Here is a 54,880-nt window from a genome sequence, read left to right on the forward strand (position 1 = left end):
CCCAGACGGCCATCGACGGCGCAGGCAAGGCCGGCTGGTTCACGCTCACCAACTACACCCGCACGCAGATTCTCGTGGCATCCATCGATGCGGTCGGGATCGGGGCCGGCGCGTTTCTCTTCGGCGTTCCGCTCGCGATCCCGATCGCGATCCTCGTGTTCCTCGGCTCTTTCGTTCCCATCGTCGGCGCCGTCGTCACCGGCACTGTCGCCGTCTTCGTGGCTCTCGTCTACAACGGCTGGGTGATCGCGCTCTGCATGCTCGGCGTCGTGCTCCTCGTGCAGCAGCTGGAGGGTCACGTACTCCAGCCCCTCCTGATGGGAGCGGCTGTGAAGGTTCACCCGCTGGCCGTCGTCCTCGTCGTCGCCGGTGGAACTCTCCTCGCCGGTATCCCCGGCGCTCTCTTCGCCGTGCCGGTCGCCGCCGTGATCAACGTGATGTCGAAGTACATCTCGTCGGGTGCCTGGCGGGCGAGACCACCGGGGACCGTTGGCACCCCGCAGCTGATCGGCAACGTCATCTGGCAGACCGTGCCGGTCGAGAGGCACGCCAGGCGGCCGACGGGGACGAAGCATCCGGGGACATCGGGTTCGACGCAAGGACAGACGCATGACTGACACGCCGCTCGCCGGACCGACGCTCGCCGATTTCGAGACCGCCAGAACGGTCGTCGCCCGGGTCGCGCAGGAGACCCCGATGGAGAGTTCGCGGTATCTCGCCGAACTGCTCGGCGCCCCGGTCTACCTCAAGTGCGAGAACCTGCAGCGCACCGGGTCGTACAAGATCCGTGGAGCGTACAACCGGATGGCCCAACTCACGCCGGAGGAACGTGCCAGAGGCGTGGTGGCTGCGTCAGCCGGAAACCACGCCCAGGGCGTCGCCTTCGCGGCGCGGGAACTCGGGATCGCGTCGACGATTTTCATGCCGATCGGCGTACCCCTCCCGAAACTGCAGGCAACGAAGCAGTACGGCGCCCAGGTCGTCCTCCGCGGACACACCGTCGCCGAACCCCTCCTCGCCGCTGCGGCCTACGCCGAGGAGACCGGCGCGATCTTCATCCCGCCGTTCGATCACCCCGATGTGATCGTGGGCCAGGGAACGCTCGGCCTCGAGATCTGGGACTCCGTGCCTGACGTCGAGACGGTCATCGTGCCGATCGGTGGCGGCGGCCTCATCGCCGGTGTCGCTTCCGCTCTCAAATACCGGGCGGCAGCGGCGGGCAGGACGATCAGGATCATCGGAGTCCAGGCGGCCAACGCGGCAGCATATCCGACATCCCTCGCCGCGGGAATCGCCACCGAAGTACCCGTGCTGTCGACCATCGCCGACGGGATCGCGGTCGGAAAACCGGGCCTGCTGAATTTCGACATCATCCGTCGGCTCGTCGACGACGTCGTGACCGTCAGCGAAGACGACATCGCCAAAGCGCTCCTCGTTCTCCTCGAACGCGCGAAACAGGTCGTCGAACCGGCGGGCGCTGTCGGTGTCGCCGCCATTCTCGCCGGACTGGTGACCCCGACGGGGCCGACCGTCGTCATCCTCTCAGGGGGCAACATCGACCCCCTGCTCATGCAACGGGTGATCAGCCACGGGCTCGCGGCATCCGACCGGTATCTCACGCTGAGGATTCCGCTGCCCGACCGTCCCGGGCAGCTGGCCCGCACTGCTGAACTCGTCGCCCAGGCCAATGCCAACGTCATCGAGGTGCTGCATACGCGGCACGGGCACGGACTCAAGATCGGCGAGGTCGAACTCGAACTCAGCGTCGAGACCCGCGGCCCTGAGCATCGTGACCTCGTGGTGCGCACGCTGCAGGATGCCGGGTACGCGCCTCAGATCGTCGAGGACTGAGCGATTCAATGACGAAGGGCCGGCGACGATGTCGCCGGCCCTTCGTCGTTGAGCGGGACTACTGCCCTGCGTACGTCTCGACCTTGGTGATCTTCACGGTGATCTCTTTGCCGTTCGGCGCGGTGTACGTCGTGCTCTCGCCGACCTTGAGGCCGAGGATGGCTGAGCCAAGGGGGCTCTGCTCGCTGTAGACGTCGAGGTCCGAGTTCGCGGCGATCTCGCGATTGCCGAGAAGGAAGACTTCCTTGCCACCGGCGACTGTCGCGGTGATGACGGTTCCGGATTCGACGACGCCGTGGCTTTCGGGGGCTTCCCCGACCGAGGCGTCACGCAGCAGCTGGGTGAGCGTGCGGATGCGGGCCTCCTGCTTGCCCTGCTCGTCCTTCGCGGCGTGGTAGCCGCCGTTCTCCTTGAGGTCGCCCTCTTCGCGAGCCGATTCGATCTTCTTGGCGATCTCTTCGCGGCCGACGGTGGACAGTTCCTCAAGCTCGCCGGCGAGTCGGTCATAGGCGTCCTGCGTGAGGAAGGTGACCTGAGTCTCTGCAGCCATGGCGAACTCCTTACATAAACTGACGCCCTGACGGTTTCGTCAGGGCGTATCACATGGACCCGGCTTGCGGGTATCAGGAGAGCCTATGCCAGCCAGCAGCGATAAATCAAACCCGTCGAGGCCTGCTCGACAGTGGTCACCGTCTCGGTGAAAGTACGGGTCCGCATCTCGGATGCCGGAACCTCGATCACCTTCCAGCCGACGACGGCGAAGGTGTCGTTGAGCGCCTGTACGGCACAGTTCGTCGCCGCGCCGGCGTCGACTGACAGCTCGAACGTCACGTCGACGGAGCGTTCATCCACCACCACGTGGGCGGTGTCACGCACATCGATCCCGCTGCCGGCAGCATCGAGCCCGGCCCAGACCACCCAGGCGAGAAAGACCAGGGCGAATGCACCACCGACAGTCCAGCCGATCCGCCGTTCTCGGGTGCGCCGCTCGGCGCTGCGCCCGTAGCGGTCGTCGAGAACGGTGGTGTCGCGCTCGCTGTTCGAAACCATCAACCCTCATCCGTGCAAACGTTAGTCTGTAGAGACAAGGCTAATCGTTTTCGACGCCCCCACTCTCTCACCGGAAGACCAGGCCACCGTGACTCTTCGCTTGCTCTCGGTCCATGCCCACCCCGACGACGAATCGAGCAAGGGGGCGGCGACCAGCGCCTACTACCGCTCCCGCGGGGTCGAGGTGATGGTGGTCAGCTGCACAGGCGGTGAACGCGGCGACATCCTCAACGAGCAACTCGAGCAACGGGCGATGGGTGAACGTGACCTCCCCGGGCTGCGTCGCCGGGAGATGGCTGCCGCCGCCCGGGCGATGGACATCCAGCACCGCTGGCTCGGCTACGTCGATTCCGGCATGCGTCAGGAAGACGGGAGCCTCCCGGTCAACTCGTTTGCGGCGATCCCGCTTGCGGTGTCCACGGAACCGCTGGTTCGGATCATCCGCGAGTTCCGGCCGCAGGTGATGATCACCTACGACGAGAACGGCGGGTACCCGCACCCCGACCATGTGCGCTGTCACGAGGTGTCAGTCTCGGCGTTCGACGCGGCATCCGACGAATCCGCCTACCCGGACGCCGGCCCTGCGTGGCAGGTCTCGAAGCTGTATTACGACCACATCTTCAACTACGCCCGCGTGCAGGCGAACTTCGACGAGTTGATGCGGGCCGAACCGGACTCCCCACTGATCGAACAGCTGACCGAGATGGTGGAGTGGATGAAGGAACGCCCGGCGCGTGCCACCACGCACGTTCCTGTCGGTGAGTTCTTCGAGGCGCGTGATGCTGCGCTCCGTTCCCATGCCAGCCAGATCGCCGCTGACTCCAGCTTCTTCTTTTGGTCGAACGACCTGCAACGCAGGGCCTGGCCGTACGAGGACTTCGAACGGGCCCGCAGTTCTGTGCCGCCCGTCGACAACGAGAGCGACCTGTTCGCCGGAATCGAGGACACTGAATGACCGCCAGCTGGAACACCGTGACGGATGCCGCGTGGCGGCTGGCGACGACCCCGTCGCCGACTCCCACGCTCAACATCGACCCGAACGACGTCACTCCGGGCCCGGCGGGCTTCCTCATCGTCGCGGTTCTCGCCGTCGCCGTGTTCCTGCTCATCTTCGACATGCTCCGGCGGATCAGGCGCGTCAACTACCGGGCGGAGATCAGCGAGCGGCTGCAAGCCGAACTCGACGAACGTGACGGCACCAGTGAGCCGGGGGACGGCTCAGGGCCGGACGACGACCCCAGACGGAACAGGACGCCGGAAGCGTAGCCTCGAGCGCGGACGCGGGCCATGTTCGTCGGTCGCAAACGGTGGTTATGTTCGCGAGACACACACGCTTTGCGACAGCTGACAGCCGGCCGCGGTCAGCGGAGCGCGCGGCGCATCTCGACCTCGTTCTTCGACGGGTCCAGGTTGTACGGGAAACTGTGGCCGGTCGGCTGATACCCCCGGCGCCTGTAGTAGGCGATCGCCCGGTGGTTGTCTTCATGCACGTGGAGCGTCAGCGCATCGCTGATGCCGAGCGCCCAGGCTTCGACCGCGTCGAGGAGGGCATCGGTCACGCCGGCCGCTCGGCCGCGCGAGGCGGGGGAGACGTACACTCCGACGAGCAGCGGGCCGCTGGTCTGGGCGTGGTCGACGAAACCGCTCATCGTGCCCACCCAGGTGCCCGAACCGTCCACCGCTACGAGCTGGACGCTGTCGGGGGTCGAGCCGCGATTGGCGCGCATCCGCCAGACGTCTTCGCTGTTCGTTGCGGCGTCTGCAACGCTCTCCATGAACGCGATCGGGGTGTCCAGCAGCATCTCGAGGCGGAGGTCGCGCACGCGCTCCCAGTCGTGTTCGGTCGGACGGTGAATCGTGACGGACGTCATCCGCCCAGCGTAGCCGCGACTCTCGCTCCGTGACGCGGCTCGCCCGCGGCGTCGAGTGCCCGGCCGAAGATCACGAGAGCGGTCTCGCCCGGCGACTCCGCGGCGACGAAGCCGTCAGGCCGGACGAGGTAGAACCGGCCAGGAACGAGCCGGCTGGTCCCGGTCGACGGGAAAGCGTGGAGCGGCAGACCGAGCCCGCTCAACGCCCTGACCGCCGCCCGCCGATCGGCCGGGCCGTACACGTGGACCTGCCAGGTGACGGCCCGGAGCGCGTCATGGTTGGTCCCCGTCCACGGCAGCCGCCGACCGACCACGCGTCCACGCTTTCCTGTCGCCTTCGCCTCGTCACTCATCCAGTAGTGGATGCGTGTTTGTGAGATGTACTCGAAAAGTCGCCCGGCACCGGGCACGCGGGGGACGACCCGGATCGCCACCGGCGCGACCACCCGCGTGACCCGCCGCCGCACGAAGCGTGACAACCACGAGCTGCCGGTGACGAGACCGAAGACACGATCGGTGGTCGCCACGAGTCGGAGTGCCACCGGGCGGCGTTCGGACTCGTATCGGTCGAGCGCGGCCGCGTCGACACCCCGGCGAAGCACACCGGCGAGGGTGATCCCGAGGTTGTGGGCATCCTGCAATCCGGTATTCATCCCCTGAGCCCCGACCGGGGAGTGCACGTGGCCGGCATCCCCGGCGAGAAACACCGGCCCGTCGCGGAACCGCAGGGCGACGCGGTGCGAGATCCGGTAGGTCGAGAACCAGCTCGTCGAGGAGTAGTCGACGGAGAAGACCGTGTCGAGCTTCGCCCGGGCATCCGACTCCGTCACGGGTTCACCCGTGCGGGAGATCCGCACAGTGCCGAGCAGCCGGTCGTGCCCACCCGGCGACATCGGAAAGGTCACCAGAAAGTCGTCGGCGCCGAACCGAACGTTGATGGCACCGGGCTCGAGCCCCGTCACCCCGTGCGCGTCTGCCACATAGAACGTGTGCTCGTTCGTCACGCCTCCGAACGGGATGCCGCGGAGTTTGCGCACGACGGACGACGCGCCATCAGCGCCGACGCAGTACCGCGCCGTGACCGTCACCCGCCCGTCAGGGCCGTCGACGGTTGCTTCGATTCCGCCGTCACCGGAATCCGTGAGGGACGAGAGGGCAGAATTCCAGGTGATCGAACCGCCGATAGCGTCGAGGTGATCAGCGAGGAGACGCTCGGTCCTGGACTGCTCCAGGACGTGGATGCCGGCGAACGGCGTCACACCGACACCGATGAGGCCGATCGGCAGCGAGCCGAACGAGGAGTTCTCGTAGCCAGGGCTGATCCTGGTCGCGATCATCGTCTGGTCGAGGAAGGCAGCGGCCAGCCCGAACTGGTCGAGGATCTCCATCGACCGTGCCTGAACGGCGAGGGCGCGCGACTCCCGGGTGGGCCCACTCTTGGCGTCGACGAGGATCACGTCGACCCCCAGCCGGGTGAGAATAACGGCGAGCAGAAGCCCGGTCGGTCCAGCGCCGACCACGAGGACGTCGGCCGTCCTGACCGGAGAAAACGTGCTCACGGTTTCATCGTATGCACCACAGCCGGGCACCAGAACCCCGGGACTAGGCTGGATGGGCGGGAAAGCCGCACCACAGGAGGAATCATGCCGTTGACCGGTGAGTACGAACCGAGCACATCAGAGTGGGCCCGCAACCAGGCCGAGCTGTACGAGAGCTCGGGCGGAACAGAGGGTACGACCCTCCACGGTCGACCCGTCGTGATCCTCACCACGGTCGGTGCCAAATCCGGCAAGCTGCGCAAGACAGCACTCATGCGGGTCGAGCACGACGGCGAGTATGCCGTCATCGCGTCTCTCGGAGGCGCACCGAAACATCCGGTCTGGTACTTCAACCTGCTCAAGGAATCCCACGTCGAGCTGCAGGACGAGACCGAGCGTCACGACTACACCGCCCGCGAGGTCTCAGGAGACGAGCGCGCCGTATGGTGGGAGCGGGCAGTCGAAGCGTTCCCCAATTACGCCGACTACCAGGTGAAGACCGAGCGTCTCATCCCGGTGTTCGTGCTCAGCAGACGGAACTGATTTCACGCCGGCTCAGCCGGTGTGAAATGCCGGGTCGACGGCGAGCAGCAGGATGCCGGTCCAGTGGCAGAGGAACGCGAGAACCGTGCAGACGTGGAAGATTTCGTGGAACCCGAAATGCCCGGGGATCGGATTCGGGCGTTTCATCGCGTAGACGATCGCGCCGCCCGTGTAGAGGAGCCCGCCGACGATGATGAGCGTCATCGTCGCCGGGTTCACCCGGAAGATGTCAAAGAGATACATCACGGCCGCCCAGCCCAGGGCGATGTACAGCAGGACGTACAGCCAGCGGGGGGCGTGCAGCCAGAACACCCGGAAGGCGATGCCGAGGATCGTACCGCCCCAGACCAGCATCAGCAGCAGGGTGCCTTTTTCCGGCGGAAGCGCGAGAACGGCGATCGGTGTGTAGCTGCCCGCGATGAGCAGGAAGATATTGGCGTGGTCCATCCGCTTGAGCAGGACTTTCGTGCGCGGCGCCCAGTCGAACCGGTGGTAGAGCGCCGAGATCCCGAACAAAAGGAGCGAGCTCAGGGCGAAGACCGCCGTGCTCCACTTCGCCGCCGCGCCGTCAGCGAGCGACACGAGGATGATTCCGCCGACGATCGCCAGGGGGAAGGTTCCGGCGTGGATCCAGCCGCGCCAGGTGGGTTTGACGTCTTCAGGCCGGGAGATCGCGTCGTCGAGGAGCGGAATGTTCGGCAGTGAGGTGCCCTCGGCGTCGTCGCGGGCGACGGCCGCGTCTGCCGCGTCGCCGGGCTGCCGTGACAACGTTTCGTCGTCTCGAGAGGGTCGTTCACCGGGGGAGGGAGTTCGGGACATAGAAGACAGGATACGCGGGAGCGCCCGGGCAAACGGGCCGGAGTGGACTAACGTAACGGTGTGACGAAGAGCCAGCCGAAACCAGGACCCGGGTTTCTCTACGACCTCTACCAGAAACGCCTGCGCCGGGGTCTGAACAGCGAGGTTCTGCCCCACCATGTCGCCATGATCATCGACGGGAACCGTCGTTGGGCCAAGCAGCTGGGGTATGAGACCGCTGCGCACGGCCACCGGGCGGGCGCAGCAAAGATGCGTGAGTTCCTCGAATGGTGTGACGACCTCGGCGTGAAAGTCGTCACTCTGTACCTGCTCTCCAGCGACAACCTGACGTCCCGTTCGCCTGACGAGCTCGACGACCTCATCGAGATCATCGCCGATCTCGCTGAGGAGCTTTCGCACTACCGCAACTGGCGGGTCAAACGGGTCGGGTCGACGCTCGGGCTCCCCGAACCCCTGGTCGGCGCGCTCGATTCTGCAGAGTCGCGCACGGCCCAGAAGAAGGGCATGCACATCAACCTCGCTGTCGGATATGGCGGCCGCACCGAGATCGTTCACGCCATGCGCGACATCGTCGAGAAACACCACCTCGACGGTGGCAACCTCGAGTCGCTCGCCGAGCTGCTCACCCCCGACCTCATCGGCGAACACCTGTACACCAGCGGCCAGCCGGACCCCGACCTCGTCATCCGTACGTCGGGAGAGCAGCGGCTCAGCGATTTCATGCTCTGGCAGAGTGCACACAGTGAGTTCTACTTCGTCGAGGCGCTCGGTCCCGACCTGCGCGAGGTCGACTTCCTCCGCGCCCTGCGTGATTTCTCGAGGCGGCAACGCCGCTACGGCGGGTGAGCCGGGCGATGACCGATATCGACGTTTTCCTTCGCGGCTTCGGTGAAGAATCCGGGTACCTCGACTACGGCCGCGTCGGGCCGCTGTCCTCCGTCGTTCAGGATGAGGTGCGAGGGCAGGTCGACCTTCTCGGCCGCGCGCGGTTCGGGATGGCCGACCTGCTCGGCAGCCAGGACGGACGGATGCGCAGCGCGGTGTCAGCGCTGACCGGTTTCGCCCCGGCCAACATCGTCAGCCAGCCGAACACGAGCATGGGCCTGATGCACACGATGTTCGGCATCACCGGGGGACTCCTGCTGTCTGCCGGTGACTTCCCGAGTCTCACCGTCGCCGCCCGGCGAGCCGCCGACGCCCTGCAGGTGCTCACTCCGACCTGGCTCGAGACGGACCACGGTCGTGTCACACCGCACACCATCAAGGAGCAGCTCACACCCGCGATCACCGCGGTCGCCGTCAGCCTGGTCGACACCCGCACCGGGTACCTGGCCGACCTCGACGGGATCCGTCAGGTCATTGGGGACCGTCTGCTCATCGTCGACGCGATTCAGGGTTTCGGGGTCGTCGACGCCCCGTACGAGGTTGCCGACGTTGTCGCATCCGGCGGTCGCAAATGGGTACGCGCCGGTTACGGGACCGGTTTTCTTGCTCTCAGCGACCACGCGCTCGAGCATCTCGTTCCGGTCGTGAGCGGATACACGGGCACCGACGAGGACGAACCGTGGGATGCCGTGCCGCCCCCGTCGCGGTTGGCACGCGCATACAGTGTTGCCGGCGGTGACTACTCGGCCGACGGTCGTCTGGCCGCAGCGCTCGAAGAGGTCGCCGCTGTCGGGGTGGACGAGATTTCGGCGGTCGTCAGCGACAGGGTCAGTGAAGTTCTCGATCTCGCCGACGAGTTCGCGCTTTCCGTTGCGTCGCCCCGCGCCCCGCACGAACGTGCCGGCATCGTCCTTCTCGATCCGCCCGACGAGCACATCTCTCTCCTCGTGGCGTCGCTGCACAATCACGGTGTGTCTGCCACTCTCCGGCAGAACAAGGTCAGGCTCAGCGTGCACGCCGGTACCAGTAGTGAAACGATCGGGATGCTCCGCGACTCGCTCGTCTCTTTCTCCACCGCGATCGCGTACTGACAGGAATTTACCTGTTCGCAACCTGCGCTGGCGTGTCGGGTCGTGACTTCGACGCCTGCTGGTCGTAGCGTCTCAGGTATCAGGCACGGCGCCTGGTCGAGACGGCCACATAAGTTCGACTCGAAACCGCTATCTGGCCGCACTCGCTGAAGGAATCCGGGCGTGAACCCGCCCGGGGTGGGAGTGGCAATGACCGCGACAAAAACTCCAACAACAGCACGACAAACAGAAAGGGACAGCAGCACCTCACAGCCGACATCCGTTCATCAGACCGAGCGTACCTATGTATTGGATACCTCGGTTTTGTTGTCTGACCCGAAGGCGCTGTTCCGGTTCGCCGAGCATTCCGTCGTGATTCCGGTGGTGGTGATCTCCGAGCTCGAAGGCAAACGTCACGACCCTGAGATCGGGTATTTCGCCCGGCAGGCGCTGCGCATTCTCGACGGACTGAGGATCGAGCACGAACGGCTTGATTTCCCGATTCCTGTCGGTGACGGTGGTTCGCTCCGGGTGGAACTGAATCACTCGAACATGTCGGTTCTGCCCAGCGGGCTGCAGCTGAACGACAACGACTCCCGCATCCTCGCCGTCGCGCTCAATCTCGCGAACGACGGCCTCGCCGTGACGGTGGTGTCGAAGGATCTGCCGCTGAGGGTCAAGGCCTCGTCCATCGGGCTGATGGCGGAGGAGTACCTTGCCGAGCAGGCGGTGGACTCTGGCTGGACGGGGATGGCAGACATCAGCATCTCCGCCAACGAGATGAGCGACCTGTACGAGACCGAGATCGGGTTGTCGAAGGCGGTGGAGAACATGCCGGTGAACACCGGTCTGGTCGTGCACTCCGATCGTGGATCCGCGCTCGGCCGGGTGACGGGCAAACGTGAGTTCAAGCTGGTGCGCGGCGACCGTGACGTGTTCGGTCTGCACGGCAGGAGCGCTGAACAACGACTCGCCATCGATCTGCTCCTCGACCCGGAAGTCGGAATCGTGTCGCTGGGAGGGCGAGCAGGGACGGGGAAGTCCGCGCTCGCCCTCTGCGCCGGTCTCGAGGCTGTTCTCGAACGGCAGCAGCACCGCAAGATCATGGTCTTCCGTCCGCTCTACGCGGTCGGCGGCCAGGAACTCGGCTATCTGCCTGGCGACCAGGGCGACAAGATGAACCCGTGGGGTCAGGCGGTGTTCGACACTCTCGGCTCGGTGGTGTCACAGAATGTGCTCGACGAGGTGATCGAACGGGGCATTCTCGAGGTCCTGCCTCTGACCCACATCCGTGGTCGGTCGCTCCACGATGCGTACGTCATCGTCGATGAGGCCCAGTCGCTCGAACGCAACGTTCTGCTCACGGTGCTGTCGAGGATCGGTCAGAACTCGCGGGTGATCCTCACCCACGACGTGGCGCAGCGCGACAACCTGCGCGTCGGCCGCCACGACGGGGTCGCCTCGGTGATCGAAACGCTGAAGGGGCACGACCTCTTCGCCCACATCACGCTGACGAGGTCGGAGCGCAGCTCGATCGCCGCGCTCGTCACCGAGCTGCTGGAGGGCAACGAACTCGCCTGACGCGTGCCTCCGGGCTGTGGATAACCCGCCAGGGGTCTTCAGCCCGGATAGCGTGTCGCCATGGTTCTCGAGATGGCGACACGCCCGCAGTGGGATGCTGCCGCCCGCCGGGTCCCGGCTGTCGTCGCACTGGCGGCCGTTGCCGTGCTCGCCGTCGGAGTGAGTCCGCTTCTCGCCGGACCGCTCGCCGTCGCCGTGGGAACTGTCGACCTCGTGCGCATCGACGTCGCCGAGTTGCGCTTGCCCAACCGGATCGTGCTGCCGTGCTACCCGGTCGCCGTCGCCGGGATCGCGGCAGGAGGCATCCTCACCGGGGAACCCTCAGCCGCCGCTCTCGTGTCCTGTGCCTCCTGGCTGGTGTTCTTCCTCGTGCTCCACCTGACGGGAGGCATGGGGATGGGCGACGTGAAGCTCGCCGGTCTGCTCGGCCTCTGTCTCGGTTCGATCGGCGCGGTCTGGTCGATCGTCGGCATCCTTCTCGCTTTCCTGTTCGGGGGAATCGGCGCACTGATCGTTCTCGCCAGGCGTGTCGGCGGCCGCAACAGCCGGATCCCGTTCGGTCCGTTCCTGCTGGCCGGGTTCTGGGTGACGCTGGCACTCTCTCCGCTTCTGGCCGCGCCCACCCCATAGGCTGGAGAGCATGGAACAACGCACACTGGGCCGCACAGGCCGCCCCGTCTCGATCATCGGCCTCGGTACCTGGCAGCTCGGCTCCGACTGGGGCAGCGTCTCTGAAACGGACGCCCTCGGTGTACTCGACGCCGCCGTCGACGCCGGGGTGACCTTCTTCGACACGGCGGATGTCTACGGTGACGGTCGTAGCGAGCAGGTCATCGGCAAATTCCTGGCCGCGAACCCGGGCACCGACGTCGTCGTCGGCACGAAGATGGGCCGACGCGTCGAGCAGAAGCCGGAGAATTACACGCTCGCGAACTTCCGCGAATGGACGAACCGGTCCAGGTCCAACCTGGGTGTCGACCGCCTTGACCTCGTTCAGCTGCACTGCCCGCCCACGCCGGTGTTCTCCTCAGACGAGGTCTATGACGCCCTCGACACGCTCGTCGCAGACGGCGTCATCGCCAACTACGGTGTCAGCGTCGAAACCTGTGACGAAGCCCTCGCCGCGATCGCCCGTCCTGGCACGGCCAGCGTGCAGATCATCCTCAACGCGTTCCGGCTGAAGCCGCTCGAGCAGGTCCTTCCCGCGGCGAAGGCCGCCGGCGTGGGAATCATCGCCCGGGTGCCGCTCGCGTCCGGACTGCTCAGCGACCGATACACGCCGACGACCGAGTTCGCCGCAGATGACCACCGCACCTACAACCGCGACGGCAGCGCATTCGACGTCGGTGAGACCTTCGCGGGTGTCGACTTCGCTACTGGCGTGCGCGCCGCGTCCGAGCTCGCGTCGTTCGCCCCGGCCGGCCTGACGGCAGCGCAGGCGGCTCTTGCCTGGGTGAGCCAGCAGGACGGTGTGTCTTCGGTCATCCCCGGCGCCCGTTCTCTCGCCCAGGCCGAAGCCAACGCAGCGGCGGGCAACGCTGGCCCGCTGCCCGAGGAGTACCTCGCGGCGGTCCGCTCGATCTACGACGCCGACATCAAGAGCGCGGTGCACAACCGCTGGTAACACCGCATCGCACCGCAACCCGCGGTGTGCCGAGCGGCACAGGCCGGCCGTGCTGCACTTTCTTGTCGATGCTGCAGTTGCAACTGCAGCATCGACACACAAGTGCAGCATTGAGCACCGCCGCGGCAAGCCCGCACCACAGAATCGCCCGGCAGGTCTCGACGACCTGCCGGGCGATTCGTGGTCTGAGGATCTAGCCCGGGTGCGTCATCGACAGCAGGTCGAGGGCGCTGTCGAGCTGCTCCTCGGTGATGTCGCCACGCTCGACGAAGCCGAGGTCGATCACGGCCTCACGGACGGTGATGCCCTCGGCGACGGAGTGCTTCGCGATCTTCGCGGCCTTCTCATAGCCGATGATCTTGTTCAACGGCGTCACGATCGACGGTGACATCCCGGCGAGGGCTGCGGCACGGTCGAGGTTGGCTTCGAGGCCGTCGACGGTCTTGTCGGCGAGCACGCGTGATGCGTTCGAGAGCAGACGGATCGACTCGAGAAGTGCTGTGCCCATGACCGGGATCTGCACATTCAGCTCGAACGAACCGGATGCTCCGCCCCACGCGATCGTCGCGTCGTTGCCGATGACGCGCGCCGCGACCATGAGTACGGCCTCGGGAATCACCGGATTCACCTTGCCGGGCATGATCGACGAGCCGGGCTGGAGATCAGGGATGTGCAGCTCGCCGAGCCCGGTGTTCGGGCCTGAGCCCATCCAGCGCAGGTCGTTGCAGATTTTCGTGAGGCTCACGGCGATGGTGCGCAGGGCACCGGATGCCTCGACGAGGCCGTCACGGTTGGCCTGCGCCTCGAAGTGGTCGGCTGCCTCCGTGATCGGCAGCTCGGTGTCTTCGACAAGCAGCTCGATGACGAGCTGTGGAAAACCGGCGGGAGTGTTGATGCCGGTGCCGACGGCGGTTCCGCCCAGGGGAACCTCAGCGACCCGGGGGAGTGCCGAGCGGACGCGCTCGATGCCGAGGCGCACCTGACGGGCGTAGCCACCGAACTCCTGGCCGAGCGTGACGGGTGTCGCATCCATCAAGTGGGTGCGGCCGGACTTTACGGCGGTCTTCCACAGTTCGGCCTTCGCTTCGAGTGCGACGGCGAGGTGGTCGAGTGAGGGAATGAGGTCGTCGATAAGGGCGCTGGTCACCGCGATGTGCACGGAGGTGGGGAACACATCGTTGGAGGACTGCGAGCAGTTCACGTGATCGTTCGGGTGCACGGGCGAGCCGAGGCGGGTTCCGGCGAGGCTCGCGAGAACCTCGTTCATGTTCATGTTCGACGAGGTGCCCGAACCGGTCTGGTACACATCGATCGGGAACTGGTCGTCGTACCGACCAGAGATCACGTCGTCTGCGGCACCGCCGATGGCCTCGGCGATCGCCGGGTCGAGCACTCCCAGCCGGGCGTTGGCGGTGGCCGCGGCTTTCTTGATCCGGGCGAGGGCCGCGATCTGTGTCGACTCGAGTCCGGCACCGGAGATGGGGAAGTTCTCGACGGCCCGCTGCGTCTGAGCGCTGTACAGCGCTGCTGCCGGGACCCTCACCTCGCCCATGGTGTCGTGCTCGATGCGGTACTCGGTTGTGTTCGACACGGTGTGTGCTCTCCTTGGCTTGCCGGGCGACGCTACTCTGCGTCGGATGTTGGACTGATGTTTCCGATGATGACGTCGGGCACGGCCGTGCCCTCGAGAAGTTTGTAGTTCGCTCCGACGATACCGAGTGTTCCTGCTGCGACGGCGTCACTGATCATTTCGGAGCGTTCGAGCAGTTCGGCGACTGTGTCGCGGAGGTGCTCACGGCCGACCTCGAAGGCGTCAGCGGTCCACGGTTCGACGGCGCGCACCGTGGCCACGCGGGTGACGGCGGGCCGGATCTGCTGGATCAAGCGGTTGATGTGCGGAGGCAGCGGGGCGGCATCCGGCGCGAGGGAATCGATAGCGGCACGGACAGCGCCGCATTCGTCATGGCCGAGCACGACGATGAGCGGCACGTTGAGCACGCCGACCGCATACTCGATCGACCCGACGACCGAGTCCGAGATGACCTGTCCGGCGTTGCGCACGACGAAGAGGTCTCCGAGGCCTTTGTCGAAGATGATCTCGGCGGCCAGTCGTGAATCGGAGCAGCCGAAGAGCACGACATCCGGCGACTGGTTGTGCGCGAGAGACTCGCGTCGCTCGACGTCTTGCCGCGGATGCTGCGGTTCACCGGCAACGAAACGCGCGTTTCCGCGCTGCATCACTGACCAGGCTTTGCCGGGGCGGAGTGTCGGCATTATTCGCCTCCTGCTGTGTCGTCATTGGCTCGCACCTGATCGGCCAGGGCGGCTGCCACGGTGAGGAACTCGTCGTCGGATGCCGTGCCGAACAGCACGAAGGTGGATGCTCCGGCTTGCGTCGTCAGCGCGTATTCGACGTTGCCGACGTTGTTGCGTTCCCGATTGTCGTACACGGTCCACTCGATGCCGTCGACGACGACGGTGGCGGAGGCCGCAGACTGCCGGAGCTGCTGAGACAGCCAGGTCTCATTGGCGTCGAAACCCTGGGTGATGCCGAGGTACTGGTCGGTGGGGGAGATCAGCCCGATGTTCCAGGACGACACCCCGCCGGAGACGTCGGTCTCGGCGCGGTTCGAACTCCAGCTGCCCGGGAGCTCCGGGTCGGCGAGGGGGAAGTCCGATGCGGCCTGAGCTTCGGCGGCGACGGCGCGGTAGTCGACCTCCTCGAGCAGCGACGTGTCCGAGCGCGGCACGGCGAGGGCGATGATCGCGACCAGGGCGACACAGACGAGCAGCGAGTAGACGAGGTTGTTGACCGTCTTGCGGTTACGGTAGTTGCGGGAGTTCTCGGCCTTGCGTGCGGCGGTCTCTTCGGGAGTCTCGGGGCGGCCGAGTTCGGCGACGACGCGGGGTGGACGACGGGGGCTCATTCGGTGGACTGCGCCTCGCTCGGCTGTGCGGCTGCGCGCGCGGCGTCGAGCCGGGCTTTCGCACCGATCAGCCAGTCCTCGCAGCGGCGGGCGAGTGCTTCGCCCCGTTCCCAGAGGGCCAGCGACTGCTCGAGCGTCGGGGCACCCTGTTCGAGCTCGGAGACGACCCGGACGAGTTCGTCGCGCGCGTCTTCGTAGCTGAGGCTGGCCACCTCGGGGTTTTCTGGCATGGTCCAATCCTAACCGCGGTGTACGACAGGGTCAGCCGAGGCTCCATCGGAGTGAGCGTCGATGTCGCCTGAGGCGAGAGTGAGGGTGAACGGGGTCCCTGCCGGTGCGTTCTCAGCCGCTCGGAGAACGTGCCCGTCAGCCGACTGCGCGATCGCGTAGCCGCGGTCAAGGGTGCGCTGGGGTGACAGGGCGCGCAGGTGATTGCGCAGGTCGACGGTCTCTCGTGCCGCGTGGTCGAGCGCACGTTCGACGAGTTCTGACCCACGCGACACGAACCGGGTGAGTTCCTGGGCGCGGATGTCGACGATCCAGTCTGCGGATGCCAGTGCGGGCCGCGACCGGATCTGACCGATCTTCGCGGTCTCGGTCGACAGGTACGATGCCAATCTCGTTCCGAGGCGGGCATGCGCCTGCCGAACCCTTGCGAGTTCCTCGGTGACGTCTGGAACGACGCGCTTCGCGGCATCCGTCGGGGTGGAGGCGCGGAGGTCGGCGACGTCATCGAGGAGCGGCCGGTCGGCTTCGTGACCGATCGCGCTGACCACCGGGGTCTCGCACACGGCGACCGCGCGAACGAGGCGTTCGTCGCTGAAGCCGAGCAGGTTCTGGAAGTCGCCGCCACCACGGGCGACGATGATGACGTCGACCTCAGGGTCGGCGTCGAGTCGTTTCAGCGCCGACAGGACCTCCGGTACCGTGCGGTCGCCTTGCACAGCGGCGTGCACCACCCGGAAGGTGACGGCGGGCCAGCGCAGTTGAGCGTTGCGGAGAACGTCTTTCTCGGCATCCGAGTCCTTGCCGGTGACAAGGCCGATGCAGTGCGGAAGGAACGGAAGACGCTTTTTGCGTGCGACGTCGAAGAGACCCTCGCCGGCAAGCTGGGTACGCAGGCGTTCGAGGCGTTCGAGCAGGTCGCCGAGACCGACATGCTTCATCTGCAGCACCTGAAGAGTGAGGCTGCCGCCCTTGAGCCAGTAATTCGCCTTCACGAGAGCGACGACGTGGTCTCCGTGCTTCAGGTCGTCGGGGATGCGTGCCTTCACCGACGACCAGATCGTGAAGCCGACGGTGACGTCGTGATTGAGATCTTTCAGCTTGCCGTACACGTTGCCCGCTGAGAGACCCCACTGGGTGATCTCGCCCTCGACCCACACCGTGCCGAGGCGGTCGATGTAATCACGGATCTTCGCGCCGAGCAGGCCGACCGGCCACGGATTCTCTGCGGTTGCGGGGGCGTCAGGCATCCGTTCGCTCTCTTCCGTCTCGTCCAGCGCGTGCACAGAGGGAGCCACCTAGAATTGAGACGTGAGTGACGTAACAATCAGCCTGCCCATGCCGAGAATTCCCGGCGTGCGTTCGAGGCTCAAGGATACCCCGGTGGTCGGACATAAGCGGGTGCTGCTCGCTGCGCCCCGCGGGTACTGCGCCGGCGTGGACCGTGCCGTCATCGCCGTCGAGAAGGCGCTCGAACACTACGGCGCTCCTGTTTATGTGCGCAAGCAGATCGTTCACAACATCCATGTGGTGTCTGAGCTCGAGAGTCAGGGCGCCATCTTCGTCGAGGAAGTCGACGAGGTCCCCGAGGGATCACACATCGTCTTCAGCGCACACGGAGTGTCACCCGCCGTGGTGAACGCTGCCTCCGACCGCGGCCTCCAGGCCATCGACGCGACCTGCCCCCTTGTCACCAAGGTGCACCGGGAGGCCGTGCGCTTCGCCCGCGACGACTTCGAGATTCTGCTGATCGGCCACGAAGGACACGAAGAAGTCGAGGGCACGGCCGGTGAAGCCCCCGAGCACACGACACTCGTCGGCAGCCCGGACGAGGCCGACACCGTGCAGGTGAAAGACCCGGACAAGGTCGTGTGGCTCTCGCAGACCACACTCAGCGTCGACGAGACCATGGAGACGGTCCGACGCCTGCGGGCGCGGTTCCCCAACCTGCAGGATCCCCCAAGTGACGACATCTGCTATGCCACCCAGAACCGCCAGGTCGCCATCAAGAAGGTCGCGAAGGATGCCGACGTCGTCATCGTCGTCGGATCGGCTAACTCCTCGAATTCGGTGCGCCTCGTCGAGGTCGCGCTCGAATATGGGGCGAAGACGGCGTACCGCGTCGACTACGCCAGCGAGATCCAGCAGGAATGGATCGACGGGGCCGAGACGGTCGGGGTGACGAGTGGAGCATCGGTGCCCGAGGTCCTCGTATCCGAGGTGCTCGACAGCCTCGCTTCGGCAGGCTACGTCGACGTGCAGGAAGTGAAGACGGCCGAGGAGGACCTGATGTTCTCACTGCCCAAGGAGCTTCGGACCAACCTGAAGGGCGCCAAGGACTCCCGCGCGCTCGGCGGAAGGAGCCGACCATGAGCGACCAGCGCCCCCGCCCCCAGTTCGGCGAATACGCCACGCCTGAGGAACAGCAGAAAGCGATCAAGGTTCCGCTCGACGACGCCGAATCGGTGCCGGTCGAATCGCAGGTCTCTCCGTCGAGCCACATCAGCGTGCAGACGCCGCCGCAGCAGAAAGCCGCCCCTGGCGGCAACCGTTTCGCGACCGTCCTCCTGCTCGGTATCGGCCTTGTCACGATCCTGGTGTCGCTGTCGGCGCTCGCCGACCTTCCCACCGCGATCGATTCGGCCTTCTCGCAACTCGGGGTCGGCGACTTCACAGCAGTGTCGCTTGCGGCAACGATGGGCTGGACTGCGATCATTCTCGAAGTCGCGCTCTGGGGCTTCGCCCTGTGGTTGTCGCTCCGCGCCCTCAAGCGCGGCAAGGCGGCCTGGTGGATCCCCCTGGTCTTCGGAGTGGTCGCCAATCTGGTCGTGTTCGTCTGCGTCGCGATCGCCATGGCCGGCGATCCCTCGTTCATGGAATACGTGAACCGCACGAGCTGATTGCCTGACCGAGACGACGGATGCCCCGGCCGAGTCGGCCGGGGCATCCGTCGTTTCGCGGAAAAAGACCTAGCCGCGTGAGTGTCCTGCTGAACCGAGCTGACGGGTCGACTCGACGACGCGTGCAGCCATCGCGGACTCGGCGACCTTGCCCCAGGCGCGGGGGTCGTACACCTTCTTGTTGCCGACCTCGCCGTCGACCTTGAGCACGCTGTCATAGTTCTTCAGCATGTAGTCGGCGATGGCACGCGTGTACGCGTACTGGGTGTCGGTGTCGATGTTCATCTTGATGACACCGTTGGCGACGGCCTCAGCGATCTCGGCGTCGGTCGAACCGGACCCGCCGTGGAAGACGAGGTCGAGGGGCTTGGCGGCCGTGCCGTACTTGGCGGCGAGCCCGTCCTGGATCTCCTTGAGCAGTTCCGGCTTGAGCTTGACGTTGCCCGGCTTGTACACGCCGTGCACATTGCCAAAGGTGAGAGCGGCCATGTAGCGCCCGTTGTCGCCGAGGCCGAGGGCCTCAACGGTGGCGATAGCGTCATCGAGGGTCGTGTAGAGGTGCTCGTTGATGTCGTGGCTGACACCGTCTTCCTCGCCGCCGACGACGCCGATCTCGACCTCGAGGATGGCGTTGATCGCGCGGGTGCGCTTGATCATGTCTGTCGCGATCTCGAGGTTCTCATCGAGGGGAACAGCGGAACCGTCCCACATGTGCGACTGGAAGAGCGGGTTGCGACCGGCCTTGACCTCTTCTTCGGAGGCGGCGATGAGCGGCATCACGAAGCCGTCGAGGGCATCCTTCGGGCAGTGGTCGGTGTGCAGGGCAACGGTGACCGGGTAGTTCTTGGCAACCTCGGTGGCGAACTTCGCGAAGGCGATCGCTCCTGCTGCGCGGTTCTTCACGGTGTGCCCGGCGAAGTAATCTGCACCTCCCGTTGTGACCTGGATGATGCCGTCAGAGCCCGCTTCGGTCAGACCCTGCAGAACGGAGTTGATGGTCTGAGAGCTCGACACGTTGAACGCGGGGTAAGCGAAGCCTTTCGCCTTCGCGGTGTCAAGCATTTCTGCGTACTGCTCTGGGGTTGCGACGGGCATAGCTTCTCCTTGACGAGATGGATGTCTTCGCAATCAGTGTAGCGATCAGCCCTCTGGCGCCGTGTGCCTGCCGGACAGGGCAGGATGGAGCGGTGCCGTTCTCCACGCTGACCCCTGACATCCTCGAGGGCTTTGCCCGTGCCACCCGGGATGCGGCTGTCGCGGCCCTCGATCTGGTGGGGTCAGGCGACAAGACCGGGGTCGACCGGCTGGCCGTCGTCGCCATGCGGGATGCCCTCGCCCGGATCGCCGTCGATGGGCTCGTTCTCGTCGGTGAGGGTGAGAAGGATGAGGCGCCGATGCTCCACGTCGGCGAGCGATTCGGCTCAGGGGCCGGGACTGCCGTCGACATCGCGGTCGACCCGGTCGACGGAACCCGGCTCGCCGCCGAGAACCTTCCGGGATCGATGGCCGTCCTCGCCGTGGCCGAACGCGGCACTCTTTTCGACATCGGGCCTGCGCACTACATGGAGAAACTGGTGACGGATGCCTCGGGTGCGTCGCTCGACCTGGCGGCGCCGCTCGCGGCGAACCTGGTCCGGCTGGCGGATGCCCGTGGGTCCGTGGTCTCCGACCTCGTCGTCGCGGTGCAGGACCGCCCACGAAACGCCGGTTTCGCCGCTGCGGCCACCGCCGCAGGGGCCCGCGTCGAACTGTTCGCGGACGGCGATGTGGAACGGTGCCTGCGGGCGGCTCAACGCAGGACAGACATCGATCTGCTCGTCGGCATCGGGGGAGCGCCGGAGGGCATCCTCACCGCTGCCGCCGTGCGGGCGCTCGGCGGGCAGATGCAGGCCAGGCTCGTGCCGCAACGTCGCCGGGAGGCGGAGCGGGTGCGCCAGGCCGGGCTCGACACGTCGCAGGTGCTGGTGCTCTCCGACCTCTGCGCGGGGGATGCCTGGCTCTTCCTCACCGCGATCACCGAGTGCCGGCTCGAGGCCGGTCGGGTGGTCCCCGGTGTGCGGGTCGACGGCACAACGGTCGTGACGTCGTCGTGGAGCGCCGGCCCGGGCATCACGGTGCGCGGGACGTCCGCGCGCTCGGCGCGGTAGGAGCGGTCCGCGGGTGCTGACGCTCCGGCATCCGCGACTATATCCAGCTGTAAATTCAGGAGATTCTCGCGACGCGCCGTGGTGGGAGCGCGCCCATGCGGCGTGTCGCGACTTCTTCCTGAACTTGCAGCATTCGCCTGAATGTGAAACTGGCACGCAGCACCCCTGTCCAGTGCTGCCGATGTAACTGGCGCACATCCGTCCCTGTGGCTGCTGATCGCACATCCATAGCCGTGACTGCGCAGCACACATGCGTCACTGCGACTGCAGATCGCACATGCGTGCAGAGCCGTGGCCGCGGCGGGGTCGCGCGGATAAACTGGGCGGGTACACAGCGAGCCCGCCATCGCAACGCCGTCGTTTTCGATTAAGGACCATTGTGACCACTTCAGACTCACCGCTTCTCGCTCACCCCGACCGCAACCTGGCGCTCGAGCTGGTGCGCGCGACGGAAGCCGCAGCCATCCGTGCCGTTCCGTACATCGGGCGCGGCGACAAGCTCGCCGCAGACGGTGCCGCTGTCGACGCCATGCGTGCCTTTCTGGGAACAGTGAACTTCGACGGCGTCGTCGTGATCGGTGAGGGCGAGAAGGACGAAGCGCCGATGCTCTACAACGGGGAGCGGGTCGGCAACGGCCGCGGCCCCGCCTGCGACATCGCCGTCGATCCGATCGACGGAACGAGCCTCACCGCTGCCGGCAGGCAGAACGCCCTGTCGATGATCGCGGTCTCGGACCGCGGCACGATGCTCGACGCATCCAGTGTGTTCTACATGGACAAGATCGTCACGGGAGCCGAGGGGATCGGCGTCGTGGATATCCGTAAGCCGATCGGCGAGAACATCCGTGCACTAGCGCAGGCGAAGGGTAAGGACGTCGGCGACATGACCATCGCTGTGCTCGACCGGCCGCGGCATGCACAGCTCATCGACGACATCCGTGCGGCCGGTGCAGGGACGCGTCTCATGCTCGACGGGGACGTCGCGGGTGGTATCAACGCGGTGCGGGATTCGACCCGGATCGACATGTGCGTCGGAATCGGCGGCAGCCCCGAGGGCATCGTCACTGCGTGTGCCGTGAAGGCGCTCGGTGGACTGATCCAGGGCCGGTTGTGGCCGAAAGACGACCTTGAACGCCAGCGTGGCATCGACGCCGGGCTCAAGATGGACTACGTCTACGAAGCCAATGAACTCGTGTCGAGCGACAACACCTTCTTCGTGGCTACGGGTGTGACCGACGGCGGCCTCGTCGACGGCGTGCGGCGGATGGGTGCGACGATTCGCACCGAAAGTGTCGTGTTGCGATCGAAGTCGGGCACGATGCGGCGCATCGTCGCTGAGCACCTCGCCGAGAAGTGGCTGTGAACGAATCCAACGCCTGAACGAATCCAACGCCTGAAACGACAATAAGGGTCGAAACTCGTTGCGAGTTTCGACCCTTTTCGTCTTCGCAACGAGCGAACGCCCGCCGGAGGCCCCCGCAGTTCGGGGATCCGCAGTGCTGTGGCGGGCTGGGCGTAGTCAGCTGCCGGCGCGGTCGCGGATTTCCTGCGCGATTCTGCTGTCGAGCGCCGCATCGTCGGTACCGGGCTGAACGGTACCGAGCTGAACGGTGCCGGGCTGAACGTCGCCGGGCTGAACGTCGTCGAGCTCGGCGACCAACTCGACCGCCGCGAGGTCGCGCGCGGTGTCGTCGAGGGGTGTGAGCGCCGGGATCGTCTTCGACTCGTCGAGCACGTTGAGCTTGCGCGCCGACGGCAGCACCTGGCGCTCGAGCGAGCCGACGAACCGGTTGTAGTCGGTCACTGTGGTCTTCACCGAGCGCCCGAGCTTGTCGATGTGCCCGGCCATGGTCGACAGCCGGCCGTAGAGTTCGCGGCTGAGGTCGAACAGCGTCTTCGCTTCTTGCGAGACGACATCCTGCTGCCAGCTGAACGCCACCGTCTTGAGCACGGACCACAGGGTGACGGGGGAGGAGAGCGCCACCCGCTTGCTGAACGCGAACTCCATGATCGTCGGGTCGGCGTCGAGGGCGCTCGATACCAGTGACTCGCTCGGGATGAACGCGATCACCATCTCGGGGCTCGCATCGAGACCGTCCCAGTAGGTTTTGCTGCCGAGTGTGACGATGTGGTCGCGCACCGCTTTGACGTGCGCTTTCATCAGGAGTGCGCGGCGTGCCAGTTCGGGTTCGGATGCCGTGAGCGGGATCGCGCTGGCCTCGATGTACGAACTGAACGGAACCTTGGCGTCGACGGCGATGCTCTTGCCACCGGGCAGGTAGACGACCATGTCGGGGCGGCCTGCTCCGCTGTCGCTCGTGACGCTGGACTGCACGTCGAAGTCGACCCGCTCGAGGAGTCCGGCCGCTTCGACCACGCTGCGGAGCTGGGTTTCACCCCAGACGCCCCTGGTCGAGTTGTTGTTCAGCGCAGCCGCGAGCGACTCGGCTGTCGAACGGAGGCGCTCCTCAGCGTCGGTCGCGCTGCGCAACTGCTGTGCGAGCTCGCCGTGCTGGCGGCTGCGCTGCGACTCCAGCTCGGTCACCTTGTGCTGCATCTCCTGCAGGCTGTCGCGCACCGGGGCGAGGGCCTGCAACACGCGACTCTCAGAACGGGCGCGCTCCGCCTCGTCGTCGCGCTCGCGGCGGTGGCGCTCGACGAGATCCTGGTACTGGTCGCGTTGCGCGTCGATGCGGTCCTGCAGTGCGTCTGCGCGGGTTTCGGCCCGGGCGAGAAGCTCGGCGAGCTGAGCATGTCGCTCTGCCTCGCTCGCCCGCAGGCGTGCCAGCTCAGAATCGTGCCGGGCGTCGACGATGGCGGGGTCCGAGCCGGTGGTCGGTCGCCGACGCAGAAGAACGACGGTGGCCAGGGCGCCGACGAGCGCGCCGAGCACCACTCCGAGAACGAGGGTCGCGAGAGGGTCCATGCCGTCAGTGTCGCACCGACCGCCGACACGGGTGCGGAGGCGCAGCGCTGGCCACGAACCCGGGTGATCGGGTAGCCGCTGCGGCCGGCCGCGGCCGCGACCTCGATCCCCTCGCTGGCCCTCGAGCGGGGTGGAGACGGGCGCGGAGGCGCGTTCGAGAGACGCAAAACGTCGTCAAACCGGCAGATGACAGCAGTTCGCGTCTCTCGAAGCGGCGGGGCACGCTCAGCGCGGCCCCGATACGCTCGGGGCGAGCATCCGCATTCCCGCGCCGGCATGAGCCGTCGATACGCTGAAGGAATGGTGTCGTGGCGGGTGTATCTCTTTCTCGTCCTTGCCAACCTGTTCTGGGCGGGCAACTACGTGGTCGGGCATCTCGTGGCCGGTCGGATCAGCCCGCTGCAGCTCACGTCGATCCGCTGGGCCGTTGCGGCTCCGCTCCTCATCGCACTCGCGATGCTCATCGACCGGCCGGACTGGCGCGCCGCTCTCCGCGAGTGGCCGATGCACCTGCTCCAGGCCTGCCTGGGCCTCATCGCGTTCTGCCTCTTCAGCTACGAGGCGCTGACCCACACGACGGCGCTCAATGCGGCCCTCGTCGGTGCGACCAACCCCGCCCTCATCGCCGTCGTCGCTGCACTCGTGATCAGGCAACGGATGCGCCCTGCCGCGAGTACCGGCCTCGCCATCTCCCTGCTCGGGGTGCTGCTCATACTCACCGACGGCCAGCTCCTGCAGGTCTTCACCACCGATTACAACGTCGGCGGACTCTTCATGCTCGGGGCCGTCGCGGTGTGGACTGCGTACACCGTGATCGGTCGGAGCCTGCAGACCCCGCCAGTGGCATCCGCAGCCGTGCAGGCCGTCATGGCCGCCGTGCTTCTCGCCCCGGTCAGTCTCAGCATCGGAGGTCCGATGACGCTCGACAGCGCCGGCTGGTGGGGTGTCGCCTACATCTGTGTGTTCCCGTCTGTGCTCAGCCTCATGCTGTGGAATATCTCGGTGAAGAAGATCGGCGCGGCACGGGCCGGTGTCTATCTCAACCTCATGCCGGTGTTCACGGCCCTGCTGGCGCTGGCGATGGGTTCGCCGATCACGCTCGTGCAGCTCATCGGCGGTGCACTCGTGATCGCCGGGGTGTGGTTGACGAGTCGTCCTGCGCGGTCGGCGGACCTCATCGACACGGCCGGGCGCAGCGCCGTTCGTTAGGCTGGCGGCGACGGAGGAGGACGGATGCGTGACCGGAGCCGGCTGGAACAGCACGCCCGGTCGTTCGGCCAGGCAGCTGATGTCTATGCCGCGTCCCGTCCCGGCTATCCACAGGATGCCGTCGACTGGCTCGTTCCGTCGGACGCGCGCACCGTCCTCGATCTCGGCGCTGGCACCGGCAAGCTGACCACCCTGCTCGCGCGGAGCGGTCGCGAGGTGATCGCCGTCGATCCGTCTGCCGACATGCTCGCGCGGCTGACGGCATCCGCCCCTGACGTCGAGGTGCATGTCGGAACGGCTGAGAGCATCCCGCTCCCGGACGCCAGCGTGGACGCCGTCACCGTCGCACAGGCCTGGCACTGGGTGGATGCCGCACGCGCGGTCCCCGAGGTGGCGCGGGTGCTCCGTCCCGGTGGAACTCTCGGCCTGGTCTGGAACACCCGCGATGAGAGCGTCGACTGGGTCGCCCAGCTCGGCGAGATCATGGGGGGAACGGCGCACTACGAGATGGCAGACGATGCGCCGCCGGTCGGGTCGCCGTTCACACCGCTGGAATCATCGACGACACGATGGCTGCAGCCGCTCGCTCCTGCCGCGGTGCTGGATCTCGTGCGCTCGCGGAGCTATTTTCTGGTCAGGACGGCCGGTGAGCAGGATGCGACTCTCGCCGCGGTACAGGATCTGCTCGACAGCCACCCCGACCTGGCCGGGCGCGTGACGATCGAGTTGCCGTACGTCACCGAATGCTTCCGAGCGCGGCTCGGAGCGGATCGCCCGGTACGATAGACGCTCGTGGCTCTAACTATCGGTATCGTCGGTCTTCCTAACGTCGGCAAGTCAACCCTGTTCAACGCGCTCACCAAGAACCAGGTGCTCGCGGCAAACTACCCGTTTGCCACGATCGAGCCGAACGTGGGTGTCGTGAACCTGCCCGACGCCCGGCTCCCAGTGCTCGCGAAAATCTTCAGCAGCGAGCGCATTCTGCCCGCCGCCGTGTCGTTCGTCGACATCGCCGGCATCGTGCGTGGCGCCAGCGAGGGGGAGGGGCTCGGCAACAAGTTCCTCGCCAACATCCGAGAAGCGGATGCCATCGCGCAGGTCATTCGCGGATTCGCTGATGAAGACGTCGTGCACGTCGACGGCGCCGTGAACCCGGCGGGTGACATGGAGACCATCAACACCGAGCTGATCCTCGCCGACCTGGAAACCCTCGAGAAAGCGCAGTCGCGTTTCGAGAAGGAGGTTCGTGGCAAGAAGCTCGACCCGAGCGTTCTCACGGCGGCCGAGGCGGCGAAGGCCTGCCTCGACTCGGGTAAGCCGCTGTCGAGCTCGGGGCTCGACCTCGAACCGATCAAGGAACTCGGGCTCCTCACCTCGAAGCCGTTCATCTACGTCTTCAACATCGACGAGGCCGTGCTGCAGGACGACGCGAAGCTCGCCGAACTCGCTGCGCTCGTTGCCCCGGCGAAGGCGATCTTCCTCGACGCCAAGCTCGAGTCCGAGCTCATCGACCTCGACGCCGACGACGCTGCCGAGCTGCTCGAGTCCACGGGCCAGACCGAGTCCGGCCTCGACCAGCTTGCCCGCATCGGCTTCGACACCCTCGGCCTGCAGACCTACCTCACGGCAGGTCCGAAGGAGACGCGCGCCTGGACCATCCCCAAGGGTGCGAAGGCGCCGCAGGCCGCCGGCGTGATCCACACCGACTTCGAGCGTGGCTTCATCAAGGCCGAGGTCATCTCCTATGACGACCTCGTCGAGACGGGTTCGGTCGCAGAGGCACGCGCGAAGGGGAAGGCCCGGATGGAGGGCAAGGACTACGTGATGACCGATGGCGACGTGGTCGAGTTCCGGTTCAACGTCTGATCGCTGAGCCGGTGACAACGATCCGCAGGCACATCGCATGAAACTCGGCAGTGGTGAACACTACGGTTGGGATCGTCCGCGCACCGTTGTGTTCGTCGACGTCCGCGACGGCGTCGAACTCGAGTGCGAGTTCGCACGGCTGCGGGTTCCCGCCGGCGCAAAAGGTGGACCACTCGAGGTGATGGTGCGGCTCCGCGTCGGCCGCATCGAGCCGTGGCGTGCACCAGATCCGGGCGAGCGGATCGAGGTGCAGGCGTGGCAGATCGACGAGGACCAGGCGGAACTGCTCGACCTCGAGACCGAGCTCGGCGAGGCCGGTCGGTGGACGCCGCCCCAGCGCAACCCGGACCTCTGGCTGTGGGTCGAGGGCTGAGCGGAACGCACCGATCGTCGCCGACGATCTGGTCCGTGAGTCATGGCTAGTCTGGGAGTCATGGGCAAACTCTTCGACTCCATTGATGACACGTTGAAGGCGTGGATCGAGGCGCAGCCGTTGTGGTTCGTCGGGACCGCCCCTCTCGCTGCCGATGGACACGTCAATATGTCTCCACGCGGGCACGACTCGTTCTCGGTCCTGGGTCCCAATCGGGTGGGGTGGGTCGACTACACGGGCAGTGGCGTCGAGACGATCGCCCATCTCCGTGAGAACGGTCGAGTGTGCCTGATGTTCGCGTCGTTCGACAGCCGCCCCCGAATAGTACGGTTGCACGGTCGGGGAACGGTTTCCCTGCCAGGCGACGCGGACTTCGACGAGGTTGTGGCGCTCCACCCTGACAACCCGAGCACCCGCGCCGTCATCACGGTCGATGTGACCAGGATCAGTGACTCCTGCGGTTGGGGTGTACCCGTCATGGAGATGACCGGTGAGCGTGATCTCATCCGGCTTCACGCGGAGAAGAAGGGCGCGGCGGGCATGACGGCGTACCGGGCCCAAAAGAACACGCGGAGCATCGACGGTCTCCCCGGGCTCACTGCATAGACTCGGGTCTCGTCATCCACGCCGGGTTCGCCGACGGTCCGAGATCGCCGGTGGCGCTGTCGAACCGTGAGAAGCCAGGCCGTCGTCGAGGTGCTGAGGTCAGGGTCGGATCCCAGATCGCATCGTGCTTCTGCGCCCTCCCGGTGAGGTCAGCCAGCCGTCATGTCACCCGTGAACGGGACCGACCCCGTCGGGCCGTACCGCAGCAGGACGGTCCCCTTCGCCGAGGCAGGTTCTGCAGCGATGAGTCTGAGCGCTGTGGGCGGTCCGTCATCAGGGAACAGTCGCTTTCCGCGGCCGACCACGATCGGGTACACCCAGAGGTTCAGCTGGTCGAACAGGCCTTCGGCGATGAGCGTCCTGGCGAAGTCGATGCTCCCGACCACGTGGATCTCCCTGTGCCGCTCGCGCAGCGTCGCCAGTTCCGCGGCAAGGTCGCTGCCGAGCAGGTGTGAATCGCGCCAGGGCAGTTCCGGGTTGCCCCGAGACACGACGTACTTGGGGATCGAATCGAATGTGCGGGCGATGTCGCCATCCGGCCCGTCGAGCTGGTGTGGCCAGTAAGAAGCGAAGATGTCGTAGGTGCGGCGGCCCAGCAGCAGAGCATCCATCGCTTGAATCCCCCTCGACACCTGAGCGCCGTCTGTCGCATCGATCAGCGGAGCCTGCCAGCCGCCGAAGGCGAATCCGCCGTCCGGGTCCTCGTCCGGACCGCCGGGAGCCTGGGCGACCCCGTCGAGGGTGGTGAAGTGGTCGATGTGGATGCGGCCAGACATGAAGCCTCCTTCGGTGCGGTGACGACCGCTCAATCGTCGATGACGGCAAGCCCGCGGCGTTCGAGGTCGGCGAGGCCGACTCGCATGGCCTGCAACTGCTCTGCAGAGTGTCCGACCCACTCGACCAGTTCACCGACAACGCGCACTGGTTGGCGGGTGCGGTATGACCGGGTCGGGTTGCCGGGAAACTTCTTGTCGGTCACATTGGGGTCGTCCTCGATCGTGCCCGTCGGCTCCACGATATAGATTCGCTGACGACCGGTTCCCACGGCCAGTTCGGCGCCCCACGCGGCAGCATCCAGCGTCGCCGTCAGATAGAGGTGGTTGGAAGTGCGTCCTCCTCCGAAGTTCGAGGAATGGCCGGGAACGAGCAGATCGCCCACGGCCAGGTCCGCTTTCGTCCCATGAAAGAGCGCCCCCGACTCGTGGACCTCGAATGGTTGAGGTTCGTTCGCCATACCCGCTCCCAGACGTATCGGTTCGACCCGGCGTGGCTGGTGGTAGTGGCATCCGTCCCGCCCGACTCTCGTCTGGCTAGTACACCGGAAGGTTGGCGCCGCAGTCAATGCCGTACGGTGCGCAGAGGTGGTTCGGCTGGATGCCGGCCGGCCCCCTGCACTGACCCGTCACCGCAGAACACACCATCGTCGGACCAGACAACGTCAGCTCGTTGGTCGCCGTCCACGCATAACCTCGTTCGCGCGCCGCGGCGATCTGCACGGCGTTGCCCGTCGCCGTTTCGACGATTTCGGAGGTTTCGGCTCCGTACCAGTACCTGCCGTCCGGGCTGAGCGCGTTGCCGAAGTCGGTGGGTTTGTCATCGAAAAACGGGAAGGTCGTCATCGTCCGCCCTGTTTCGTCGTCGAACTCCACCCCGTTGCCGTACACCGCCCAGATTCCACCGCTGACGTCGTTGTAGTAGCGGCCGGGCTCCTGAGTGGTGGGAGGGGTATCCGTCGACCACGCCCAGAATCCGATATCCGCGCCAGGAACATCCGGGAAGCCCGTGGTCGGATCGGGTGTGGCGAAGAAGACCATCCCGTCGTCGACGGATGCGAGCACGACGACATCGCCGGCTGGAACATCCAGAGATGTGCGTGCCAGCACATCTCCCGTGCTCGCTTCCACGACGACGAGGGCACCACGGGTGTCATCGTCGGTGGTCTCCACCCAGGACACGAGGTCATACTCGGGATTGCCCACGATGTCACGGTTGTCTCGCCAGGCCGGGAATCCGGTCGACTCGCTGGGACGCGCTGTGCGGGGATCGTTCCAGGGGTCTGCGCCGATGATTTTCTTCTCCCCCATCAGAGTTCTTCCAGACGATCTCGGACGACGCCGGATCGACATACACAATCCCTGTCGAAACGAGAGTGAAGACCGAGACCTGATCTGCCCGTTGTTCGTCCGCGGAATCAACGGGTCGTGACAGGTTCCAGACGCCGATACCCGCCAAGACGGCGACTCCGAGGGCACACACGAGAAGCGCACGCAGCCGGTCCCTTTCCTGTGTGCGCTGTGAGTGCATTCGAGCCTGCCCCACGAGTCCTCCTCGACAGAAGCTCCAGGAAAAATCCTCCCGCCGTTGTCGATCGGTGTCTAGCGGGGCAGCTCGAGAACGTGCAAACGAACGGCAGGCGCAACCGAGAACCGGTGCTGGAAACTACCTCGCGCGTGAGATTCGCGCGTACTACGACACGCCGTTGGAGGGCGACCTGGCACTGCAGGCCGCTTTCGGCGCCGCGGTCGTGTACGGCCCCTGGCACCTCAGCGAGAGCACGGTCCAGAGGGGAGAGATCTTCGATCACCCCGCCCGGAGTGATCGCGAAATGCAGCTCAAGATCCTCTACCGCACCCTGCGGGACCAGGCGAACACCGCCGTCGTCGCCGCATCACGAGGCGACGTCACTGACGAGATCCGCGGGTACATCGCTCATCACTCGGGCGTGGCGCTCGGAGATCGCGACCTCATTCTGTCGCAGGTCGATGGATTGCCGGTGGGACTGGATGGACGGGACCCGCGTTCGGATCCGCAGGACGCCTAGAAGTTCTTTCCGGCCCACGGGTCGTAATCGACCTCGAGTTCCGCCTGTGCCGGCCGCTCGCCGTCGGGAACATGCTGCAGGTTCACCCGAATCCGGTACCAGAGGGAGCTCGATCCCCGCATCCCGTCGACGAGCACATCGGCCGGCTCGAGTTGCTCGGCAACCCGCGGATGCCTCACCCTCCAGCGATCCAGTCCCGCGAGGGCTTCCGTCCTGGTCCTGGCCCGAGCGATCTCGATCAGCGGCATCGTCGACATCCGTCGCCCTGACCCGTCGGACGATTTCGGGGCTTTCTCGGCCGGCCCCATCTCTTCGGCGAGCTCGAGGAGCGAATCGAGGCTCCCGACAGCATCGTCGATTCCGTGCGCCGGATCTCCGCGCTCCGCGAATCGTCGCAGCACCGTGTGCACGCTGAACCCCTCCGGACGGCATCCGGGCACCTCATCCCAGTCGAGCGGAGTCGACACACGGGCATCGGTCGTCGCGCGAACCGAGTACGCAGACGCGACGGTGCGATCCTTGGCGTTCTGGTTGAAGTCGACGAAGACGCTTTCGCCGCGCTCTTCCTTCCACCACCGCGCAGTCGCCAGCCCCGGAGCGCGCCGCTCGACCTCGCGAGCCAGGGTTTCAGCGGCGAGCCGCACCTGGCGAAAGTTCCAGCGCGGTTCGATCCGTGCGTAGATGTGGATGCCGCGGGAACCGGATGTCTTCGGCCAGCCCACCAGTCCATGGTCGGTGAGTACCTCCCGGGCGATCATCGCGACGTCGACGATCTGACGCCAGTCGACGCCTGGCATCGGGTCGAGGTCCACCCGCAGCTCGTCGGGGTGGTCGAGGTCTTCGGCGCGCACCGGATGCGGGTTGAGGTCGATGCAGCCGAGGTTCACTACCCACGCGAGGGAAGCGGCATCCCGCACCACCACTTCTTCGGCCGAGCTGCCCGAGGCGTACAGGAGCGTGGCGGTATCGATCCACTCGGGTCGCTTCTCGGGTGCGCGCTTCTGGAAGAATGCTTCCTGGTCGATCCCCTTCACGAAGCGCTTGAGAACCATCGGCCGTCCATCGACGCCGCGCAGGGCGCCATCGGCGACCGCGAGGTAATACTCAACGAGATCGAGTTTGGTGATTCCGGGCTCGGGGAACACCAGCTTTCCTGGATTGGAGATCGACACCTCGCGGCCATCGATCTCGAGCATGTGTGCGGGGCTCTTCGTTGGGCTCACGGGCTCACCCTAGACCTGGGTGGGGGAGCGGCGGCAGCCCTTGCGACGAGTCAACCGCCGTACTGACCGGTGATCGTGATCGGCGTACCGTTGTCCGCGCAGACCTGGGTGACGATGTCTGAGGCTGCGGAGAACTCGTCGCTGTCGAAGAGTGAGTCGGGGTCCCCATCCGCCTGAGCGACAGCGTCGGCCAGGCCCGGAAGTTGCTGCCCGATCAGGCCCTGTGAGGTCGAGGAGAGCGCGGTGAGGGCTTCGCCCGCCCGGTCGAGGACCGTCCTCCAGCCAGCAGCGTCGATTTCGCCCAGTCGGATGCCCTCTCGCGCGTTGCGCAGCGAACTCTCGACGGCAGACAGCTGTTCACAATCGGCTGCGATCGCGGCGTTGGGTACCGTCTCCACTGAGGTGAAGGAACTGGCCAGAGCGAAGGACGCGTCGTCGGAATACAAGGCGACGCTCACGACGAGTGCGTTGGTGTGGGTGACCGGCAACGTGTACGACCGTGGTCCGATGCAGGACCCGTAGCGGTCGCCCGCCATGTCGCCGCCCAGGCTGATGTTGAAGAGGCCGCCGGTGCAGGCGAAGTGGATCCGGAGAGACTTCGCGCCCCTCGGCACAGCAACGCTCTCACTCACCTGCCCCTGGCCGCCGAAGTCGACGCCCGGCCAGGTCTGCTCCGTGCCTTCCGCAGCGGGTGATGCGCTCGCCGACTGGACCGTCTCTGCCGGTTCACGCACGGTGCACCCGGTGACGGACAGTGACAGTGCGAGTGCCGCCAGGACGGCAGCTGTCGTTCGACGCATCTCTTCCCCCGCTCGATCGTGTGATCAGGCTCAAAATAGCAGCAGCCGTGCCGACGCTCACACGTCGGACGCGACCGGGCGGTCATCCGTACCACCCAATTCACGCTATCGTTTCCGCATCTGCGGCGATACCATGGCATCCATGTCGCACATTCGGATCAGAGACGCCGCCAGCTTCCTCGGAGTCAGCGACGACACCGTCCGTCGGTGGATCGACCAGGGTCTGATCGAGAGCACGAAAGACGGCGCCGGTCGGGTCGTCGTCGACGGCCTGGCGATGGCGCAGCTCGCCCGCCAGAACGCGGTACTGCCCGCAGACCCGTCCGAGATCGGACGGTCGGCGCGCAACCGGCTGGTGGGAATCGTGACGGACATCACGATGGACCTCGTCATGGCCCAGGTGGAGCTGCAGTGCGGCCCCCACCGGATCGTGTCGCTGATGAGCAGCGAGGCTGTCCGGGAACTCGGCCTCGAACCGGGCTCGGTAGCGATCGCCGTGGTGAAGGCCACGACGGTGATCATCGAAACTCCCGCAGGGAGGCCCCAGGAATGACTCGCGGACGCGTCCGGGTCGGCGCTGCGCTCGTCGGCGTCGGTGTGATGATCGCGCTCGCCGCGTGCTCCGGTTGGGGTGGAGCGCCAGGAACCGCGACGCGGTCAGGGACGGTGCCTGCATTCGGGGGCACGATCACCGTCTTCGCGGCGGCGTCGCTGACGGCCACCTTCACCGAGCTGGCCGACGAATTCGAGTCCGCACATCCGGGCACAACGGTGGAGCTGAGTTTCGCCGGCTCATCCGATCTCGTCACGCAGATCACCGAAGGCGCACCGGCCGATGTCTTCGCATCGGCAGACGAGTCGACCATGCTGAAGCTCGTCGACGCCGGGCTCATCGAGAAAGCATCGACCGTGGATCTGGCAACGAATGTGCTGCAGATCGCCGTTCCCCCGTCGAACCCGGCCGGCGTCGCCCGGCTCGCCGACCTCGCCGACCCCGGCGTCGCGACGGTGCTCTGCGCTCCCCAGGTACCGTGTGGCGCTGCTGCCGTGGCTGTGCAGAAGGCGACAGGCGTGGACATCAGGCCGGTGAGCGAAGAGCTGTCGGTCACCGACGTGCTCGGCAAGATCACCAGCGGCGAGGCGGATGCCGGTCTGGTGTACGTCACCGATGTTCTCGCTGCGGGTGACGCCGTCGATGGCATTGCCTTCCCGGAATCGAGTGAGGCGAGAAATACCTGTCCGATCGCCGTCGTGGAGGGCTCAGCGAACCGCGATGCCGCGCAGGCATTCGTCGACTTCGTCGCCGGGACGGTTGGACGACAGGTGCTCGACGCCGCCGGTTTCGGTACCCCGGAGTCTGGCCGCTGATGGCGTCCCGTACGAACCACTCGTACGCCGGGGTTCCGGGCTGGATCGTGATCGTGGCCACGATCGGGGCCACGTTCGTTGTCCTGCCCCTCGTGGCGATGCTCACGCGGGTGAACTGGTCGGAGTTCGCCTCGTTGATCAGCTCAGAATCATCCGTCGCCGCTCTATGGTTGAGCCTGCGCACCTCGGTGACCGCCACCGCCCTGTGCGTGATCGTCGGCGTGCCGATAGCGCTCGTCCTGGCCCGCACAAAGTTCTGGGGGCAGAAGGTCCTGCGATCCCTCGTACTTCTGCCGCTGGTGCTTCCGCCGGTGGTCGGCGGCATCGCGCTCCTCGCTACCTTCGGGCGGCGTGGGCTGCTCGGCCAGAGCTTCGAGACCTTCGGTGTGACGATTGCGTTCTCCTCGGTCGCGGTCGTACTCGCTCAGACGTTCGTCGCCCTTCCTTTTCTCGTGCTGAGCCTGGAGGGCGCGCTTCGCACCGTCGGTACGCGGTATGAGGAGGTCGCCGCGACGCTCGGAGCCCGCCCGACCACCGTGGTTCGCCGCATCACGCTGCCGCTGGTCCTCCCCGCGCTTCTCGCCGGAGCCGTGCTCTCATTCGCTCGCGCGCTCGGCGAGTTCGGCGCAACACTCACGTTCGCCGGCAGCCTGCAGGGAGTGACCCGCACGCTTCCGCTCGAGATCTATCTGCAACGCGAAACCGACCCGGATGCCGCGGTCGCCTTGTCGCTTGTCCTCGTTCTGGTGTCGGTGATCGTCGTGGCCGTCGCTCACCAGGCCGGCGAAGCCAACGGCATCCGTCAGAGGGGCACAGCGTGAGCCTCGAGTTCTGCGCGTCGATGCGCGATCGCGGGTTCGAGATGGAACTCACCGTCGAGGAGGGAGAGACGATCGCCATCCTCGGCCCCAACGGTGCAGGCAAGTCGACCCTGCTTCAGCTCATCGCCGGCCTTCTGAAACCCGACTCTGGTCGGGCGACCCTGAACGACCGGATGCTCTTCGACGTCATGCCTTCGGGGCGCGAGCGGTGGCTCGCTCCACACGAGCGGGGAATTTCTCTCCTCGCGCAGGATGCCCTGCTCTTCCCGCACCTCAACGCGATCGACAACGTCGCTTTCGGGCCGCGCAGCGCCGGGGCCTCCCGATCTGACGCACGCGACCGGGCGAGAACCTGGCTCGACCGGGTCGAGGCCACCGACCTCGCCGGGCGCAAGCCAGCACAACTCTCCGGCGGCCAGGCGCAACGTGTCGCTGTCGCGCGGGCGCTCGCATCCGAGCCCGCGCTGTTGCTGCTCGACGAACCGATGGCCGCTCTCGACGTATCGGTCGCACCGGCCATGCGGCGGATGCTGCGCCACGTCCTGCACGGCCGCACAGCGATCATCGTCACTCACGATGTCCTCGATGCCTTCACCCTTGCTGACCGCGTCGTCGTCCTCGACGACGGCCGTATCGTCGACGTCGGGCCGACGCGTACCGTGCTCGACCGGCCGGCGACCCCATTCGCCGCGGAACTGGCCGCCCTCAACCTCCTCGTCGGCATCCCGGCAGGCGGGGGAGTCCTGACCGACAGCGGTCATCGCGTGACCACCTCGTCCACTCGGCCCGCCGCGGCGAGCGCGCGAATCGGTGTCGCCGTGCGCCCGACGGACGTCACGGTTCGTGTGCGAGAGCCGGAGGCGCACCGGACGGGCGAGAACGTGCTGGCTGGCATGGTGACCGATCTCGAGTTGCGCGGTGATGTCATCCGGGTGCGATCCGCCGAGCTGGCCGCCGACCTGCATCCGCGGACCGTCGCCGAACTGAATCTGGAACCAGGAATGCGGGTGTGGTTCAGCTTTGCGGAGGAAGACGCCATCGCCTACCCTCTCTGACATTTCTCCGGCATCCCGGTTCGATCGGTGGGCGCGTCGACCAGGCATGCCATGATGGCCGTTTCGCTCCGCAGAAAGCCCGAGGTCCCTTTCATGCCGACTCCCGATTTCATCCTGGCCCTGCGGGAACAGATCGGAACAGCCCCGCTGTGGCTTTCCGGCGTCACCGCCGTGGTGCTCCGCGGTGGCGACGTGCTGCTCGTGCGCCGTTCAGACACCGGAGCATGGACGCCGGTGACCGGGATCATCGATCCGGGAGAACAGCCCGCAGACGCCGCGGTGCGCGAGGTGGAGGAGGAGGCCGACATCCGGTCTCGACCCGAGCGACTCGTCGGGGTGACGGTCACCGACCCGGTGATCTACCCGAACGGCGACCACAGCCAGTACCTGGATCTGGTCTTCCGTCTGGCCTGGCTGGGCGGTGATCCGAGGGCCGCTGATGGCGAGAACACGGATGCCAGGTGGTTCGCGCTCGACGCGCTTCCGGAGATTTCTGCAGACATGCGGCGTCGCATCCAGCTCGCCGTCGACAACAACCCGTCGGCCCACTTCGAGTTCGGGTAGCCGCACGTCGAGACTGCATCAGTGGCTGAAGGTACTTTCTTGCGCCACTACTGCGGTCTCGAGGACTGTCAGGCTGCCGGCGCCGCAGTGCTCTCGCGTACGACGAGTTGTGTGGCCAGGTCCATCCGGGGGATCGACTCGGGAGGGCTGTCGCTCAACCGGATGACGAGCCGGGCGGCCTCCTCGGCCATCGCGGTGAGGGGCTGGTGCACCGTGGTAAGCGCCGGGCTCGACCACTGCGCGAGTTGCAGGTTGTCGTAGCCGACGATCGACAGGTCGTCGGGAACGCGAAGTCCGAGGGTGCGCGCCGCCTCGATGACGCCGAGAGCCTGCAGGTCGCTGCCGGCGAAGATCGCCGTGGGCCGGTCCTCACGCGACAACAGCTCCAGGGCGATCGCGCGACCGCCGTCGACCTGGAAGTTCCCGAATCGCACGAGGCTCTCGTCGATGTCGACACCGGCGGCATTCATCGCCGAGCGGTAGCCGTCGAGTCGCGCAAACGAACACATCATGTCGTCGCGCCCCGTGATCGCCGCGATGCGGGTATGCCCCAGTTCGAGAAGGTGCCGCGTCGCCGCGAGTCCACCCGACCAGTTGGCTGAACCGACAGACGGCACGTCGGCGGCCGGGTCACCAGCGGGGTCGATGACGACGAACGGGATGGCGCGGGACCGCAGTTTTGCCTTGGCGTCGGCTGCGAGATCAGAGAAGACGAGAACGACGCCGACCGGGCGGCGCCGCAGAACGCCATCGATCCAGCTCGAGGAGGGGGAGTGACGGTCGCCGGACTCGGTCAGAACGATGCTCAACCCGTTCGCGCGGGCGATATTTTCGACGCCGCGAATGATCTCCATGGCCCACGCCGTCTCGAGTTCAGGGAAAACCAACTCAATCAGGGCACCGCGATTCGGCAGTCCCGCACGTCGTTCGTAGCCCTGACGGTCGAGAATCGCCTCGACTTTTGCCCGTGTGGGCGCTGAGACATCGGGTCGGCCGTTCAGTACTTTCGACACGGTCGAAAGTGAAACCCCGGCCTCATCAGCCAATTTCGACAGCTTGACCCGCTCGCCCGTTCCGGCCATGGAGAAACCTTTCCCTATTTGTTGCCTAAGACAACTTGCGCTTCCATCGAGCAATGCCTAGGCTCAGACCATCCTAATCACTTTCGACGTGGATGTCGAAACTTTCGAGAGGCGTTCAACGATGAACAAACGCAGCATGAAGAAGCTGCTCGCGGCGGGAGCTGTCGCGGCAGTCTCCCTCACGGGCCTGGCAGCCTGTAGTTCGGGTGATCAGGGGGGAGATGGCGGCGACGTCACCATGACCTTCTGGCACAACTCGACAACCGGCGCCGGTAAGGCCTTCTGGGACTCAACGGTCGCCGACTTCGAGGAGGCGAACCCCGGTGTCACCATCGAGGTGCAGTCCATCCAGAACGAAGAGATGGATGGAAAGCTTCAGACGGCGCTGAACTCCGGCGACGCCCCTGACATCTTCATGGCACGAGGTGGCGGCAAGCTTGCCGACGTCGTGGCAGCCGGACAGGCCATGGACATCACCGACTCCATCGACGACGCCACCAAGGCCGCTGTGCCCGAAGGCGTGCTGAGCGCATTCGCGGTGGAAGGCAAGATCTACGGCATGCCGACCGCCGTGCTGCCTGGCGGCATCTACTACAGCGGGGACCTGTTCGCCGAGGCGGGTGTCGAGGAAACCCCGACGACCATCGACGAGCTCGGTTCCGCCGTCGACAAGCTCAAGGGTGCCGGAGTCGACCCCATCGCCGTCGGAGCGAAGGACGCCTGGCCTGCAGCGCACTGGTACTACTTCTTCGCGGTGAGGGCCTGCTCGCAGGATGCCCTCAACACGGCAGCCGAAACCATGAAGTTCGACGACCCGTGCTGGCTGGAGGCCGGCGAGAACCTGCAGGACTTCGTCGACACTGAGCCGTTCAACAACGGATTCCTCACCACGTCGGCCCAGCAGGGTGCTGGTAGCTCGGCTGGACTCATCGCCAACCACAAAGCAGCCATGGAACTCATGGGCGCGTGGGACCCGGGCGTCATCGCTTCGCTGACTCCTGACGAGAAGCCACTGGCAGACCTCGGCTGGTTCCCGTTCCCCGAGGTCGATGGTGGCGAGGGTGAGCCTGGGGCCATGATGGGCGGTGTCGACGGATTCACCTGCTCCGCCCAGGCTCCCAAGGATGAGTGCACCGCGTTCCTGAACTTCTTCATGCAGAAGGAGTACCAGGAAGGCTACGCGGAGGCGTTCCAGACGATCCCCGCGAACCAGGATGCTCAGGACGTCGTCGAGGACCCCGCACTGCTCTCGATCATCGAGTCATACAACGAGGCGCCGTACGTCACGGTGTGGCTCGACACGCTGTTCGGACAGAACGTCGGAAACGCGCTCAACACCGGTGTCGTCGACCTGTTCGCCGGTCAGGGATCGGCCGAAGACATCGTCTCCGCCGTGAGCGACGCAGCAGCCAAGGGATAACACCAGATAATGACTGAACCTGCAGGGGGTGCTCCGTCGATGACCGACAAGCAGCCGCCGCAGGGCACGGTTACGGCAGGGGAAGGCGCTCGCGCGTCGTCCCCTGCCGCACCGCGGCCCAGACGGCGTCCAACAGACTGGCGCAAACGCCTCGAAATCACGCTCCTGGCCGGGCCAGCGATCGTCGTCTTTGTCGGCTTCGTGATCTTCCCGGTCATCCTCGCCGGCTATTACGGCTTCTTCCGCTGGAAGGGTTATGGCCCAGCCACCGACTTCGTCGGTTTCGAAAACTACATGATCATCTTCCAGGACAGCGCGTTCCATGACGTGCTGCGCCACAACGGCATCATTTTGGTGCTCTCGCTGGTCATCCAGGGACCGATCGCCATCGTCCTCGCGCTTCTGTTGAACCAGAAGATTCGTGGCCGCTCGCTCATCCGTGTTCTCATCTTCGTTCCATACATCATCTCCGAGGTCATCGTCGGGATCGGCTGGGGTCTCATGCTCCAGACCTCCGGCGCCGTCAACGGGCTCCTCGAGAGCATCGGGCTCGGCGCCTTCCAGGCGGACTGGTTGTCGGATCCGAACATCGCCATCTGGTCTCTGATGGTCATCATTTCGTGGAAGTACATCGGTTTTGCCGTCATCCTCTTTCTGGCGGGGCTGCAGAGCATCCCGGACGAACTGTTCGAGGCCGCGGCGATCGACGGAGCCAGCTACTGGCAGATCCAGCGCACCATCACGCTCCCGCTCCTCGGCCCCACCCTGCGGATCTGGGCGTTCCTCTCCATCATCGGGTCACTGCAACTGTTCGACCTCGTCTTCATCATCTGGGGCCAGTACGTCGCATCGACGGCGGGAACATCGACGATGGCCACCTACATGGTCGCCAACGGCCGGACCTCAGGCAATTTCGGTTTCGGCAGCGCCGTCGCCGTCGTCATGTTCCTGATCTCACTCGCTATTGCGTTGGTCTACCAGCGGTTCATCCTCCGACGTGACACCGCAGGCGCCCTCACCGAAGGAAAGAAGTGATGACCACACTCACCGCGAAGGCGCCTTCGCGCCAGTCACGGCCTGCGCGGGATCGGCAGCAATGGGGAAGCCCAGCGACCTATTTCATCGCGTTCGTCTTCATCGCGCTGTGCCTGGGACCGGTCATCTACATCATCCTCGGCGGGTTCCGCGACAACTCGCAGATCACCAATTCCCCCGCGGGATTCCCAAGCCCATGGCGATTCGACAACTATGCCGAGGTGCTCTCCAGCTCGACCTTCTGGCAGCAGGTCGGCAACTCGGCGATCGCCGGGATCGCGACCACAATCGGCGTGGTGGTGCTCGGCCTCATGGCGAGCTTCATCCTTGCCCGGTACAAATTCGCCGGTCGGGGAGCAATGTACTCGCTCTTCGCCGCCGGGCTCATGTTCCCGATGACCGTCGCGATCACGCCCCTCTACATCCTCATCAAGGACCTGGGGCTGATGAACAGCCTGGCAGGCGTGATCCTGCCGCAGATCGCATTCGGTCTGCCGGTGACCGTCATCATTTTGGTGCCGTTCCTCCGGGCCATCCCGGATGAAATCGAGGAAGCCGCGTCGATCGATGGCACGAGTCGTCTCGGATTCTTCTTCCGGATGGTTGTTCCGCTGTCGCTGCCCGGAGTGGTGACGACGGGCATCCTTGCCTTCGTGGCGAGCTGGAACAGCTACCTTCTGCCCCTGTTCATCCTCGGCGACCAGTCGATGTACACCCTGCCGCTCGGTGTCCAGGCGTTCGCATCGCAATACTCGGTCGACACGGCAAAGGTGCTCGCGTTCACGTCGCTGTCGATGATCCCCGCTCTCATCTTCTTCACGCTGTTCGAGCGTCGCATCGTCGGTGGACTCACCGGCGCCGTCAAAGGTTAGGACTTTCCGTGAGCACCACTATTTCGACCTCCACCGCGCCCGCATGGCGGAACACGTCGATCCCTGCGGATCAGCGTGCGGAGGCCCTCCTCGACGAACTCACCCTCGAGGAGAAGATCGCGCAGTTGTTCGGCGTCTGGGTCGGGGCTTCGAACGAGGGCGGAGACGTCGCACCGCACCAGCACGACATGGACGACGTCATCGACCTCGATGTGCTCCTGCCGCAGGGGCTCGGCCAGCTGACCCGCCCATTCGGGTCAGCCCCGGTCGACCCGGCGCTCGGCGCGCTGTCGCTCCTCCGCAGCCAGCGCCGCATCGTGGCATCCAACCGTTTCGGCATTCCGGCGGTCGCCCACGAGGAATGCCTCGCCGGCTTCGCGACCTGGGGTGCGACCGCCTACCCGGTTCCGCTTGCCTGGGGTGCCTCGTTCAACCCCCAGCTGATCGAACGGATGTCGAACCGCATCGGCTCGGACATGCGCTCGGTCGGTGTTCACCAGGGTCTCGCCCCGGTTCTCGACGTGGTCCGGGACGCCCGGTGGGGCCGGGTCGAAGAGACCATCGGCGAGGACCCGTACCTCGTCGGCACCATCGGGACTGCCTACGTGCGTGGACTCGAGTCCGCCGGCATCATCGCCACCCTCAAACACTTCGTCGGATACTCAGCGTCGAAAGCCGGACGGAATCTGGCGCCGGTCTCGATCGGCGCCCGCGAACTCGCCGACGTCCTGCTCACCCCGTTCGAGATGGTGGTGCGTGAGGGCAAGCCGCGATCGGTCATGCACGCATACACCGACATCGACGGTGTGCCGTCCGTCGCCGACGAAGCGCTGCTCACCGGACTGCTGCGCGACACCTGGGGGTTCGAGGGCACCGTCGTCGCCGACTACTTCGGTGTGGCATTCCTCAAAACCCTGCACGGCCTCGCCGGCACCTGGGGAGAGGCGGCCAGCCTCGCCCTCACGGCCGGCGTCGACGTCGAGCTCCCCACGGTGAAGACGTTCGGTGCGCCGCTCGTCGACGCCGTGAGGTCAGGCGACCTCGGCGAAGAGGTCATCGATCGTGCGGTCCGCCGGGTCCTTCGGCAGAAAATCGACCTCGGCCTGCTCGACCCCGAGTGGGACGCGACCCCCGACGCCCTGACCCGTGTCGGTCACGGCGACGCCGACGCACTGCGGGGCACCGTCGACCTCGACAACGCCGGCAACCGGTCACTCGCGCGAGAGATCGCCGAACAGTCGATCGTGCTGCTGTCGAACGACGGCATCCTCCCGCTGACTGCACCTCAGCGCATCGCTGTCGTCGGTCCGACCGCCGACGACCCGTTCGCCGTGCTGGGATGCTATTCGTTCCCCGCACACGTGGGCGTGCAGCATCCGGAAACCACACCGGGCATCGCCCTGCCGACATTGCTCGACAGCCTCGCCGTCGAATTCCCGGGGGCAGAGATCGATTTCGTGTCCGGTACGAGCATCGACGGCGGCGAAACAGCGGGGATTGCCGCTGCGGTGGATGCCGTCCGTCGCGCAGACGTCGTGATCGTCGCGCTCGGCGACCGGGCCGGGCTCTTCGGCCGCGGCACGAGCGGTGAAGGCTGCGACGCGGAGTCGCTTCGGCTCCCCGGCGCCCAGCAGGATCTCCTCGACGCCGTACTCGCGACCGGTGTTCCTTCGGTCGTCACTCTTCTCTCCGGCCGGCCGTATGCTCTCGGAGCGGCCGGCACGGCCGCCTCCGCGATCGTTCAGGCGTTCTTCGCCGGTGAAGAAGGAACCCCGGCACTGGCCGGCATCCTCTCCGGGCGGGTCAACCCGGGTGGGCGACTTCCGGTGAGCATCCCCGCCACTGAAGGCACCCAGCCGTCGACCTACCTGGCCGCTCCGCTCGCCCGGTCAAGCGAGGTGTCGAACATCGACCCGACCGCAGCATTCCCCTTCGGACACGGGCTCGGCTACGCCCGGGTCGACTGGTCTGCCGGGGAACACGGCCCGGACGTCACAACGGTGGACGGTGTGGCCACAGTCGGTGTCTCTCTCCGGAACGCCGGCGACCGCACCGCGACCGAGGTCGTGCAGGTATATGTGCACGACCCCGTCGCCTCCGTCGTCCGACCCACTCAGAGACTCGTCGGTTATCATCGGGTCGAACTCGAACCGGGTGAGTCGGTCGACCTGTCGATCGAGGTCTCCGCCGACCTCACCAGCTTCACCGGTCGCCAGGGCGCCCGCATCGTTGAGCCCGGAGAAATCGTGATCGGCCTCGGAGCGTCGAGCACCGACATCCGGGTGTCGCGGTCGGTTCGCCTGACAGGTGCCGCTCGCACGGTCGGATTCGACCGTCACCTGCACCCGCTGGTGACCGAACTCGTGCGGCAATCGGCGTGAGCGTCGAACACCGCCGCGCGACGGCATCCGTCACCGTCCTTGACGTTGCCGGCGACCCGCTCCGCGACACAGACGTGGCTGTCGAGCAGCGGAGGCATGCCTTCGCGTTCGGCAACATCGGGTTCGATTTCATTCCGCTGGCCAATGGCGAAACCGGCTCGACGGAGCCGTCGGTCTTCGGCGGCGCTGCCGTCGCCGGGCTCGAAGACCTGTCGAAACTGTGGCTCGACCTCTTCAACACGGCGACGCTCCCGTTCTACTGGCGGGGATTCGAACCCGATCGTGGCAACCCGCACACTGAACGGTTGCGCGCCACAGCCGAGTGGTTCAGCACGCGAGGAGTCACGGTGAAAGGGCATCCGCTCACCTGGCACACCCTCGCCCCTGAATGGCTCGCCGACCTGCCGGTCGCTGAGGTGGAGAGGCTCCAACGGGAGCGGATCCGGCGCGAGGTGACCGATTTCGCTGGACTGATCGACACCTGGGATGCCATCAACGAAGTCGTCATCATGCCGGTGTTCACAGCGGAGGACAACGGGATTTCACGGCTCGCCCACAGCATCGGCCGGATCCCGATGGTCCGGCTCGCGTTCGAAGAAGCTCGCACCATGAATCCGGCTGCGACGCTCATCCTCAACGACTTCGACCTGTCGAGCGCATACGAGTGTCTCATCGAGGGTGTGCTCGAGGCCGGCATCGCCGTCGACGCCATCGGACTGCAGACCCACATGCACCAGGGCTACTGGGGTGAAGAGGCCATGCTCGCCATGGTCGATCGCTTCGCCCGCTTCGGCCTGCCGTTGCACCTCACCGAAACCACCCTTCTCTCGGGTGACCTCATGCCGCCGGAGATCGTCGACCTCAACGACTACCAGGTTCCATCGTGGCCGTCGACGCCCGAGGGCGAAGCCCGGCAGGCCGATGAGGTGGTCCGTCACTACCGTTCGCTCGTCGGCCATCCGGCGGTGCAGTCCATCAACTACTGGGGCATCACCGACGACGGGGCCTGGCTCGGCGCTCCCGGCGGTCTCGTCCGCGTCGACGGCACTCCGAAGCCGGCGTACGACGCCCTGCACTCGCTCATCAAAGGGGAGTGGTGGCTGCCACGCACCGCGATCAGGACGGATGTCGATGGCCGGCTCTCACTGTCGGGGTTCTTCGGCGACTACACCGTCGAAGCGGGCGGTCGCACCGCCCAGGTGACGCTCAGCGCAGACGGTGGACCGGTCACTGCCCGTCTCGCCTGACCGCGCCGTGAGTAGCGCCCGCAGTGTCAGGGGAGCATCCGTCGCATGACGATCCTCGGGAAACCGCCCGAGACCGAATCGGTGTCGGCGACCTTGGTGAAACCGGCACGCGCGAACATGGAGCGCGTGCCGACGAAGGCCATCGTCTGGTCGACCTTCTCGCCGGCGTTGTCGACGGGATAGCTCTCGACGACGGGGGCTCCCGACGCCCGCGCGTAGTCGACGGCTCCGTCGATCAGCGCGTGGGTGATGCCCTGCCTGCGAAAGCCGGGCCGCACCCGGATGCACCAGACCGACCAGGTCGGGAGGTCGTCGATATGCGGAATCTTCCGCGAGTTCGCGAAAGGATGCAGGTCGGCCCGCGGCGCGACGCCCGCCCAGCCGGCGACGACCCCGTCGAGGTGGGCGATCACACCGGGTGCGATCGGCTGGGCGCACAACTCGCGCACCCTGTCGGCGCGGGCCGTACCGGTCAGCGCCCGGTTCTCGACCGAACCCAGCCGCCACGACAGGCACCAGCAGACGGAAGACTCCGGTTTCTTCGGAGCGAACATCGTCGCCACGTCGTCGAAGTCGTGCGCAGGCGTCACCTCGATGGTCATTGCGGACTCCGCTCGTGCTCGGTTTCGGTGAGTCCATCGTGCCACCGGCGCCGGCGGGCGGGAAGAGGACAGTCGCAGGACGGGTACGGTGGACATGCTCCACCGTCCAGGCTTTCTCGGCCCCAACGACATCCGCCTGAGGAGGCCCCAGCATGAGCCTGATCCGACTGAACGACGTGAGCGTCCGCTTCGATACCACTCCCGTGCTCCGGGAGGCGTTCTTCCGCCTCGACACCGGCGACCGGGTCGGGCTGATCGGACGCAACGGTTCAGGTAAGACCACACTCGTCAAGCTGATCCTCGGCCAGGTGTCGCCTGATGCCGGAACGGTGACGCTCGAAGACGGCGTTCGTTTCGGCTATTTCTCGCAGTTTTCCGAGCTCGACGGCACCGCGACGATCAGCGAGGTGCTGGAGGGGGTCTTCGGTGAGATCCGCGCCGTCGAGGCCGAACTCGCCCGGATCGACGCGGCCATCGCCGCCGACCCGACAGCGGATCTCGACGCGCTGATCGCCCGTCAGGGTCACCTTTTCGAAGAGATGGAGCGGCTCGACGGGTGGGACTACACACGCCGCATCGACGAAGCCCTCACCCGACTCGGATTCGAGGATGCGCACCGGATCTGCCCGATCGACGACCTCTCGGGTGGCTGGCGCAACCGCGCGGCGCTCGCCAAAATCGTGCTCGAGAAGCCCGACGTGCTGCTGCTCGACGAACCGACCAACTTTCTCGACGTCGCCGGGGTCGAGTGGCTCGAGGCCTGGTTCCGTGACTTCCAGGGCGCAGCGATCATCGTCTCGCATGACCGCCGATTCCTCGACTCGGTCGTCACCCGCATCGTCGAGCTCGAGAACTTCCACCTGCACGAATACCCGGGCAACTTCGCCGAGTACATCACCCAGAAGCAGTTCCGGCTCAAGACGCTCGAGCAGCAGTTCGTGCACGAGTCGGAGTTGCTCGCGTTCGAAGCCGAAGGTATCGCCGACCGGCGTGAGGCGGCCAAGGCGGCGAGCCGTGGGCTCGACAAGAAGCTCTCGACGATCAAGAAGTCGCGTGCCCCTCGGCCGGTCGACCAGATCATCACCGAGATCTACCGCGGGCTGCACGTCAAGGATGTGCTCTGCCGGGTGACCGGGCTGTCAAAATCCTACGGGGACAAGGTTCTGTTCTCCGATCTCACCTTCGAGGTTCGTCGCGGCAACCGCATCGTCGTGATCGGCTCGAACGGGAGCGGCAAGTCCACGCTGCTCCGGGTTCTCACCGGGCAGGAAAAGGCGGATGCCGGTGAGGCCGCATGGGCGAGCGGCGCCGGCGTGATCTCGTACAACCAGGTGCTGGCAGAACTCGACGATGACGACACCATCACGCACGCCGTCAACGCGATGCCGGGGAGTCTCGCGTTCGCGGCCACCCGCAAGGCGGTCGGTCGATTCCTTGCAATGTTCCAGTTCTCGGAGGCGGAGCTCAAGCAGCGGATCGGCAACCTCTCCGGTGGGCAGCGCGCGCGGGTCGCAATGGCGCAGTGTCTGCTTTCCGGAGCATCCGTTCTCGTCCTCGACGAGCCCACCAACCACCTGGACCTCGCCAGTACCCAGGTGATGGAACGGGCCCTCGTGCATTTCCCCGGCGCCGTGATCGTGGTCAGCCACGACCGGTTCTTCAGCGACAAGGTCGCGAACCGCAAGCTCGAGTTCGGCCTCGATGGGGCCGAGCCCGGTGAACTCGAGGTACGCGCGGCGTAGCCGTCGGGTCGCTCTGCTCGTCACGCCATCCGGACGGTGCGGTCGCGTGCAGGCACCGCAAGCGAACCGGATCCCGGCCGCACTGAATGTGTCGCGGGATCAGGCGAGCGGGCCGGTGATGAAGTTCGCGACGGATGCCGTCACCAGCGCAGCGACATCGCCGGCGGTCAACGGCGACGCCTTCAGCACCTTCATGCCGTGGTCTGCGCCTGCAACCTCGACGACGCGGATGTTGTCGCGGCCTGCGGTGTCCGTGGTCACATCCGCGGCGGTCCCGAACGTGTCACGATCACCCTGCAACACCAGGACGGGCACGGTCGGTGTCAGCAGTTCGTCGAGCCGCGAGACCTCTGGGCGACCGGGCGGATGCAACGGAAAAGCCAGGCAGACGACACCGGCTGCTCGGATCTCTCCGGCGGTGCGGCAGGCGACCCGGGCTCCGGCGCTGCGGCCACCGACGATGATCGGAAGACCGTCGGCGAGTTCGGCGACCCGTGCCGCCGTTTCGCGCCAGGCAACATCGAGGGTCGCGGGGCGCGCCGCGATCCTCTTGCCGGCAACACGCCACGGTTGCTCATAGCGTGCAACCGTGATCCCGCGGCCGGGCAGCACCTCGGCGAGTGCGGTGAGGTCGGCAGCGCCGATCCCGCCTCCGGCGCCGTGACCGAGCCAGAGGACGGCACGCGGTGCCTCGGCACTGCTCACAGTGAGGCGGCCGGGGCCGAGCGAGGTCGGCACATCGAGGATCATGCGCGCGGCGTTCTTTCTCGACCGGCCGCACGCTCGGCCCGAGCAGCGCGGAACGCCCGCCAGGCTCCGGTCGCCCACAGCGCCCACAGCACGAGCAGCGGCTGGAACAGCAGACGGATGCCACGGGTCAGGTCGGTGTTGAGACCGAACGAATCAGTTGCGGTCGTGAACTGCGAGAGGTTGCCGGGAAACACCGCGACGAAGAATACTGCGACGATCCACCCCACTGGAACCCGCCACCGACCGAGAATGAGGAGCGCGAGCCCGAGGACGATCTCGACAACACCGGATGCGAGAACGATGAAGTCCGCGTCGAGGGGGAGCCAGGTCGGCACCTGTGCCTGGAACGCGTCACGGGCGAACGTGAGGTGGCCGACACCGGCCAGAAGCAGGAACCCGCCAAGCACCACACGCGCCACCGTGCGCGGGATCGACGTGCGGGAAGCGGGGCGGAGCAGTTCCTGGACGGTCATGACCTCAGCCTAGGCGTGGCGTCAGGGAGCCCGACTCAGCGGGACTGTCGGCGTTTTCCGGGACGCGGCTGACCCTTCACCGCTGGCGCCCGACCCTTGCCCTTATTGGCCCTGGCTTTGCCGCCGGCGGGCTGTGGACGGTTCTGCACCGACGCAGCCGTGGCGACCGCCTTCTCCTGCTCGGCGGCGAGGAGTTCGCGGCCGGCCGCTGTCAGTGTCGTCGTCGAGGCATTGGTGTCGAACAGGGGAGTGCCGAGCTCGTTTTCCAGAGACCGTACCGAGGCGATCAGGGTCGAGCGGGGAATGCCGAGGTATTTGGCGGCATGCGCGAAGTGGAGCTCTTCTGCGGCCACCACGAATCGTTTCAGCGCGATGGTGTCCATGAGCAAGCCCTTCCGTCGACCGCCCGTGCGGTCAGGGCTTCAGGCTACGCGTCCTGGAGCCGGTCACGCAGCCGGAGCGCCGTCATCGGCCGGGGTGGGGGTGGGCAGGAGGCCATCGTTCTCATCCTTCTCGATGGATGTGGACCGCTCACCGGTCGCCGTCACCGGCTTCTCGGAGGAATCAGAGTCGTGCGTTGTGGAATCGGGCATCGGCTGGTTGGTGTCATTGGAAGTCATAGGCCCAACGATAAAAGAGGTCGCGCACCCACGACAGAGCCTTGCGTTCGACAGGGCGGTGCGGGTAAACAATCAGGCGCACACGCGCAGAACGACCGCCAGGCAGCGGTGGATCGGCGTGTCTCACGCCGTCGACGCCTGTTGACCGTGACCGACCCCTTCGGGGTTAGGGCGGGGCGGTGTGTCACCCGGGTTCAGCCGGGCCAGGTGAGGCAGTACGCCCTCGAACGGAGCGTGCGGTTTGCGCAGATCGGAGAGGTCACGTCGCGTGGTCTCGAGGTTCTCGACCGCTGTTGAATCGTCCAGCTTGAGCGCACTCGTCACCCGCCGCCGCGTGGGCTTCCGGTCGGATGAATTGATCTCCATGACGCCACGGTACGCCCGCGGTGGTGCAAAGGGAAGGACGTTCAGAAGGTGGAAGACGGGTGCCGCTCAGGCGACGCCGGAAACGGCCGCAACGGATGCCGCGAGAGCGGTCGCGACGGCGTCTGCCTGGTCTGTGGTCAGATCGGCAGCGAAGGTCAGCCGCACCGCTGTCCGGGCGAGATCGGCTGGGAAGCCGAGGGCGGTGAGCACGTGTGACGGTTCATCGCTCCCGGCCGCGCACGCTGACCCACTCGACGACACAAAACCCCGGCGTTCGAGTTCGAGGAGGATCGCTTCACCACTGGTGCCCGGAAAGCAGAACGAGGCGGAGTTGGGCAGTCGCGAGGTCGCGGACCCGGTGAGGGTCGACCCCGGAATCTCACGGAGCACCCGGCCGATGACGGCGTCCCGCAGCACGCTGGTGTGCCTGGAAGCATCCTTCCGTTCCGCCTCCGCGAGTTCGAGCGCCGCTGCAAGACCGACGGCGAAAGCGACGTTCTCTGTTCCGGAGCGACGGCCCCGTTCCTGCCCTCCGCCGTGGACGAGAGGCTCGACGGGGAGACGGCCCCGGATCCAGGCGAGGCCGATGCCTTTCGGGGCGCCGATCTTGTGCCCGGCGAGAGTGAGCGCATCGATCCCGTGTTGCTGCACACGCAGGTCGAGCCAGCCGGCCGCCTGGACGGCATCCGTGTGGATCGGGATGCCGTGCGCTGAGGTCACAGCGCCGAGCGTGGCGAGGTCCTGAACGGTGCCGATCTCATTGTTGGCGTACATGAGCGAGACGAGGGCCGTGTCTGGCCGCAGCGCGGCGTCGAGGGCTGCCGGGTCGACAAGGCCGTCGGAGCCGAGCTCGACGAAGGTCACCTCGAAGCCGTGGAGCCGGCAGAGGTAGTCGACGGACGCGAGCACAGCCTCATGCTCTGTTGCGGCCGTGACGATGTGCCGGCCCCGCGTCGACCCCAGTGCGATGCCCTTTACCGCGAGATTGTCGGCCTCGGTGCCTCCCGAGGTGAAGACGACGTCGCTCGCGCGCACGCCGAGCACGGCTGCGGCCCGGGCTCGCCCGTCGGCGAGGGCGCTCGCCGCCCGCTCGCCGACGGTGTGTGCACTCGACGGGTTGCCGAACTCACCGGTGAGATACGGCCACATCGCCTCGAGCACCTCCCGGCGCACCGGCGTCGTTGCGGCATGGTCGAGGTACAGCATCACGCCACCGGTGCAGTGGCGATCGAGACGTCGAGTCCCAGGTCGAGCGCGCGCACGCTGTGGGTCAGGGCCCCGGAAGAGATGACGTCGACACCGGTTCGGGCGATCGCGCCAACCGTCTCGAGGGTGACGTTGCCGCTCGCCTCGACCAGAGCGCGCCTGGCGATGAGGTCCACACCGGTGCGCAGGTCGTCGAGGCTGAAATTGTCGAGCATGATCGTGTCGACCCCGGCAGCAAGAACGGCGTCGATCTGGTCGAGCCGGTCGACCTCGACCTCGAGGTGCGTCGTGTGCGACAGTCTCGCGCGCACGGCGAGCAGCGCCTCGGTGACGGAAAGTCCACCGGCGGTCAGCACAGCGAGGTGGTTGTCTTTCGCCATGACGGCATCCGACAGTGAGAACCGGTGATTGTGGCCACCCCCGGACCTGACCGCGTGCCGCTCGAACGCACGCAGGCCTGGCGTGGTCTTGCGGGTGTCGACGATGCGGGCGTGTGTGCCGTCGACGGCCTCGACGTACCGGGCGGTCAGCGTGGCGATTCCTGACATCCGCTGGGTGAAGTTGAGTCCGATCCGCTCCGCCTGCAGGATGCCGCGGGCAGGCCCGGTCACCGTCGCCAGCCGGTCGCCTGCGGCGAAGCGCTCGCCGTCGGCGATGTGCAGCGACACCTCGACCCGAGGGTCGACGAGCCTGAACGCCGCTGAGAACACCTCACCGCCGCTGAAGACCCCCTCCTCTCGGGCGGTGAGCGAGGCGATCGCCGTCGCGGCCTCTGGGATCAGGGTTGCGCTGGTCAGATCGCCCCAGGGGGCGTCTTCGTCGAGGGCGGCGCCGACGACGCGGTCGATGGCGGGGCGGGTCAGCATGTGGAGAGGACCTCTCGATGGTCGGCCGTGACAACGGCGGGGGCAGTGGCCAGGGAGTCCGAGCGGGCGTGTGCCCCGACGGAGACCGGTCGGGCGCGGGCGGCGCGCACGAGCTCGCGGGAGAGGTCCAGCAGGTTGCGGTCCTCGAGCGAACGGATGCTGCGCGTCTCGACCGGTTGCCTGGTCCAGTTTTCGAGAACGGCGAGGGCATGGTCGAGCCCGTCTGCATTCCGCAGAAGCCCCGCCGTGTCCCACATCAGTTGTTGCATGGCCTCGCGCGAGAACGGTGGCGCGTCCGTTACGGCTGCTGTGTCGTCCGGAACGGCGACCGGCGGCGAAGAAGCCTTCGGCGTGACCACAGTTGCGTCTGTGGCCACAACGGCGTCGGCGGCCAGGGCGATCGCCGCTCGGGCCCCGAAGACGGCGCCCTCGAGCAGCGAATTCGAGGCGAGCCTGTTAGCGCCGTGCACCCCGGTGCTGGCGACCTCACCGACCGCGTACAGGCCGGGAACGGTGGTGCGCCCCCAGAGGTCGGTGACGACACCGCCCATCCAGTAGTGGGCGGCCGGGCTCACCGGCACGAACTCACGCGACCAGTCGACGCCCGACGCCCGGACGGCGCGATCGATGACCGGGAACCGCTCGGCCAGGAACGCGGCACCGAGCGCGGTGGCGTCGAGCACGACGGGAAGCCCGCCCTGCGCCGCCATCTCGGCGGCGATGCCCCGGGCGACGACATCTCGCGGTGCGAGCTCGGCATCGGGGTGGACCCGGTCGAGGAATCGGTGGCCGTCGGCGTTGCGCAGCACGGCACCCTCGCCGCGGACCGCCTCGGACACGAGAAAACTGCCCGACGTCGTCAGGGCCGTGGGGTGAAACTGGTAGAACTCCAGATCGGCCAGTTCTGCACCTGCTCTGAAGGCGGCCGCAGCCCCGTCACCGGTCGCGACCGGAGGGTTGGTCGTGTACGGGTAGAGGTGCCCGGCGCCGCCGGTGGCGAGCACGACGGCATCCGCCTCGAAGGTGGTCTCGGTTGCCTCCGCAGTGAGCAGTCGCGCGCCTCGTACCCGGCCGTCGTCGGTGACGAGGTCGACGAGGAACGTGTTCTCGAGGATCTCCGCCCCGCTCTCCCGAATCCGGGCGACGAGCGCAGCCTCGATCCGGGCACCGGTGGCGTCTCCGCCCGCGTGCAGGATCCGAGGGAACGAATGGGCGGCTTCGCGACCCCGGGCGAACTCCGATCCCGAGCGGTCGAACTCGACGCCGAGGGCGATGAGGTCACGGATGCGTCCGGGGCCCTCGCTGCAGAGCACCCTCACGGCGGCTTCGTCGCACAGGCCGGCGCCGGCCGAAAGCGTGTCTGCGATGTGGGCATCGACGCTGTCGTCGTCGAACATCACTCCCGCGATCCCGCCCTGCGCGTATCGGGTGTTGCTCTGCCCGAGAGTGGACTTGGTGACGAGCACCACGTCGGAGTGGACGGCGGCGGAGAGCGCTGTGGTGAGTCCGGCGATGCCGCTGCCGATGACGAGCACCCTGGGCATGGTCAGGCTCCCGCCTGCACGGGCGGGCGGGCGGCGAGCATCCGTTCGAGGGCGACCCGCGCGGGGAGTGCGACGTCGTCTGAAACGGTGATCTGGTTGAGGACCTCGCCGTCGAGCAGCGCGTCGAGCACCCAGGCAAGGTAGCCCGGGTGGATCCGGTACATGGTCGAGCACGGGCAGATGACCGGGTCGAGGCAGAAGATCGTGTGTTCGGGATGCTCGGCGGCGAGTCGCTGCACGAGGTTGATCTCGGTTCCGATCGCGAAGGTCGTGCCTGCAGGGGCTGCTTCGATCGCCTTGCGGATGTAGTCGGTCGACCCGGCCTCGTCTGCCGCGTCGACGACGGGCATCGGGCATTCCGGGTGGACGATCACGCGCACTCCGGGGTGCTCTTCGCGTGCCTTCGCGATCTGATCGACGGTGAAGCGCTTGTGCACCGAGCAGAATCCGTGCCAGAGGATGACGCGTGAGTCGGTGAGCGCCTCGGCATTGTTGCCGCCGAGCGGCTTGTTCGGGTTCCACATCGGCATCTGCTCGAGCGGGACGCCCATCGCCTTGGCCGTGTTGCGCCCCAGGTGCTGGTCGGGGAAGAAGAGCACCCGCTGTCCGCGTTCGAACGCCCACTCGAGCACGGTCTGCGCGTTCGAGGAGGTGCAGACGATGCCGCCGTTGCGCCCACAGAATCCTTTCAGCGCTGCCGAGGAGTTCATGTAGGTGACGGGGATGACGGGCACCCTGCCGGAGGCATCCGGTTCGGTGCCGTAGAGCTCGGCGAGCTGTTCCCAGCATTCTTCGACCTGATCGATGTTGGCCATGTCGGCCATCGAGCAGCCTGCAGCGAGGTTCGGCAGGATCACCGACTGCTCAACGGTTGACAGCAGGTCGGCGGTCTCGGCCATGAAGTGCACGCCGCAGAACACGATCGCTTCGGCGTCCGTGCGCTCCCGCGCCGCTGTCGCCAGCTGGAACGAGTCGCCCACGTAGTCCGCGTAGGCGAGAACCTCGTCGCGCTGGTAGAAGTGACCGAGGATCACAAGTCGGTCGCCGAGGGCTTCCTTCGCGGCACGGATGCGGCGGTCGAGCTCAGCCGCGTCTGCCTCACGGTAGAAGGCGGGCAGTGCTCCCTGGCGCGGAGAGCCGGTCGGGATGACGTCACCCATCGACGAGCCGGGGCCGTAGCCGGGCGGCTGCAGGTCGAAGACCCAGGGTTTCTGCACGAGGTCGGGGCTGCACGCGGCGCCGCGGGCGCTGCCGGTGGAAATCTGCGTCAGTGTGCTGTCGACGGAGGCGGTGAGAGTCATGATGCTCCTTGCGTTGCGCCCGGGGTGAACGAACGGTTCCCGAGGGGTCCGTTGTTCTCGGCGGTCGCCGCGCGGTTGTAGCGATAAAGGCGGGCCGGGCGATGCCGGCCGCCGGTCTGCAGGTGTTCGGTGGGAACGACCTGGCCTGAGCCCTCGATCTGGCGCCGGAAGTTCGCCGGGTCCAGTGATTTCTGCAGCACGGCCTCGTGGACTTCGCGCAGTTCGGAGAGGGTGAAGGTGTCGCCCAGGAATTCGTGGGCGATGTGGCTGTACTCCAGTTTGTTGCGGAGCCGCCACAGGGCGTATTCGACGATGAGGTTGTGGTCGAAGGCGAGGTCGGGGAGGGAATCCGCTTCGAACCAGCGAACGTTCTCGGTTTCGACCGCGACGTCGGCCTCTTCCGAGCGCACAAGGGCCCAGTAGACGATCGAGACGACGCGGTCGCCGGGGGAGCGGTCGGTGTTCCCGAAGGCGTACAACTGCTCGAGGTAGCGCGGCGCGAGCAGCGTCGTCTCGGCCAGCGTCCGTGCGGCGGACTCGGCGAGCCCCTCGTCGGACTCCAGCGGACCGCCCGGGAGCGCCCAACGGTCGACGTATGGTTCGCGGATGCGACGCACCAGCGGCATCCACATCGACATCAGTCCCGTTTCGGGGTGCGGACGCAGGGCGAAAATGACGGTCGAAACGGCCACCTGAACGGCGACGTGACC

60 protein-coding genes (2 of these 60 only partly in view) are annotated in these 54,880 nt (G+C 66.4%); 31 read left to right on the top strand and 29 right to left on the bottom strand.

Going from position 1 to position 54,880, the window contains the following annotated elements:
* Both IWX78_RS11280 and ilvA read left to right on the top strand, forming a co-directional pair.
* Window positions 1-617, top strand: partial view of an AI-2E family transporter gene (locus IWX78_RS11280; RefSeq protein WP_196833615.1) — the 3' portion only. Its footprint begins 661 nt before the window's first position; only the last 617 of its 1,278 coding nucleotides appear in the window; its start codon lies beyond the left edge, outside the window; the stop codon is at window positions 615-617.
* Window positions 610-1,851 carry a threonine ammonia-lyase gene (gene ilvA, locus IWX78_RS11285; protein ID WP_196833616.1) on the top strand — a complete coding sequence of 414 codons (1,242 nt, stop codon included), beginning with the start codon at window positions 610-612 and terminating at the stop codon, window positions 1,849-1,851. Before IWX78_RS11280 ends, ilvA begins: the two co-directional genes overlap by 8 nt.
* 58 nt (window positions 1,852-1,909) lie before the next feature.
* On the opposite strand, the gene greA is transcribed toward ilvA, so the two are convergent.
* Window positions 1,910-2,401 carry a transcription elongation factor GreA gene (gene greA / locus IWX78_RS11290; protein ID WP_196833617.1) on the bottom strand — a complete coding sequence of 164 codons (492 nt, stop codon included), beginning with the start codon at window positions 2,399-2,401 and terminating at the stop codon, window positions 1,910-1,912.
* An 83-nt stretch (window positions 2,402-2,484) separates the two neighbouring features.
* Complete coding sequence (locus tag IWX78_RS11295) at window positions 2,485-2,901, bottom strand: DUF4307 domain-containing protein (protein WP_196833618.1); 417 nt, start codon at window positions 2,899-2,901, stop codon at window positions 2,485-2,487.
* A gap of 88 nt (window positions 2,902-2,989) precedes the next feature.
* On the opposite strand from IWX78_RS11295, the gene mca reads away from it, so the two are divergent.
* Complete coding sequence (gene mca, locus IWX78_RS11300) at window positions 2,990-3,856, top strand: mycothiol conjugate amidase Mca (protein WP_196833619.1); 867 nt, start codon at window positions 2,990-2,992, stop codon at window positions 3,854-3,856.
* A complete protein-coding gene (locus IWX78_RS11305; protein WP_196833620.1) occupies window positions 3,853-4,167 on the top strand; it encodes a hypothetical protein in 315 nt (104 codons plus the stop codon). Before mca ends, IWX78_RS11305 begins: the two co-directional genes overlap by 4 nt.
* A gap of 95 nt (window positions 4,168-4,262) precedes the next feature.
* On the opposite strand, the gene IWX78_RS11310 is transcribed toward IWX78_RS11305, so the two are convergent.
* On the bottom strand, window positions 4,263-4,772 hold the full coding sequence (locus tag IWX78_RS11310; RefSeq protein ID WP_196833621.1) for a GNAT family N-acetyltransferase: 510 nt from the start codon (window positions 4,770-4,772) through the stop codon (window positions 4,263-4,265).
* On the bottom strand, window positions 4,769-6,331 hold the full coding sequence (locus tag IWX78_RS11315; RefSeq protein WP_196833622.1) for an FAD-dependent monooxygenase: 1,563 nt from the start codon (window positions 6,329-6,331) through the stop codon (window positions 4,769-4,771). Before IWX78_RS11315 ends, IWX78_RS11310 begins: the two co-directional genes overlap by 4 nt.
* An 84-nt stretch (window positions 6,332-6,415) precedes the next feature.
* Between IWX78_RS11315 and IWX78_RS11320 the strand changes: the two genes are divergently transcribed.
* Window positions 6,416-6,853 (top strand): nitroreductase family deazaflavin-dependent oxidoreductase, encoded by a 438-nt coding sequence (locus IWX78_RS11320; RefSeq protein ID WP_196833623.1) that lies wholly within the window; start codon window positions 6,416-6,418, stop codon window positions 6,851-6,853.
* A 12-nt stretch (window positions 6,854-6,865) separates the two neighbouring features.
* Here the strand turns inward: IWX78_RS11320 and trhA are convergent, their stop codons facing one another.
* Window positions 6,866-7,555, bottom strand: coding sequence for a PAQR family membrane homeostasis protein TrhA (gene trhA, locus IWX78_RS11325; protein ID WP_442929248.1), 690 nt, complete (start codon window positions 7,553-7,555; stop codon window positions 6,866-6,868).
* A 177-nt stretch (window positions 7,556-7,732) separates the two neighbouring features.
* On the opposite strand from trhA, the gene IWX78_RS11330 reads away from it, so the two are divergent.
* The 5 genes from IWX78_RS11330 (at window position 7,733) to IWX78_RS11350 (ending at window position 12,832) form a co-directional block, all read left to right on the top strand.
* Complete coding sequence (locus IWX78_RS11330) at window positions 7,733-8,518, top strand: isoprenyl transferase (RefSeq protein WP_196833625.1); 786 nt, start codon at window positions 7,733-7,735, stop codon at window positions 8,516-8,518.
* 8 nt (window positions 8,519-8,526) lie between these two features.
* Complete coding sequence (locus IWX78_RS11335) at window positions 8,527-9,648, top strand: aminotransferase class V-fold PLP-dependent enzyme (protein ID WP_196833626.1); 1,122 nt, start codon at window positions 8,527-8,529, stop codon at window positions 9,646-9,648.
* Window positions 9,649-9,837: 189 nt separating this feature from the next.
* The gene (locus IWX78_RS11340; RefSeq protein ID WP_196833627.1) at window positions 9,838-11,208 is read left to right on the top strand and encodes a PhoH family protein; all 1,371 of its coding nucleotides are present in this window, start codon (window positions 9,838-9,840) and stop codon (window positions 11,206-11,208) included.
* Between the two features lie 60 nt (window positions 11,209-11,268).
* Complete coding sequence (locus tag IWX78_RS11345) at window positions 11,269-11,838, top strand: prepilin peptidase (protein WP_196833628.1); 570 nt, start codon at window positions 11,269-11,271, stop codon at window positions 11,836-11,838.
* A 10-nt stretch (window positions 11,839-11,848) separates the two neighbouring features.
* Complete coding sequence (locus IWX78_RS11350) at window positions 11,849-12,832, top strand: aldo/keto reductase (RefSeq protein ID WP_196833629.1); 984 nt, start codon at window positions 11,849-11,851, stop codon at window positions 12,830-12,832.
* Between the two features lie 193 nt (window positions 12,833-13,025).
* Here the strand turns inward: IWX78_RS11350 and IWX78_RS11355 are convergent, their stop codons facing one another.
* Genes IWX78_RS11355 through xseA form a run of 5 tightly spaced genes read right to left on the bottom strand, consistent with a single transcriptional unit; the run spans window position 13,026 to window position 17,261 of the window.
* Window positions 13,026-14,423 carry a class II fumarate hydratase gene (locus IWX78_RS11355; RefSeq protein ID WP_196833630.1) on the bottom strand — a complete coding sequence of 466 codons (1,398 nt, stop codon included), beginning with the start codon at window positions 14,421-14,423 and terminating at the stop codon, window positions 13,026-13,028.
* 32 nt (window positions 14,424-14,455) lie between these two features.
* The gene (locus tag IWX78_RS11360; RefSeq protein ID WP_196833631.1) at window positions 14,456-15,106 is read right to left on the bottom strand and encodes a carbonic anhydrase; all 651 of its coding nucleotides are present in this window, start codon (window positions 15,104-15,106) and stop codon (window positions 14,456-14,458) included.
* Window positions 15,106-15,759 (bottom strand): DUF4245 domain-containing protein, encoded by a 654-nt coding sequence (locus IWX78_RS11365; RefSeq protein ID WP_196833632.1) that lies wholly within the window; start codon window positions 15,757-15,759, stop codon window positions 15,106-15,108. Before IWX78_RS11365 ends, IWX78_RS11360 begins: the two co-directional genes overlap by 1 nt.
* Window positions 15,756-15,989: an exodeoxyribonuclease VII small subunit gene (locus IWX78_RS11370; RefSeq protein WP_196833633.1), complete on the bottom strand. Its 234-nt coding sequence runs from the start codon at window positions 15,987-15,989 to the stop codon at window positions 15,756-15,758. The genes IWX78_RS11365 and IWX78_RS11370 overlap by 4 nt, the downstream gene beginning before the upstream one ends.
* Window positions 15,990-15,998: 9 nt before the next feature.
* On the bottom strand, window positions 15,999-17,261 hold the full coding sequence (gene xseA / locus IWX78_RS11375) for an exodeoxyribonuclease VII large subunit (RefSeq protein ID WP_442929249.1): 1,263 nt from the start codon (window positions 17,259-17,261) through the stop codon (window positions 15,999-16,001).
* Window positions 17,262-17,322: 61 nt separating this feature from the next.
* Between xseA and IWX78_RS11380 the strand changes: the two genes are divergently transcribed.
* Together IWX78_RS11380 and IWX78_RS11385 are read left to right on the top strand one after the other, a co-directional pair.
* The gene (locus tag IWX78_RS11380; protein ID WP_196833746.1) at window positions 17,323-18,357 is read left to right on the top strand and encodes a 4-hydroxy-3-methylbut-2-enyl diphosphate reductase; all 1,035 of its coding nucleotides are present in this window, start codon (window positions 17,323-17,325) and stop codon (window positions 18,355-18,357) included.
* On the top strand, window positions 18,354-18,884 hold the full coding sequence (locus IWX78_RS11385) for a DUF6264 family protein (RefSeq protein ID WP_196833634.1): 531 nt from the start codon (window positions 18,354-18,356) through the stop codon (window positions 18,882-18,884). The genes IWX78_RS11380 and IWX78_RS11385 overlap by 4 nt, the downstream gene beginning before the upstream one ends.
* 69 nt (window positions 18,885-18,953) lie before the next feature.
* On the opposite strand, the gene fbaA is transcribed toward IWX78_RS11385, so the two are convergent.
* The gene (fbaA, locus tag IWX78_RS11390) at window positions 18,954-19,979 is read right to left on the bottom strand and encodes a class II fructose-bisphosphate aldolase (protein ID WP_196833635.1); all 1,026 of its coding nucleotides are present in this window, start codon (window positions 19,977-19,979) and stop codon (window positions 18,954-18,956) included.
* A 92-nt stretch (window positions 19,980-20,071) separates the two neighbouring features.
* Here fbaA and IWX78_RS11395 point away from each other — a divergent pair, with 92 nt between their 5' ends.
* Both IWX78_RS11395 and glpX read left to right on the top strand, forming a co-directional pair.
* Window positions 20,072-21,031, top strand: a complete 960-nt coding sequence (locus tag IWX78_RS11395; RefSeq protein WP_196833636.1) for a fructose-bisphosphatase class II family protein — start codon at window positions 20,072-20,074, stop codon at window positions 21,029-21,031.
* 379 nt (window positions 21,032-21,410) lie between these two features.
* Entirely contained in the window at window positions 21,411-22,394 is a 984-nt protein-coding gene (glpX, locus tag IWX78_RS11400; protein ID WP_334684696.1) for a class II fructose-bisphosphatase, read from the top strand.
* A 156-nt stretch (window positions 22,395-22,550) separates the two neighbouring features.
* Here the strand turns inward: glpX and rmuC are convergent, their stop codons facing one another.
* The gene (gene rmuC, locus IWX78_RS11405; RefSeq protein ID WP_196833638.1) at window positions 22,551-23,957 is read right to left on the bottom strand and encodes a DNA recombination protein RmuC; all 1,407 of its coding nucleotides are present in this window, start codon (window positions 23,955-23,957) and stop codon (window positions 22,551-22,553) included.
* Window positions 23,958-24,233: 276 nt separating this feature from the next.
* Here rmuC and IWX78_RS11410 point away from each other — a divergent pair, with 276 nt between their 5' ends.
* Genes IWX78_RS11410 through IWX78_RS11430 form a run of 5 tightly spaced genes read left to right on the top strand, consistent with a single transcriptional unit; the run spans window position 24,234 to window position 28,011 of the window.
* Entirely contained in the window at window positions 24,234-25,166 is a 933-nt protein-coding gene (locus tag IWX78_RS11410; protein WP_196833639.1) for a DMT family transporter, read from the top strand.
* A 24-nt stretch (window positions 25,167-25,190) separates the two neighbouring features.
* Window positions 25,191-25,952, top strand: a complete 762-nt coding sequence (locus tag IWX78_RS11415) for a class I SAM-dependent methyltransferase (protein ID WP_196833640.1) — start codon at window positions 25,191-25,193, stop codon at window positions 25,950-25,952.
* A 6-nt stretch (window positions 25,953-25,958) separates the two neighbouring features.
* Window positions 25,959-27,032, top strand: a complete 1,074-nt coding sequence (gene ychF, locus IWX78_RS11420) for a redox-regulated ATPase YchF (protein ID WP_196833641.1) — start codon at window positions 25,959-25,961, stop codon at window positions 27,030-27,032.
* A 37-nt stretch (window positions 27,033-27,069) separates the two neighbouring features.
* Window positions 27,070-27,405, top strand: coding sequence for a hypothetical protein (locus tag IWX78_RS11425; protein WP_196833642.1), 336 nt, complete (start codon window positions 27,070-27,072; stop codon window positions 27,403-27,405).
* A gap of 60 nt (window positions 27,406-27,465) precedes the next feature.
* On the top strand, window positions 27,466-28,011 hold the full coding sequence (locus IWX78_RS11430) for a pyridoxamine 5'-phosphate oxidase family protein (RefSeq protein WP_196833643.1): 546 nt from the start codon (window positions 27,466-27,468) through the stop codon (window positions 28,009-28,011).
* A gap of 149 nt (window positions 28,012-28,160) precedes the next feature.
* Here the strand turns inward: IWX78_RS11430 and IWX78_RS11435 are convergent, their stop codons facing one another.
* From IWX78_RS11435 to IWX78_RS11445, 3 genes are all read right to left on the bottom strand, one after another.
* On the bottom strand, window positions 28,161-28,787 hold the full coding sequence (locus IWX78_RS11435) for a dihydrofolate reductase family protein (protein ID WP_196833644.1): 627 nt from the start codon (window positions 28,785-28,787) through the stop codon (window positions 28,161-28,163).
* A 29-nt stretch (window positions 28,788-28,816) separates the two neighbouring features.
* Complete coding sequence (gene arr / locus IWX78_RS11440) at window positions 28,817-29,245, bottom strand: NAD(+)--rifampin ADP-ribosyltransferase (protein WP_196833645.1); 429 nt, start codon at window positions 29,243-29,245, stop codon at window positions 28,817-28,819.
* 76 nt (window positions 29,246-29,321) lie between these two features.
* Entirely contained in the window at window positions 29,322-30,095 is a 774-nt protein-coding gene (locus tag IWX78_RS11445) for a hypothetical protein (protein WP_196833646.1), read from the bottom strand.
* Window positions 30,096-30,490: 395 nt separating this feature from the next.
* Between IWX78_RS11445 and IWX78_RS11450 the strand changes: the two genes are divergently transcribed.
* The gene (locus tag IWX78_RS11450) at window positions 30,491-30,832 is read left to right on the top strand and encodes a hypothetical protein (protein ID WP_196833647.1); all 342 of its coding nucleotides are present in this window, start codon (window positions 30,491-30,493) and stop codon (window positions 30,830-30,832) included.
* Here IWX78_RS11450 and ligD read toward each other — a convergent pair.
* Together ligD and IWX78_RS11460 are read right to left on the bottom strand one after the other, a co-directional pair.
* Entirely contained in the window at window positions 30,829-32,055 is a 1,227-nt protein-coding gene (ligD, locus tag IWX78_RS11455; protein ID WP_196833648.1) for a non-homologous end-joining DNA ligase, read from the bottom strand. The genes IWX78_RS11450 and ligD overlap by 4 nt on opposite strands.
* A 50-nt stretch (window positions 32,056-32,105) precedes the next feature.
* Window positions 32,106-32,855: a hypothetical protein gene (locus IWX78_RS11460; RefSeq protein WP_196833649.1), complete on the bottom strand. Its 750-nt coding sequence runs from the start codon at window positions 32,853-32,855 to the stop codon at window positions 32,106-32,108.
* Window positions 32,856-32,997: 142 nt separating this feature from the next.
* Between IWX78_RS11460 and IWX78_RS11465 the strand changes: the two genes are divergently transcribed.
* The 5 genes from IWX78_RS11465 to IWX78_RS11485 all read left to right on the top strand — a co-directional run bounded on the left by IWX78_RS11465 (window position 32,998) and on the right by IWX78_RS11485 (window position 36,663).
* On the top strand, window positions 32,998-33,408 hold the full coding sequence (locus IWX78_RS11465) for a TOBE domain-containing protein (protein WP_196833650.1): 411 nt from the start codon (window positions 32,998-33,000) through the stop codon (window positions 33,406-33,408).
* On the top strand, window positions 33,405-34,223 hold the full coding sequence (modA, locus tag IWX78_RS11470; RefSeq protein ID WP_196833651.1) for a molybdate ABC transporter substrate-binding protein: 819 nt from the start codon (window positions 33,405-33,407) through the stop codon (window positions 34,221-34,223). The genes IWX78_RS11465 and modA overlap by 4 nt, the downstream gene beginning before the upstream one ends.
* Window positions 34,223-35,044 carry an ABC transporter permease gene (locus tag IWX78_RS11475; RefSeq protein WP_196833652.1) on the top strand — a complete coding sequence of 274 codons (822 nt, stop codon included), beginning with the start codon at window positions 34,223-34,225 and terminating at the stop codon, window positions 35,042-35,044. The genes modA and IWX78_RS11475 overlap by 1 nt, the downstream gene beginning before the upstream one ends.
* Window positions 35,041-36,099 carry a sulfate/molybdate ABC transporter ATP-binding protein gene (locus tag IWX78_RS11480; protein ID WP_196833653.1) on the top strand — a complete coding sequence of 353 codons (1,059 nt, stop codon included), beginning with the start codon at window positions 35,041-35,043 and terminating at the stop codon, window positions 36,097-36,099. The genes IWX78_RS11475 and IWX78_RS11480 overlap by 4 nt, the downstream gene beginning before the upstream one ends.
* A 93-nt stretch (window positions 36,100-36,192) precedes the next feature.
* Entirely contained in the window at window positions 36,193-36,663 is a 471-nt protein-coding gene (locus IWX78_RS11485; protein WP_196833654.1) for an NUDIX hydrolase, read from the top strand.
* A 68-nt stretch (window positions 36,664-36,731) separates the two neighbouring features.
* Here IWX78_RS11485 and IWX78_RS11490 read toward each other — a convergent pair whose 3' ends face one another.
* Window positions 36,732-37,745, bottom strand: a complete 1,014-nt coding sequence (locus IWX78_RS11490; RefSeq protein WP_196833655.1) for a LacI family DNA-binding transcriptional regulator — start codon at window positions 37,743-37,745, stop codon at window positions 36,732-36,734.
* A 121-nt stretch (window positions 37,746-37,866) separates the two neighbouring features.
* Between IWX78_RS11490 and IWX78_RS11495 the strand changes: the two genes are divergently transcribed.
* The 5 genes from IWX78_RS11495 to IWX78_RS11515 are packed head-to-tail and all read left to right on the top strand — an operon-like array spanning window position 37,867 to window position 44,700.
* Window positions 37,867-39,165: an extracellular solute-binding protein gene (locus tag IWX78_RS11495; RefSeq protein ID WP_196833656.1), complete on the top strand. Its 1,299-nt coding sequence runs from the start codon at window positions 37,867-37,869 to the stop codon at window positions 39,163-39,165.
* Between the two features lie 39 nt (window positions 39,166-39,204).
* Complete coding sequence (locus IWX78_RS11500) at window positions 39,205-40,200, top strand: carbohydrate ABC transporter permease (RefSeq protein WP_196833748.1); 996 nt, start codon at window positions 39,205-39,207, stop codon at window positions 40,198-40,200.
* Window positions 40,200-41,072, top strand: coding sequence for a carbohydrate ABC transporter permease (locus tag IWX78_RS11505; RefSeq protein WP_196833657.1), 873 nt, complete (start codon window positions 40,200-40,202; stop codon window positions 41,070-41,072). Before IWX78_RS11500 ends, IWX78_RS11505 begins: the two co-directional genes overlap by 1 nt.
* 8 nt (window positions 41,073-41,080) lie before the next feature.
* Window positions 41,081-43,453: a beta-glucosidase family protein gene (locus IWX78_RS11510; protein WP_334684697.1), complete on the top strand. Its 2,373-nt coding sequence runs from the start codon at window positions 41,081-41,083 to the stop codon at window positions 43,451-43,453.
* Window positions 43,450-44,700 carry an endo-1,4-beta-xylanase gene (locus IWX78_RS11515; RefSeq protein WP_196833658.1) on the top strand — a complete coding sequence of 417 codons (1,251 nt, stop codon included), beginning with the start codon at window positions 43,450-43,452 and terminating at the stop codon, window positions 44,698-44,700. Before IWX78_RS11510 ends, IWX78_RS11515 begins: the two co-directional genes overlap by 4 nt.
* A gap of 26 nt (window positions 44,701-44,726) precedes the next feature.
* On the opposite strand, the gene IWX78_RS11520 is transcribed toward IWX78_RS11515, so the two are convergent.
* On the bottom strand, window positions 44,727-45,302 hold the full coding sequence (locus tag IWX78_RS11520; RefSeq protein ID WP_196833659.1) for a GNAT family N-acetyltransferase: 576 nt from the start codon (window positions 45,300-45,302) through the stop codon (window positions 44,727-44,729).
* A gap of 152 nt (window positions 45,303-45,454) precedes the next feature.
* Here IWX78_RS11520 and IWX78_RS11525 point away from each other — a divergent pair, with 152 nt between their 5' ends.
* Window positions 45,455-47,044 carry an ABC-F family ATP-binding cassette domain-containing protein gene (locus IWX78_RS11525; RefSeq protein ID WP_196833660.1) on the top strand — a complete coding sequence of 530 codons (1,590 nt, stop codon included), beginning with the start codon at window positions 45,455-45,457 and terminating at the stop codon, window positions 47,042-47,044.
* A gap of 99 nt (window positions 47,045-47,143) precedes the next feature.
* Here the strand turns inward: IWX78_RS11525 and IWX78_RS11530 are convergent, their stop codons facing one another.
* The 10 genes from IWX78_RS11530 to IWX78_RS11575 all read right to left on the bottom strand — a co-directional run.
* Window positions 47,144-47,794, bottom strand: a complete 651-nt coding sequence (locus IWX78_RS11530) for an alpha/beta hydrolase family protein (RefSeq protein ID WP_196833661.1) — start codon at window positions 47,792-47,794, stop codon at window positions 47,144-47,146.
* Complete coding sequence (locus IWX78_RS11535; protein WP_196833662.1) at window positions 47,791-48,267, bottom strand: DoxX family protein; 477 nt, start codon at window positions 48,265-48,267, stop codon at window positions 47,791-47,793. Before IWX78_RS11535 ends, IWX78_RS11530 begins: the two co-directional genes overlap by 4 nt.
* A gap of 35 nt (window positions 48,268-48,302) precedes the next feature.
* Window positions 48,303-48,650, bottom strand: coding sequence for a LysR family transcriptional regulator (locus IWX78_RS11540; RefSeq protein WP_196833663.1), 348 nt, complete (start codon window positions 48,648-48,650; stop codon window positions 48,303-48,305).
* 63 nt (window positions 48,651-48,713) lie between these two features.
* Complete coding sequence (locus IWX78_RS11545) at window positions 48,714-48,887, bottom strand: hypothetical protein (RefSeq protein WP_196833664.1); 174 nt, start codon at window positions 48,885-48,887, stop codon at window positions 48,714-48,716.
* A 123-nt stretch (window positions 48,888-49,010) separates the two neighbouring features.
* Window positions 49,011-49,253 (bottom strand): hypothetical protein, encoded by a 243-nt coding sequence (locus IWX78_RS11550; RefSeq protein ID WP_196833665.1) that lies wholly within the window; start codon window positions 49,251-49,253, stop codon window positions 49,011-49,013.
* 66 nt (window positions 49,254-49,319) lie between these two features.
* Window positions 49,320-50,459, bottom strand: coding sequence for a cysteine desulfurase family protein (locus IWX78_RS11555; protein ID WP_196833666.1), 1,140 nt, complete (start codon window positions 50,457-50,459; stop codon window positions 49,320-49,322).
* A complete protein-coding gene (gene nadC, locus IWX78_RS11560) occupies window positions 50,459-51,325 on the bottom strand; it encodes a carboxylating nicotinate-nucleotide diphosphorylase (RefSeq protein ID WP_196833667.1) in 867 nt (288 codons plus the stop codon). The genes IWX78_RS11555 and nadC overlap by 1 nt, the downstream gene beginning before the upstream one ends.
* Window positions 51,319-52,869, bottom strand: coding sequence for an L-aspartate oxidase (nadB, locus tag IWX78_RS11565; RefSeq protein WP_196833668.1), 1,551 nt, complete (start codon window positions 52,867-52,869; stop codon window positions 51,319-51,321). The genes nadC and nadB overlap by 7 nt, the downstream gene beginning before the upstream one ends.
* A 2-nt stretch (window positions 52,870-52,871) precedes the next feature.
* Entirely contained in the window at window positions 52,872-54,170 is a 1,299-nt protein-coding gene (gene nadA, locus IWX78_RS11570; protein WP_196833669.1) for a quinolinate synthase NadA, read from the bottom strand.
* A protein-coding gene (locus IWX78_RS11575; protein WP_196833670.1) for an NUDIX hydrolase crosses the window boundary here: on the bottom strand, window positions 54,167-54,880 show its 3' portion. Its footprint extends 9 nt past the window's final position; only the last 714 of its 723 coding nucleotides appear in the window; the start codon falls outside the window, past its right edge — the gene reads right to left on this strand; it ends in the stop codon at window positions 54,167-54,169. The genes nadA and IWX78_RS11575 overlap by 4 nt, the downstream gene beginning before the upstream one ends.

Origin of the sequence: Mycetocola sp. CAN_C7 (genome assembly GCF_015752285.1) — a bacterium.
GTDB lineage: Bacteria > Actinomycetota > Actinomycetes > Actinomycetales > Microbacteriaceae > Mycetocola_A.

Bases quoted from the DNA above. Each gene is read 5' to 3' on its own strand.
- IWX78_RS11500 (WP_196833748.1), top strand. From the start codon at position 39,205: ATGACCGACAAGCAGCCGCCGCAGGGCACGGTTACGGCAGGGGAAGGC.
- IWX78_RS11350 (WP_196833629.1), top strand. From the start codon at position 11,849: ATGGAACAACGCACACTGGGCCGCACAGGCCGCCCCGTCTCGATCATC.
- nadA (WP_196833669.1), bottom strand. From the start codon at position 54,170: ATGACTCTCACCGCCTCCGTCGACAGCACACTGACGCAGATTTCCACC.
- IWX78_RS11530 (WP_196833661.1), bottom strand. From the start codon at position 47,794: ATGATCCTCGATGTGCCGACCTCGCTCGGCCCCGGCCGCCTCACTGTG.
- IWX78_RS11365 (WP_196833632.1), bottom strand. From the start codon at position 15,759: ATGAGCCCCCGTCGTCCACCCCGCGTCGTCGCCGAACTCGGCCGCCCC.
- IWX78_RS11540 (WP_196833663.1), bottom strand. From the start codon at position 48,650: ATGGACACCATCGCGCTGAAACGATTCGTGGTGGCCGCAGAAGAGCTC.
- IWX78_RS11490 (WP_196833655.1), bottom strand. From the start codon at position 37,745: ATGGCCGGAACGGGCGAGCGGGTCAAGCTGTCGAAATTGGCTGATGAG.
- IWX78_RS11380 (WP_196833746.1), top strand. From the start codon at position 17,323: ATGCCGAGAATTCCCGGCGTGCGTTCGAGGCTCAAGGATACCCCGGTG.
- IWX78_RS11410 (WP_196833639.1), top strand. From the start codon at position 24,234: ATGAGCCGTCGATACGCTGAAGGAATGGTGTCGTGGCGGGTGTATCTC.
- arr (WP_196833645.1), bottom strand. From the start codon at position 29,245: ATGGCGAACGAACCTCAACCATTCGAGGTCCACGAGTCGGGGGCGCTC.
- IWX78_RS11430 (WP_196833643.1), top strand. From the start codon at position 27,466: ATGGGCAAACTCTTCGACTCCATTGATGACACGTTGAAGGCGTGGATC.
- IWX78_RS11475 (WP_196833652.1), top strand. From the start codon at position 34,223: ATGGCGTCCCGTACGAACCACTCGTACGCCGGGGTTCCGGGCTGGATC.
- fbaA (WP_196833635.1), bottom strand. From the start codon at position 19,979: ATGCCCGTCGCAACCCCAGAGCAGTACGCAGAAATGCTTGACACCGCG.
- IWX78_RS11465 (WP_196833650.1), top strand. From the start codon at position 32,998: ATGTCGCACATTCGGATCAGAGACGCCGCCAGCTTCCTCGGAGTCAGC.
- modA (WP_196833651.1), top strand. From the start codon at position 33,405: ATGACTCGCGGACGCGTCCGGGTCGGCGCTGCGCTCGTCGGCGTCGGT.
- IWX78_RS11310 (WP_196833621.1), bottom strand. From the start codon at position 4,772: ATGACGTCCGTCACGATTCACCGTCCGACCGAACACGACTGGGAGCGC.
- IWX78_RS11415 (WP_196833640.1), top strand. From the start codon at position 25,191: ATGCGTGACCGGAGCCGGCTGGAACAGCACGCCCGGTCGTTCGGCCAG.
- IWX78_RS11425 (WP_196833642.1), top strand. From the start codon at position 27,070: ATGAAACTCGGCAGTGGTGAACACTACGGTTGGGATCGTCCGCGCACC.
- IWX78_RS11555 (WP_196833666.1), bottom strand. From the start codon at position 50,459: ATGCTGTACCTCGACCATGCCGCAACGACGCCGGTGCGCCGGGAGGTG.
- nadC (WP_196833667.1), bottom strand. From the start codon at position 51,325: ATGCTGACCCGCCCCGCCATCGACCGCGTCGTCGGCGCCGCCCTCGAC.
- IWX78_RS11295 (WP_196833618.1), bottom strand. From the start codon at position 2,901: ATGGTTTCGAACAGCGAGCGCGACACCACCGTTCTCGACGACCGCTAC.
- IWX78_RS11550 (WP_196833665.1), bottom strand. From the start codon at position 49,253: ATGGAGATCAATTCATCCGACCGGAAGCCCACGCGGCGGCGGGTGACG.
- IWX78_RS11385 (WP_196833634.1), top strand. From the start codon at position 18,354: ATGAGCGACCAGCGCCCCCGCCCCCAGTTCGGCGAATACGCCACGCCT.
- IWX78_RS11505 (WP_196833657.1), top strand. From the start codon at position 40,200: ATGACCACACTCACCGCGAAGGCGCCTTCGCGCCAGTCACGGCCTGCG.
- IWX78_RS11485 (WP_196833654.1), top strand. From the start codon at position 36,193: ATGCCGACTCCCGATTTCATCCTGGCCCTGCGGGAACAGATCGGAACA.
- ilvA (WP_196833616.1), top strand. From the start codon at position 610: ATGACTGACACGCCGCTCGCCGGACCGACGCTCGCCGATTTCGAGACC.
- IWX78_RS11370 (WP_196833633.1), bottom strand. From the start codon at position 15,989: ATGCCAGAAAACCCCGAGGTGGCCAGCCTCAGCTACGAAGACGCGCGC.
- IWX78_RS11535 (WP_196833662.1), bottom strand. From the start codon at position 48,267: ATGACCGTCCAGGAACTGCTCCGCCCCGCTTCCCGCACGTCGATCCCG.
- IWX78_RS11545 (WP_196833664.1), bottom strand. From the start codon at position 48,887: ATGACTTCCAATGACACCAACCAGCCGATGCCCGATTCCACAACGCAC.
- IWX78_RS11495 (WP_196833656.1), top strand. From the start codon at position 37,867: ATGAACAAACGCAGCATGAAGAAGCTGCTCGCGGCGGGAGCTGTCGCG.
- IWX78_RS11460 (WP_196833649.1), bottom strand. From the start codon at position 32,855: ATGCGTCGAACGACAGCTGCCGTCCTGGCGGCACTCGCACTGTCACTG.
- nadB (WP_196833668.1), bottom strand. From the start codon at position 52,869: ATGCCCAGGGTGCTCGTCATCGGCAGCGGCATCGCCGGACTCACCACA.
- IWX78_RS11435 (WP_196833644.1), bottom strand. From the start codon at position 28,787: ATGTCTGGCCGCATCCACATCGACCACTTCACCACCCTCGACGGGGTC.
- IWX78_RS11360 (WP_196833631.1), bottom strand. From the start codon at position 15,106: ATGCCGACACTCCGCCCCGGCAAAGCCTGGTCAGTGATGCAGCGCGGA.
- IWX78_RS11340 (WP_196833627.1), top strand. From the start codon at position 9,838: ATGACCGCGACAAAAACTCCAACAACAGCACGACAAACAGAAAGGGAC.
- IWX78_RS11525 (WP_196833660.1), top strand. From the start codon at position 45,455: ATGAGCCTGATCCGACTGAACGACGTGAGCGTCCGCTTCGATACCACT.
- rmuC (WP_196833638.1), bottom strand. From the start codon at position 23,957: ATGGACCCTCTCGCGACCCTCGTTCTCGGAGTGGTGCTCGGCGCGCTC.
- IWX78_RS11320 (WP_196833623.1), top strand. From the start codon at position 6,416: ATGCCGTTGACCGGTGAGTACGAACCGAGCACATCAGAGTGGGCCCGC.
- greA (WP_196833617.1), bottom strand. From the start codon at position 2,401: ATGGCTGCAGAGACTCAGGTCACCTTCCTCACGCAGGACGCCTATGAC.
- IWX78_RS11335 (WP_196833626.1), top strand. From the start codon at position 8,527: ATGACCGATATCGACGTTTTCCTTCGCGGCTTCGGTGAAGAATCCGGG.
- IWX78_RS11520 (WP_196833659.1), bottom strand. From the start codon at position 45,302: ATGACCATCGAGGTGACGCCTGCGCACGACTTCGACGACGTGGCGACG.
- IWX78_RS11345 (WP_196833628.1), top strand. From the start codon at position 11,269: ATGGTTCTCGAGATGGCGACACGCCCGCAGTGGGATGCTGCCGCCCGC.
- IWX78_RS11305 (WP_196833620.1), top strand. From the start codon at position 3,853: ATGACCGCCAGCTGGAACACCGTGACGGATGCCGCGTGGCGGCTGGCG.
- IWX78_RS11445 (WP_196833646.1), bottom strand. From the start codon at position 30,095: ATGGGGGAGAAGAAAATCATCGGCGCAGACCCCTGGAACGATCCCCGC.